This is a genomic window from Corynebacterium sp. Marseille-P8863, from assembly GCF_946902955.1.
Lineage (GTDB): Bacteria > Actinomycetota > Actinomycetes > Mycobacteriales > Mycobacteriaceae > Corynebacterium > Corynebacterium gottingense.
In genome coordinates, this window is the sequence record NZ_CAMPQC010000017.1 from 1 (window position 1) to 57504 (window position 57504).

52 protein-coding genes (1 of these 52 only partly in view) are annotated in these 57504 nt (G+C 66.6%); 32 read left to right on the forward strand and 20 right to left on the reverse strand.

What is annotated here, in order from left to right:
* Positions 1 to 633 precede the first annotated feature (633 nt).
* Complete coding sequence (locus OVO38_RS10190; protein ID WP_122085984.1) at positions 634 to 1575, forward strand: acryloyl-CoA reductase; 942 nt, start codon at positions 634 to 636, stop codon at positions 1573 to 1575.
* A gap of 422 nt (positions 1576 to 1997) precedes the next feature.
* Here the strand turns inward: OVO38_RS10190 and OVO38_RS10195 are convergent, their stop codons facing one another.
* The 3 genes from OVO38_RS10195 to OVO38_RS10205 all read right to left on the reverse strand — a co-directional run bounded on the left by OVO38_RS10195 (position 1998) and on the right by OVO38_RS10205 (position 5184).
* Positions 1998 to 2252, reverse strand: coding sequence for a hypothetical protein (locus tag OVO38_RS10195; protein ID WP_095535566.1), 255 nt, complete (start codon positions 2250 to 2252; stop codon positions 1998 to 2000).
* Positions 2253 to 2276: 24 nt separating this feature from the next.
* Positions 2277 to 3572: an inorganic phosphate transporter gene (locus OVO38_RS10200; RefSeq protein ID WP_095554422.1), complete on the reverse strand. Its 1296-nt coding sequence runs from the start codon at positions 3570 to 3572 to the stop codon at positions 2277 to 2279.
* 133 nt (positions 3573 to 3705) lie between these two features.
* The gene (locus OVO38_RS10205) at positions 3706 to 5184 is read right to left on the reverse strand and encodes a DUF5129 domain-containing protein (RefSeq protein ID WP_239216342.1); all 1479 of its coding nucleotides are present in this window, start codon (positions 5182 to 5184) and stop codon (positions 3706 to 3708) included.
* A gap of 88 nt (positions 5185 to 5272) precedes the next feature.
* Here OVO38_RS10205 and OVO38_RS10210 point away from each other — a divergent pair, with 88 nt between their 5' ends.
* The 9 genes from OVO38_RS10210 (at position 5273) to OVO38_RS10250 (ending at position 15080) form a co-directional block, all read left to right on the forward strand.
* Entirely contained in the window at positions 5273 to 6340 is a 1068-nt protein-coding gene (locus OVO38_RS10210) for an LLM class flavin-dependent oxidoreductase (protein ID WP_267208426.1), read from the forward strand.
* 143 nt (positions 6341 to 6483) lie between these two features.
* Positions 6484 to 7602 carry an ABC transporter ATP-binding protein gene (locus OVO38_RS10215; protein ID WP_267208427.1) on the forward strand — a complete coding sequence of 373 codons (1119 nt, stop codon included), beginning with the start codon at positions 6484 to 6486 and terminating at the stop codon, positions 7600 to 7602.
* A gap of 9 nt (positions 7603 to 7611) precedes the next feature.
* Positions 7612 to 8886: a DUF4032 domain-containing protein gene (locus OVO38_RS10220; protein ID WP_416358590.1), complete on the forward strand. Its 1275-nt coding sequence runs from the start codon at positions 7612 to 7614 to the stop codon at positions 8884 to 8886.
* Positions 8887 to 8986: 100 nt separating this feature from the next.
* Positions 8987 to 10342, forward strand: coding sequence for an ABC transporter substrate-binding protein (locus OVO38_RS10225; protein WP_267208428.1), 1356 nt, complete (start codon positions 8987 to 8989; stop codon positions 10340 to 10342).
* A gap of 18 nt (positions 10343 to 10360) precedes the next feature.
* Entirely contained in the window at positions 10361 to 11206 is an 846-nt protein-coding gene (locus OVO38_RS10230) for a carbohydrate ABC transporter permease (protein WP_095278628.1), read from the forward strand.
* 4 nt (positions 11207 to 11210) lie between these two features.
* The gene (locus OVO38_RS10235) at positions 11211 to 12110 is read left to right on the forward strand and encodes a carbohydrate ABC transporter permease (protein WP_095537803.1); all 900 of its coding nucleotides are present in this window, start codon (positions 11211 to 11213) and stop codon (positions 12108 to 12110) included.
* Between the two features lie 368 nt (positions 12111 to 12478).
* A complete protein-coding gene (locus tag OVO38_RS10240; RefSeq protein WP_267208429.1) occupies positions 12479 to 13108 on the forward strand; it encodes a hypothetical protein in 630 nt (209 codons plus the stop codon).
* Positions 13109 to 14062: 954 nt separating this feature from the next.
* Positions 14063 to 14257, forward strand: a complete 195-nt coding sequence (locus OVO38_RS10245) for a hypothetical protein (protein ID WP_267208430.1) — start codon at positions 14063 to 14065, stop codon at positions 14255 to 14257.
* Between the two features lie 64 nt (positions 14258 to 14321).
* Positions 14322 to 15080 (forward strand): hypothetical protein, encoded by a 759-nt coding sequence (locus tag OVO38_RS10250; RefSeq protein ID WP_095548016.1) that lies wholly within the window; start codon positions 14322 to 14324, stop codon positions 15078 to 15080.
* Between the two features lie 45 nt (positions 15081 to 15125).
* Here OVO38_RS10250 and OVO38_RS10255 read toward each other — a convergent pair whose 3' ends face one another.
* Entirely contained in the window at positions 15126 to 16352 is a 1227-nt protein-coding gene (locus OVO38_RS10255; RefSeq protein ID WP_267208431.1) for a dicarboxylate/amino acid:cation symporter, read from the reverse strand.
* A gap of 233 nt (positions 16353 to 16585) precedes the next feature.
* Between OVO38_RS10255 and OVO38_RS10260 the strand changes: the two genes are divergently transcribed.
* The 8 genes from OVO38_RS10260 to OVO38_RS10295 all read left to right on the forward strand — a co-directional run bounded on the left by OVO38_RS10260 (position 16586) and on the right by OVO38_RS10295 (position 24487).
* Positions 16586 to 17047 (forward strand): SdpI family protein, encoded by a 462-nt coding sequence (locus tag OVO38_RS10260; protein WP_233126988.1) that lies wholly within the window; start codon positions 16586 to 16588, stop codon positions 17045 to 17047.
* A 313-nt stretch (positions 17048 to 17360) separates the two neighbouring features.
* Positions 17361 to 18947, forward strand: coding sequence for an anthranilate synthase component 1 (locus OVO38_RS10265; RefSeq protein ID WP_095553851.1), 1587 nt, complete (start codon positions 17361 to 17363; stop codon positions 18945 to 18947).
* Positions 18944 to 19570 carry a glutamine amidotransferase-related protein gene (locus OVO38_RS10270; RefSeq protein ID WP_095553852.1) on the forward strand — a complete coding sequence of 209 codons (627 nt, stop codon included), beginning with the start codon at positions 18944 to 18946 and terminating at the stop codon, positions 19568 to 19570. The genes OVO38_RS10265 and OVO38_RS10270 overlap by 4 nt, the downstream gene beginning before the upstream one ends.
* Positions 19557 to 20585 carry an anthranilate phosphoribosyltransferase gene (gene trpD / locus OVO38_RS10275; RefSeq protein ID WP_267208432.1) on the forward strand — a complete coding sequence of 343 codons (1029 nt, stop codon included), beginning with the start codon at positions 19557 to 19559 and terminating at the stop codon, positions 20583 to 20585. Before OVO38_RS10270 ends, trpD begins: the two co-directional genes overlap by 14 nt.
* Positions 20578 to 22017: a bifunctional indole-3-glycerol-phosphate synthase TrpC/phosphoribosylanthranilate isomerase TrpF gene (trpCF, locus tag OVO38_RS10280; RefSeq protein ID WP_267208433.1), complete on the forward strand. Its 1440-nt coding sequence runs from the start codon at positions 20578 to 20580 to the stop codon at positions 22015 to 22017. The genes trpD and trpCF overlap by 8 nt, the downstream gene beginning before the upstream one ends.
* Positions 22010 to 23257, forward strand: coding sequence for a tryptophan synthase subunit beta (gene trpB / locus OVO38_RS10285; RefSeq protein WP_095553854.1), 1248 nt, complete (start codon positions 22010 to 22012; stop codon positions 23255 to 23257). Before trpCF ends, trpB begins: the two co-directional genes overlap by 8 nt.
* 1 nt (position 23258) lies before the next feature.
* Positions 23259 to 24116, forward strand: coding sequence for a tryptophan synthase subunit alpha (gene trpA / locus OVO38_RS10290; protein ID WP_267208434.1), 858 nt, complete (start codon positions 23259 to 23261; stop codon positions 24114 to 24116).
* Complete coding sequence (locus tag OVO38_RS10295; RefSeq protein WP_095553856.1) at positions 24113 to 24487, forward strand: Rieske (2Fe-2S) protein; 375 nt, start codon at positions 24113 to 24115, stop codon at positions 24485 to 24487. Before trpA ends, OVO38_RS10295 begins: the two co-directional genes overlap by 4 nt.
* 79 nt (positions 24488 to 24566) lie before the next feature.
* Here the strand turns inward: OVO38_RS10295 and OVO38_RS10300 are convergent, their stop codons facing one another.
* Positions 24567 to 25667, reverse strand: coding sequence for an NADH:flavin oxidoreductase/NADH oxidase (locus OVO38_RS10300; RefSeq protein ID WP_267208435.1), 1101 nt, complete (start codon positions 25665 to 25667; stop codon positions 24567 to 24569).
* A 23-nt stretch (positions 25668 to 25690) separates the two neighbouring features.
* Between OVO38_RS10300 and OVO38_RS10305 the strand changes: the two genes are divergently transcribed.
* Both OVO38_RS10305 and OVO38_RS10310 read left to right on the forward strand, forming a co-directional pair.
* Positions 25691 to 26665: a bile acid:sodium symporter family protein gene (locus OVO38_RS10305; protein WP_095548023.1), complete on the forward strand. Its 975-nt coding sequence runs from the start codon at positions 25691 to 25693 to the stop codon at positions 26663 to 26665.
* A 6-nt stretch (positions 26666 to 26671) separates the two neighbouring features.
* Positions 26672 to 26992 (forward strand): hypothetical protein, encoded by a 321-nt coding sequence (locus tag OVO38_RS10310; RefSeq protein ID WP_095553858.1) that lies wholly within the window; start codon positions 26672 to 26674, stop codon positions 26990 to 26992.
* 5 nt (positions 26993 to 26997) lie between these two features.
* Here the strand turns inward: OVO38_RS10310 and OVO38_RS10315 are convergent, their stop codons facing one another.
* The 6 genes from OVO38_RS10315 to OVO38_RS10340 all read right to left on the reverse strand — a co-directional run bounded on the left by OVO38_RS10315 (position 26998) and on the right by OVO38_RS10340 (position 32642).
* Positions 26998 to 28368, reverse strand: coding sequence for an AIPR family protein (locus tag OVO38_RS10315; protein WP_122085953.1), 1371 nt, complete (start codon positions 28366 to 28368; stop codon positions 26998 to 27000).
* Positions 28369 to 28704: 336 nt separating this feature from the next.
* The gene (locus OVO38_RS10320; protein ID WP_267208436.1) at positions 28705 to 29145 is read right to left on the reverse strand and encodes a hypothetical protein; all 441 of its coding nucleotides are present in this window, start codon (positions 29143 to 29145) and stop codon (positions 28705 to 28707) included.
* Between the two features lie 319 nt (positions 29146 to 29464).
* The gene (locus OVO38_RS10325) at positions 29465 to 29884 is read right to left on the reverse strand and encodes a hypothetical protein (RefSeq protein ID WP_095553861.1); all 420 of its coding nucleotides are present in this window, start codon (positions 29882 to 29884) and stop codon (positions 29465 to 29467) included.
* Between the two features lie 239 nt (positions 29885 to 30123).
* Entirely contained in the window at positions 30124 to 30462 is a 339-nt protein-coding gene (locus tag OVO38_RS10330) for a branched-chain amino acid transporter permease (protein WP_267208437.1), read from the reverse strand.
* On the reverse strand, positions 30462 to 31127 hold the full coding sequence (locus OVO38_RS10335; RefSeq protein WP_267208447.1) for an AzlC family ABC transporter permease: 666 nt from the start codon (positions 31125 to 31127) through the stop codon (positions 30462 to 30464). The genes OVO38_RS10330 and OVO38_RS10335 overlap by 1 nt, the downstream gene beginning before the upstream one ends.
* Positions 31128 to 31217: 90 nt before the next feature.
* A complete protein-coding gene (locus OVO38_RS10340; RefSeq protein WP_369825031.1) occupies positions 31218 to 32642 on the reverse strand; it encodes a CCA tRNA nucleotidyltransferase in 1425 nt (474 codons plus the stop codon).
* A gap of 155 nt (positions 32643 to 32797) precedes the next feature.
* On the opposite strand from OVO38_RS10340, the gene OVO38_RS10345 reads away from it, so the two are divergent.
* From OVO38_RS10345 to OVO38_RS10375, 7 genes are all read left to right on the forward strand, one after another.
* Positions 32798 to 33763, forward strand: coding sequence for an NUDIX hydrolase (locus OVO38_RS10345; protein ID WP_095553862.1), 966 nt, complete (start codon positions 32798 to 32800; stop codon positions 33761 to 33763).
* Positions 33760 to 36405: a hypothetical protein gene (locus OVO38_RS10350; RefSeq protein WP_267208438.1), complete on the forward strand. Its 2646-nt coding sequence runs from the start codon at positions 33760 to 33762 to the stop codon at positions 36403 to 36405. The genes OVO38_RS10345 and OVO38_RS10350 overlap by 4 nt, the downstream gene beginning before the upstream one ends.
* Before the next feature lie 151 nt (positions 36406 to 36556).
* Positions 36557 to 40039 carry a murein biosynthesis integral membrane protein MurJ gene (locus tag OVO38_RS10355; RefSeq protein WP_416358591.1) on the forward strand — a complete coding sequence of 1161 codons (3483 nt, stop codon included), beginning with the start codon at positions 36557 to 36559 and terminating at the stop codon, positions 40037 to 40039.
* A gap of 124 nt (positions 40040 to 40163) precedes the next feature.
* Positions 40164 to 40718 carry an RNA polymerase sigma factor gene (locus OVO38_RS10360; RefSeq protein ID WP_095535542.1) on the forward strand — a complete coding sequence of 185 codons (555 nt, stop codon included), beginning with the start codon at positions 40164 to 40166 and terminating at the stop codon, positions 40716 to 40718.
* Between the two features lie 111 nt (positions 40719 to 40829).
* Positions 40830 to 41858 (forward strand): thioredoxin-disulfide reductase, encoded by a 1029-nt coding sequence (gene trxB, locus OVO38_RS10365; protein WP_144718232.1) that lies wholly within the window; start codon positions 40830 to 40832, stop codon positions 41856 to 41858.
* A 145-nt stretch (positions 41859 to 42003) separates the two neighbouring features.
* Positions 42004 to 42327: a thioredoxin gene (gene trxA / locus OVO38_RS10370; protein ID WP_095535540.1), complete on the forward strand. Its 324-nt coding sequence runs from the start codon at positions 42004 to 42006 to the stop codon at positions 42325 to 42327.
* A gap of 102 nt (positions 42328 to 42429) precedes the next feature.
* Positions 42430 to 43611: an N-acetylmuramoyl-L-alanine amidase gene (locus OVO38_RS10375; protein ID WP_095537784.1), complete on the forward strand. Its 1182-nt coding sequence runs from the start codon at positions 42430 to 42432 to the stop codon at positions 43609 to 43611.
* Between the two features lie 62 nt (positions 43612 to 43673).
* Here the strand turns inward: OVO38_RS10375 and OVO38_RS10380 are convergent, their stop codons facing one another.
* The 9 genes from OVO38_RS10380 to rpmH form a co-directional block, all read right to left on the reverse strand.
* Positions 43674 to 45008 carry an RNA-binding domain-containing protein gene (locus tag OVO38_RS10380; RefSeq protein WP_267208440.1) on the reverse strand — a complete coding sequence of 445 codons (1335 nt, stop codon included), beginning with the start codon at positions 45006 to 45008 and terminating at the stop codon, positions 43674 to 43676.
* 108 nt (positions 45009 to 45116) lie between these two features.
* Complete coding sequence (locus tag OVO38_RS10385) at positions 45117 to 45809, reverse strand: hypothetical protein (RefSeq protein WP_267208441.1); 693 nt, start codon at positions 45807 to 45809, stop codon at positions 45117 to 45119.
* Positions 45810 to 45837: 28 nt separating this feature from the next.
* Positions 45838 to 47055: a ParB/RepB/Spo0J family partition protein gene (locus tag OVO38_RS10390; protein ID WP_267208442.1), complete on the reverse strand. Its 1218-nt coding sequence runs from the start codon at positions 47053 to 47055 to the stop codon at positions 45838 to 45840.
* A 3-nt stretch (positions 47056 to 47058) separates the two neighbouring features.
* Positions 47059 to 48078 carry a ParA family protein gene (locus OVO38_RS10395; RefSeq protein WP_267208443.1) on the reverse strand — a complete coding sequence of 340 codons (1020 nt, stop codon included), beginning with the start codon at positions 48076 to 48078 and terminating at the stop codon, positions 47059 to 47061.
* Between the two features lie 12 nt (positions 48079 to 48090).
* Positions 48091 to 48711, reverse strand: a complete 621-nt coding sequence (gene rsmG / locus OVO38_RS10400) for a 16S rRNA (guanine(527)-N(7))-methyltransferase RsmG (RefSeq protein ID WP_233126991.1) — start codon at positions 48709 to 48711, stop codon at positions 48091 to 48093.
* Between the two features lie 168 nt (positions 48712 to 48879).
* Positions 48880 to 49860: a membrane protein insertase YidC gene (yidC, locus tag OVO38_RS10405; protein ID WP_095535534.1), complete on the reverse strand. Its 981-nt coding sequence runs from the start codon at positions 49858 to 49860 to the stop codon at positions 48880 to 48882.
* Between the two features lie 9 nt (positions 49861 to 49869).
* Positions 49870 to 50220: a membrane protein insertion efficiency factor YidD gene (yidD, locus tag OVO38_RS10410; protein WP_165765442.1), complete on the reverse strand. Its 351-nt coding sequence runs from the start codon at positions 50218 to 50220 to the stop codon at positions 49870 to 49872.
* On the reverse strand, positions 50220 to 50600 hold the full coding sequence (rnpA, locus tag OVO38_RS10415) for a ribonuclease P protein component (protein ID WP_095535533.1): 381 nt from the start codon (positions 50598 to 50600) through the stop codon (positions 50220 to 50222). The genes yidD and rnpA overlap by 1 nt, the downstream gene beginning before the upstream one ends.
* 36 nt (positions 50601 to 50636) lie before the next feature.
* On the reverse strand, positions 50637 to 50774 hold the full coding sequence (gene rpmH, locus OVO38_RS10420) for a 50S ribosomal protein L34 (RefSeq protein ID WP_095278661.1): 138 nt from the start codon (positions 50772 to 50774) through the stop codon (positions 50637 to 50639).
* Between the two features lie 950 nt (positions 50775 to 51724).
* On the opposite strand from rpmH, the gene dnaA reads away from it, so the two are divergent.
* From dnaA to gyrB, 5 genes are all read left to right on the forward strand, one after another.
* Positions 51725 to 53335: a chromosomal replication initiator protein DnaA gene (gene dnaA, locus OVO38_RS10425; protein WP_239216283.1), complete on the forward strand. Its 1611-nt coding sequence runs from the start codon at positions 51725 to 51727 to the stop codon at positions 53333 to 53335.
* 593 nt (positions 53336 to 53928) lie between these two features.
* Positions 53929 to 55128 (forward strand): DNA polymerase III subunit beta, encoded by a 1200-nt coding sequence (gene dnaN / locus OVO38_RS10430; RefSeq protein WP_095278663.1) that lies wholly within the window; start codon positions 53929 to 53931, stop codon positions 55126 to 55128.
* An 85-nt stretch (positions 55129 to 55213) separates the two neighbouring features.
* Entirely contained in the window at positions 55214 to 56398 is a 1185-nt protein-coding gene (recF, locus tag OVO38_RS10435; protein WP_267208444.1) for a DNA replication/repair protein RecF, read from the forward strand.
* Positions 56379 to 57002: a DciA family protein gene (locus OVO38_RS12405; protein WP_095548039.1), complete on the forward strand. Its 624-nt coding sequence runs from the start codon at positions 56379 to 56381 to the stop codon at positions 57000 to 57002. Before recF ends, OVO38_RS12405 begins: the two co-directional genes overlap by 20 nt.
* Before the next feature lie 169 nt (positions 57003 to 57171).
* Positions 57172 to 57504 carry the 5' end (the start) of a DNA topoisomerase (ATP-hydrolyzing) subunit B gene (gene gyrB, locus OVO38_RS10445; protein ID WP_095278666.1) on the forward strand. Its footprint extends 1743 nt past the window's final position, so only the first 333 of its 2076 coding nucleotides appear in the window; it begins with the start codon at positions 57172 to 57174; its stop codon lies beyond the right edge, outside the window.

Sequence of the window (57504 nt, forward strand, 5' to 3'; positions counted from 1 at the left end):
CTTTTGGGGCTGGTGGGGCTGGAGTCCGGGCCTTTGCGGATACCGGGCGGCCACCGCCCAGCTAGATACCGATAGTAAGACACCGATAATGCGCTCCAGGGGGGCGAAAACGGGGTCTTACTATCGGTATCTGTGGTTTTGGGGCGGGTCGGGGTGGTTTCGGGACGGGCCGGGGCTGTTTTGAGGGCGGTCGGGGCGGCGAAACACGGCACCGGCGCCCCCGCGCACGCGAAAGCGGGCCCGCCCTGGCTTCCGTTCCAGGGCGGGCCCGCCGCACTTACGTAGTTACATTCTGCACGATCGCCGTGCCCGCGGGGCCGGTTTTCGCGGCCGGATTCGCACCAGCGCAAGCGCCGACGCGAACGCCGCGCAACCTAGGCGCGCGGGAGGACGGCGATGGGGGTGGCGTCGAAAAGCGTGGCAATGCCACGATCCTCCGAGCGGAACCACTTGTGCAGTCCTTCAATGAGAGCCTTCACAAGCTCACCTCCTTCCGTGTCAGCGAAAGGCTGTTAACCTTCCGTTCATGCGGGGGTAACTTTAAGTTACCGGGAATCGTTTGTCAACACCCACTATCTGCGCGCTCCCATCAACTTAGGCGGCGAGGCGTCAAACCTCCGTATACTTGCCCGCATGACACGCACGCTGATTGTTACAGAGCAAGGGCCGGAGATCGTCGAGACGCGCGACGAGTTCGCGGGCAAAGGCGACACGCTGATTCACGTCAGCCACTCGTCCATCAACTACAAGGACGCGATGGCACTGAGCGGCAACCGCGGCGTCCTGCGCCACCTGCCCACAGTGCCGGGCATTGACGCGGTGGGCACGCTTGACGACGGCACGCTGGTCACCGTCAACGGCCGCGGCATCGGCGAGCGCCGCCACGGCGGATACACGCCGCAGCTGCGCATTGACTCCACCCACGTGGTCCGCGTGCCGGAGCGCTTCAGCGCGGCGGACGCGGCCGCGATCGGCACCGCCGGCTACACGGCTGCGCTGTCGGTGGCGGGGTTCGAGCGGGCCCTGTACGAGGACACCGCCGAGGGTCCGGTGCTGGTCACGGGCGCGACCGGCGGCGTGGGCTCCATCGCGGTGCAGCTGCTGGCTGCTCGCGGCCACGAGGTGTGGGCGTTGACGGGGCGCGTCGATAAGCATGGCGACTGGCTGCGCGAGCTGGGCGCGAGCGAGGTGCTGGACCGCGCCGAGTTCGCCGACGCGGGCAAGCCGCTGCAGAAGGCGCGCCTCGGCGGCGTGGTGGACACGGTCGGCTCGACGATCCTGGCCAACGCGCTCGCGCAGCTGCGCTGGGGCGGCGTGGCCACTGCGTGCGGCATGGCCGCCGGCAACGACCTGCCCGCCAGCGTGCTGCCGTTCATCCTGCGCGGCGTGCAGCTCGTGGGCATCAACTCGGTGGATACGCCGAATGTACTTCGCGACGCCGCATGGCAGCTCCTCGACGAATCCCTCGACCTCGCCACGATCCGCACCGAGACGATCGGGCTGGACGACGTCGCCGAGATGGGCCGCCGCATCCTCGCCGGCGAGCACAGCGGCCGCACGGTCGTCGAGCTCTAGCGCCGGACCGCAGCGCCGTGCTCTGGCGCCGCACATGGCGAAAGCCGCCGGGACCAGCACTGCGCTGGACCGGCGGCTTTCTCATCCCCCGATATGAAACAGCCTTTAGGCGTCGGTGCGCACGGGTGTCAGGACGTCGATGGGGGAGACTTCGGTGTGCGGGGGGATGCCCCGCTCCTCGTCACGGAACCACGCGCGGAAGCGTTTCAGGAACTTCATACGGGTTCACCTCCTTTCCTCTTGGCGGAAGGCGTGTTTACCTTCCGTTCATATTCGAGAAACCCTAGGTTCCAGTAAATGGTTTGTCAACACCCACCATCTACGCGCACCCACCATAATCGATAAACCCGCAGCGTAGACACGAAAAAAGCGCCGGACCAAAAAGGCCCGGCGCGGTTTCGCTCAGCGCGTGAGAGGGAGCGTTAGAGGAACGGGTAGGGGTCCCAGCCCGAGATGTACTCGATGCGCTCGCGGGCGATGAGCAGGAGCGCCGCCACCACGGCGATGAGCACCAGCGCCATGAAGAACCAGGCGATAGCCTTCTTGCCGCCGGACACCGGGGTGCCGTCGTCGGTGGGGGAGAGGAAGTGGATGCTCAGGGAGAAGAGGGTCGGCAGGCCGGCACCGAGCAGGATGCCAACTGCGGTGACCAGGAAGAGAGATTTGATGAGTTCCATGGTGATAATCCTTTCTGGTCGCGCTTACTTGCGGTGCTTGTTGTTGACAGCGGTGCGGGTTGCGGTTGCGCCCGCCAGGCCAGCGCTGGTGTCAACGAAGTCGGCCGGCTCGCCGTAGACCTTCTTGTCAGCCTTGTCGGCGGAGGTGCCGAGGGCGCCGCCGTCCTCGTCCCAGTCCTCGTTGACGTTGTCCTTGTGCACCGGAGCCTTGGAGGCGCGGTAGAACATGTAGCCGCCGCCCAGGGCAATGATGAGGGCGATGGCGACGCCGCCCCACACCAGGTCGCTGCCCGCGGAAGCGGCGCCGTTGCCGATCCACCAGATGACAAAAGAGACGAACGCCGCGACCGGCAGGGTGGTGATCCAGGCCAGGGCCATGCGGCCGGCGACGGACCAGCGGACCTCGCCCTTCGGGCCGGTCAGGCCGGAGCCCATGATGGAGCCGGTGGCCACGTGGGTGGTGGACAGCGCCATGCCCAGGTGGGAGGAGGTGAGGATGATGGCGGCGGAGGAGGTCTCAGCGGCCATGCCCTGCGGCGGGTGGATCTCAACGAGGCCCTTGCCCAGGGTGCGGATGACGCGGAAGCCGCCGGAGTAGGTGCCGATCGCGATGGCCAGCGCACACGCCAGCTGAATCCAGAACGGCATCGGGTGGTCGGAGTCGAACTGGCCGGCGGCGACCATGGCGAGGAAGATCACGCCCATGGTCTTCTGCGCGTCGGAGGTACCGTGCGCGAGCGCGACCAGGGAGGCGGAGCCGATCTGGCCCCAGCGGAAGTAGCGGTCGCGGTGCTCCTTCTCGGAGTGGTTGGTAATGCGGTAGACCAGCCAGGTACCAATCAGGGCAACCAGGCCAGCGACGAACGGCGCGGCGAGCGCCGGGATGATGATCTTGTTCAGCACACCGACCCAGACGACGCCGTCGAAGCCGATGGCGGCGATGGCCGCGCCGATCAGGCCGCCGAACAGGGCGTGCGAGGAGGAGGACGGGATGCCGAAGAGCCAGGTGAACAGGTTCCACATGATGCCGCCGCCGAGACCGGCGAAGACGACAAGGAGGAGCCTTTCAGAGTCAATTGGGTTGCTCAGGTCGAACACGTCGAGCTCCACGATGCCGCCCGCAACCGTCTTCGCCACCGCGACCGAGAGGAACGCGCCGATGAGGTTGAGGACACCGGCGAGTGCGACAGCCACCTTGGGTGTCAGCGCGCCGGTAGCGATGGACGTTGCCATCGCGTTTGCAGTGTCGTGGAAGCCGTTAGTGAAGTCGAAGAACAGAGCAACGACGATGATGAGGACAAGCAGGATCGTAATACTCACGGGTAGGAAGTATGCGCCTCTTATGTAACGCTGTCGATACTAAAAGCAAGAATTCATTTAAAGGTAAACTATCCGTTTCCCGACGTTTGCCATACACCGCCGAGTTGTGGCCCCGACCACAACTTCGCCGACCCTAGAACGAGCTCGACCCGCCCGCTCCGGAGAACCCGGAACTGAAGCCTGTGTTGACCCCGCCGCCGGAGCTGCTCGACTCCGCGTCCTGCGCCGCCTGCACGTTGTCGTGGTGCCACGAGGACATCGCCACGTACGGCACGTAGCCGGAGTAGACGTAGCCCGGGTCCGTCAGCGTCGGGCGCTCGAGCTCCTTGTATTCCTTCACGTCGCTGAACTCGCGGCGCTTGACTTCGTCGAGAAGCAGGCGGTAATCGCTGAGCAGGCGGACGAAGCGGTCGAGGAAGTCGGGCGCCTCCGGGGCGGCGTCGAGGGCGTCGACGCGTTCCTGCAGCCGGGCGAGGTCGCCGCGCAGCGTCTCGTCCTTGACCTCGTAGCGGGCGCGGACGATGTCCTCGCGGATGTCCGTGAGCAGGTTGCGGCGGGCCGGGCCGTCGCCGCGCTCCACCTCGAAGAGCCGGTTGATGTTGTCCTCGGCGTGGCCGGCGTCCTCGAAGGTCTGCGCCGCCTCGCGCAGGTTCTTCGCGCTGTCGTAGGCCTGCTCGTCGGTGGCCACGCTGTTGCGCTGCGTCACGTCGTGCAGCGCGAGGAAGCGGTCGCGCACCTCGACCCACTCGTCGCGCATCTCGGCGTTGGCGAAGGCCGAGGACACCGAGTTCGCGCGGACGTCCAGCTCGTCCAGCCGCTGGCTCAGACCCGTGTATTCAGTCGCCAGCAGCGCGTGGTCTTCCCGCGCCTGGTTGATCGCTTTTCGACGCTTCCGCCTCCGCTCCGCCACGATCGTCCCGCCCAGCAGGCTCGCGCCCGCCGGGATGCCGGCCCCCGCGACCGTCCGGCCGACGCGGCCACCCTCTGCATCATTGACGCCCCACTGCTCGGCCTTTTCCCCGTCCATGGCCAGGTTCGCGCCGGCGAACACGGCCGCGGGCAGGTTGTTGTCGCGCAGCCCCGGCTTCATCTCCTCCAGCACTGATTCGAGGCGCTGGCCTTTGCGCAGCTTCAGCTGGTCGGCAACGTCCCCGCCTGCGAAGACGAAGTGGTTGCGCGACTCCATGTCCGCGCCGAGTATGAGTACGCCGTCGGCGAAGGTGTCGTTGCCAATCTCGTCAGGGAAGTTGTCTCGCAGGAAGTTCTCCACCGAATCGTTGACGTTGTCGCGGCCCTCGGAGAGGTAGATGTAGTGGACCGTCTGCACCGTGTCGGGGTGGGGAAGGCGCTCCGCGTCGCGCTGCATCTGGGCCTCGTCGTCAGCACTCACGATGTCCTGCGGGTCCGAGACCACCAGGTTCGCAGCGTTGGTTTGGGTGGGCACGGCGAACTCGGCAGCGTCGGGGACGTCGGCCGTGGCGAAACTGGCCACGCCGCCACCCACCGCGAGCAGCGCCGTCGCACCGAGCACGACCGCCCAGTCCTTCAGGCCGGAGCCCTTCGCGGGCACGATGTTCTCGGGAGTGTTACGTGCGTGGGGGTTCGTAGCCATAGACCAAAGCATAGCGAGCCGATGGGAGCGTGACCGGACGGACCGCTATCATGTTTTGTTGATACGTCACCACGGAGGAGTGTGAACCATGAAAGCATTCGGCTTCCTAAGCTTCGGGCACTACGCCTTCGGCGGCCAGCGCGGCCCATCCGCAGAGAAGATCGCGCAGATTCACCTGGAGGTCGCCCAGGCGGCGGACGACATCGGGGTGAACAACGCCTCCTTCCGCGTGCACCACTTCGTACCGCAGGCCTCGGCGCCGATGCCGCTGCTCGGGGCCGTCGCGGCCACCACCAAGCGCATCGAGGTGGGCACGGGCGTGATTGACATGCGCTACGAAAACCCGCTCTACCTCGCCGAAGAGGCCGCTTCCCTGTACCAGCTCTCCGGTGGGCGCGTGGCCCTCGGCGTCTCCCGCGGTGCCCCCGAAGTCGCCGAGCGCGGCTGGGAAACATTCGGTTACAAAGGCGACGCACCAAACGGCGCGGATGTGGCGCGCCGCCACCTCGAGGCGTTTATGGCCGCGGTGGACGGCAAGGGCTTCGCCACCGCCGCACCGCTGGACAAGCAGTACCCCAACATGTTCCAGCCCGGCTCCGCCCTGCCCGTCTTCCCCACGGCGCCGGAGCTGCGCAAGCACATCTTTTACGGCTCGGGCACGCATACGTCCGCGGAGCAGACCGCGAAGGACGGGCTGAACCTCATGTCTTCCACCCTGGTTTCAGAGACCACCGCGCACACCCTGGGAGAAATCCAGGCCGACCAGATCAGCCGCTACCGCGCCGCGTGGAAGGAAGCGGGCCACGACTGGACACCCCGCGTGTCCGTCTCCCGCTCGATCTTCCCCATCGTCGATGGCGCGGACATGCAGCGGTTCGGAATGCAGGCCTCCGGCACCGACCAGGTGGGCGCGCTGCCGGACGTGGGCACGACAACCTTCGGCCGCACCTACGCCGCAGAGCCAGACACACTCATTGAGCAGCTCAAGGCCGACCCGGCCGTCATGGCTGCCGACACCCTGCTGCTCACCATCCCCACCGGGATGGGGGTGGACGTGAACGTGAAGATTCTGCAGAACTTTGCCACCCACGTCGCCCCAGCGCTCGGCTGGCGGCCGAACGCGCAAGGCCCGGTCACCGGCTACCCCATCGACTAACCCTCTGCGCGCAAGAAGCCAGCTGATCCCACACCCGCGCGGGTAACCATGCCCCACCCCCGTCCGTTTCGGGGGTAACCTTGTGGGCGACCAATTTTCCCCACTACGGATCGTTCGGCACGTACCTGCCGATGGAGGACACCATGGCTTCAGTGACCTATGACAAGGCAACCCGCATCTACCCCGGCGCGGACAAACCCAGCGTGGACAAGCTCGACCTGGAGATCGCCGACGGCGAGTTCCTCGTTCTTGTCGGCCCGTCCGGCTCGGGCAAGTCGACCGCCCTGCGCATGCTCGCCGGGCTGGAGGACACGAACGACGGGCGCATTTTGATCGGGGACCGCGACGTCACCAACGTCAGCCCGAAGGAGCGCGACATTGCGATGGTGTTCCAGAACTACGCGCTGTACCCGCACATGACCGTGCGCGAGAACATGGGCTTTGCGCTGAAGATCGCGGGTCAGGACAAGGACGAGATCAACCGCCGCGTGGAAGAGGCGGCGAAGACGCTGGACCTCACCCAGTACCTGGACCGCAAGCCGAAGGCGCTGTCGGGCGGCCAGCGCCAGCGCGTGGCCATGGGCCGCGCCATCGTGCGCGAGCCGCAGGTGTTCCTCATGGATGAGCCGCTGTCCAACCTGGACGCGAAGCTCCGCGTGCAGACCCGTACGCAGATTGCCAACCTGCAGCGCCGCATGAAGGTCACCACTCTGTACGTCACCCACGACCAGACCGAGGCCCTCACCATGGGCGACCGGATCGCGGTGCTGAACTTCGGCGTGCTGCAGCAGGTGGGCACCCCGCGCGAGCTGTACGATCACCCGAACAACGTGTTCGTGGCCGGCTTCATCGGCTCCCCGGCGATGAACCTGTCCACCTTTGATGTGGACGCGCAGGGCGTCGCGCGCCTGGGCCAGGCGTCCATCCCGCTGCCGCAGGAGGTCAGCTCCGCCGTCACCGAGGCGGACGGCGGCCAGATCATCCTGGGTTTCCGCCCCGAGGCGCTGACGCTGGTGGAGAACGCGGAGCACTCCATCCCGGTAGAGATCGACTTTGTGGAGGAGCTGGGCTCCGACTCCTACCTCTACGGCCACCTCGCCGGAGGCGGCTGGAAGGAAGAGGGCCTGCAGGAGGAGACCTCGGGCCAGATCGTGGTGCGCACGGCGCCGCTGTCCGGCGTGCGCGAGGGCGACGTGGTCCACGCGCAGATTGCGGAGGGCGGCCTGCACGCCTTCTCCAAGGCCACCGGCCAGCGCATTTAAGGCCCGCGCGTGCAAGAGAAACTCAGCGTTCTCTCGCCAACCTTCGCGCCCACACTGCTGAAGATGCCGTGGTCCACCCCGCTTGAAGGGTGGAGCACGGACCTTCTCGCTGCCCTGCCGCGTGGCATCTCGCGCCACACGGTGCGCCTCATCGAGGCGGATGGGCTGACCTTCGCGGTCAAGGAGATTGGCGAGCGCGTGGCCTACCACGAGTACAGAAACCTGCGCCGCCTGCAAGAGCTCGGCGCGCCGTGCGTCGTGCCGGTCGCGGTGATCAGCCACCGCCGGGACGCCGTCGGCGAGGAGCTGACCCCCTGCCTGGTCACGCAGCACCTCCGCTTCTCGCTGCCGTACCGTGACGTCTTCTCGCGCACGCCGGCGGCAGAGGTGGTGTCCAAACTGGTCCGCGCCCTGGCGGTGCTGCTGGTGCGCCTGCACCTGCTCGGCTTCTACTGGGGCGATGTTTCACTGTCCAACACGCTGTTTCGCCGCGATGCGGACCAGTTCTCGGCCTACCTGGTCGACGCGGAGACCGGCGAGTTCCACGAGCCGCTCTCAAAGGGCCGCAGGCTTTACGACGTCGACGTGGCCCGCGTCAACATCATCGGCGAGCTCATGGATCTCCAGGCCGCCGAGCTCATCGACCCGGACGCCGACGTCATCGCGCTCGGCAACGCCATCGAAGCCGTCTACTTGGAGCTGTGGGACCTGGTTACCGGGGAGCTCGTGGTGGAAGGCGACGCGTTCGACGCGATTGCGAAGCGCGTCGCCGCCGTCAACGAGCTCGGCTTCGACGTGGGCGAAATGGAGATTGAAAACGACGGCAACCGCTACCGCATCATCATCGAGCCGGCCGTGTTCTCCACCGGCTTCTACCAGAAGAAGCTGCTGCAGCTCACCGGCCTGCACGTGCAGGATCGGCAGGCGCAGCGCCTGCTGGGGGAGATGGAGGTGTACCGCGCCGTGCGCTACGGCGGGAAGCTGCCGCTGGAGGCGGTGGCGCACCGGTGGATGGTGCGCGAGTACGAACCGGTGGTGGCGCTCACGCCCGAGCCGTTGCGGGAGAAGCTGGAGCCCGCGCAGATCTTCCACGAGATCCTGGACCACCGCTGGTTCCTCAGCCAGAACGAGCACCGGTTCGTCCCGCTCATGCAGGCAGCAGAGTCCTACTTCCAGGGGGTCCTTCCGGGGCACCGGGACGAGGCGATGGTCTACAGGCAACGTTTAAGTTTACCCCCGGATTACCCCCAACCCGCGGAGAGTGAGGATGATAGTACCAGCTAAGACCACCGTATAGGTGTTATGTATGGAAGACATTGTTGGTCCTGCCAGGCGGTCCTAATCTTAAAAAGGTACGGAACAACCTAAAAGCGAAGGACCGCCGATGAGTACGACAACCCGCGCGGCTCGCCGAGTGCTGGCGACCGTGGCGACGGTGATGGTGGCGTCGATAAGCTTGGTTGCGTGCGGAACTGACAACGGGCCGAGTGTGTACTACCTCAACTTCAAGCCCGAGCAGGCCGAGCAATTCAAGACGATCGCCGCGGAGTATACGGAGGAAACCGGCATTCCGGTCAAGGTGGTCACCGCCGCCTCCGGCTCCTACATGCAAACGCTCAAGGCCGAGATGGCGAAGAGCAACGCGCCGACCCTGTTCCAGGTCAACGGCCAGGAGGGCTACGGCATCTGGAAGGACTACCTGGCCGACCTCTCCGATTACGAGGTCGTGCAAGAGCTTAACGACGACGCGCAGCCGATCACCGACAAAGACGGCGCCGTCCGCGCCGTCCCCTACGCCCTGGAAGGGTTCGGCATCCTCTACAACGAGGAGATCTTCGACCGGTACTTCGCCCTGCCCAACCCCGCCGTGGCCTCCATGGACGAGGTGAACAACTTCGGCGCGCTCAAGGCGGTCGCCGAGGACATGCAGGCCAAGAAGGAGGAGCTGGGTATCGACGGCGCGTTCGCGGTGACCAGCCTCATCGCCGGCGAGGAGTGGCGCTGGACCAACCACCTGATGAACGGCCCGTACCACTACGAGATCCAGGACCGCGGCATCACCGAATTCACCGAGATGCCCACCATCGACTTCATCTACGGCGACCAGTACAAGCAAATGCTGGACCTATACCTGAACAACTCGACCACCAAGCCCGCGCTGGCTGCGTCGCGCTCCACCAGCGACTCCATGGCGGAATTCGCCACCGGCAAGGCCGCCATGGTGCAAAACGGCAGCTGGGCCTGGAGCCAGATTGGCGGCGAAGGCTCGACCGCTGTCAAAGAGGACAAGATCAAGTTCATGCCCATCTACATGGGCCTGCCCAACGAGGAGAACGTGGGCCTGAACATTGGTACGGAGGCCTACATGGCCGTGAACAACAAGGCTAGCGAGGAAGACCAGCAGGCCACGCGCGACTTCCTCAACTGGCTGTTCCTCTCTGATCAGGGCAAGCAGCACGTAGTCAACGACCTCTCCTTCATCGCCCCGTTTAAGAACTACGGCCCCGAGGACGTGCCGGACGACCCGCTGGCGCACCAGGTGCAGGCGGCGCTGACGGACGAGGACTCCGAGACCATCCCGTGGGACTTCCAGTTCAGCCCCAACCAGCAGTTCCGTGACCTGTACGGCCAGAACCTGGCCCAGTACGCGATTGGCAACATGAGCTGGGACGACGTGGTGGCCAAGCTCAAAGAGGACTGGGAGTACGAGATGGCCAACCAGATTGCCCTGCTGGACTAGGGAGAGGAGCACACCACCATGCAAGCATCACTGAAAAAGTATTTCCCCGTCTTCGTCCTGCCGACCCTGCTGGCCTTCGCCATCGCGTTCCTGGTCCCGTTTGTGATCGGCTTCTTCCTCTCGTTTACCAAGTTCACCACGATTACCGACGCCCACTGGGTCGGCCTGGAGAACTACGGCCGCGTCTTCGAGGAACGCGAAGGATTCGTCCACGCCTTCGGCTTCACCATAGCCGTGGCGATCGTGTCCATCATCACCGTCAACGTGATCGCGTTCGCCATCGCGTGGACGCTGACACGCAAACTCAAGGGCACCAACTTCTTCCGCACGGTGTTCTTCATGCCGAACCTGATCGGCGGCATCGTGCTCGGCTACACGTGGCAGTCCATGATCAACGCGGTGCTGGCCCACTACGACACCACCATCGCCGCCGACAGCAAGTTCGGTTACGCCGGCCTGGTCATCCTGATGAACTGGCAGCTCATCGGCTACATGATGATCATCTACATCGCCGGCCTGCAGAACGTGCCGCCGGAGCTCATCGAGGCCGCCGAGCTGGACGGCGTGAGCAAGTGGGAGATGCTGCGGCACGTCACCATCCCGATGATGATGCCGTCCATCACCATCTGCCTGTTCCTCACGCTGTCGAACACGTTCAAGCTGTTCGACCAGAACCTCGCGCTTACCGACGGAGCGCCCGGGCAAGAGACCGAAATGGTCGCCCTTAACATCGTCAACACCATGTTCAACCGCGTCGGCGCCGAGGGCGTCGGCCAGGCGAAGGCCGTGATCTTCGTCGTCGTCGTGGTTGTGATCGCAATGTTTCAGCTGCGCGCCACCCGCAGCAGGGAAGTGGAGGCATAGGACAATGACAACGAAAGTAAGTAAGGGACAGCGGGGCGTCGATAAGCAAAAAGCCGCCAGCGAGGCCAAGGTCTCCGGCGGGGCGAAAACGCTGATCTACGCGGTGCTGATCTTCCTCACCATCGTGTTCCTCGGGCCCATCCTGTTCATCCTGCTCAACTCCTTCAAGGACCGCTTCGCCATCTCCACCAACCCCTTCGCGCTGCCGGTTGGCGAGCTGTGGGCGGGCCTGAGCAACTACATCACCGGCGTGCAAGGCGAAGGCTTCGGCTGGGCGATCGTGTGGTCCTTCGTGATCACGATCCTGTCCGTCGTGGCCATCGTATTCTTCTCCTCCATGACCGCGTACTACATCACGCGCGTGAAGACGTGGTGGACCAGCGCGCTGTACTACCTGTTCGTGTTCTCCATGGTCATCCCGTTCCAGATGGTCATGTTCCCCACCGTGGTCATCGCCGACCGCCTCGGCCTGGCCAACCCGCTGGGCATGGTCGTGCTGTACATGGGCTTCGGCGCCGGACTGTCCGTGTTCATGTTCTCCGGCTTCATCAAGTCGATCCCGCTGGAAATTGAGGAAGCAGCGACCATCGACGGCTGCTCGCCCATCTCCACTTTCTTCCGCGTCGTCATGCCGATGCTCAAGCCGACCGCGATCACCGTGGCAATCCTCAACGCCATGTGGATCTGGAACGACTACCTCCTGCCGTACCTGGTCGTCGGCCTGTCCACGCCGTACCGCACGATCCCGGTCGTGATCCAGCAGTTCATCGGCTCCCAGGGCGACCGCGACCTCGGCGCCATGATGGCCATGCTCGTGCTGGCGATCCTGCCGATCATCATCTTCTACATGGCCGCGCAGAAGCACATCGTCGAAGGCGTCGCCGCCGGTGCGGTGAAGGGGTAGGTCTGGTTCGGCTGGCTTGGCTGGTTGTTGGCTGGCTTGGCTGGTTGTTGGCGTCGGGATCGGTTTCGGTCCCGGCGCCTTTGCTGTTGGTGGGGGGGTTCTCGCGCAGGGCGGGTCCAGATGGAGCTAGCTCCATTTGCGGTCGCTGCCGGAGCGCGACCAGGGGTTTTGGGTGGTGGCGGGAGCCAAACGGAGCTAGCTCCATTTGCAGTAGGCCGCGGTTTGCGACCAGGTGTTTTAGATGGTCGGCCGGGCCAAACGGAGCTAGCTCCATCTAGACCGCCCGCCAGTCAGCCCCAGCCGCCGCCCCGCCAATCCGCGGCCATCCGCGCCTGACTGGTCCGCCGCCACCAACTACGCTGGTCCGGGTGAACATGTTTAACCCGGACTCGCGTTTCATGTCCGCCTTCACGCTGATGGCGGACATTGTCATTCTCAACATGCTCATGATCCTGTCGAGCTTGCCCATCGTCACCGGCGGCGCCGCGCTCCGCGCCGCAAACGTCGTCGTCGGCGACATGATCCAGGGCCTCGGTTCGCGGTATGCGTTGCAATACCTGAGGGAGTTCCGCACACAAGCGCGCCCCGCCACGCTGTGGTGGCTGGTGCTGCTCGCCGCCGCCGTCGTCCTCGTCTACGAGCAGTGGGTCCTCTTCCAGGCCGGCATCGACGGCGCCGCGCTCTTCGCGCTCCAGGCGCTCGCGCTGTCCGGCGCGATGGTGCTCGCCGGGATCTCCGTGTGGTTCTTCGCGCTCGAATCGTTGCCTTCGCCTATCGACGCCACCGCATCCCCCTTCTCACTCGCGGTCGTAATGACCTTCAAGCACCTCATGCACACGCTCGGCGCCCTCGCGGTGCTGTGGATGGGGGTCTCGCTCGTGCGATTCCTACCCCTGGTTTTTGCCGTACCCGCAGTGTTTTTCGTCGTGCCCGCCCTGTGCGTGTACGTCATCCGACTGGTGCTCGCGCAGCCGCTCGGGCAGACGCTGGGGGAGTAGCTGGATCTTGGTGCTTGCAGGTTCGACGGCCTGTACCGCCCTGACGATGACCGTCGCCTCTGCTTTCGCGGCAGAGGACGCGCCATCTTCGTCGGAGCATTGCGGCGAATGCGTCAAGGACAAGAGGGAGTAGAAGGAATGGTCCTTAGAGAAAGGGGGCTCGAAATTGGAACGTTGTCGCCGTTCACGATGTGCAATCTTTCGAGCAGCCTCACTGACATGAGTGACGGAGTGAGTGACAGTAGTGAGGATTTGAAAACGACCTCTTGGCAAGGTTTTTACGTGCACATTCTCGGTCCAGCGCTCTCTCAATGAACATGAGTGACGATAGTGAGAACCACACTGACAGTAGTGAGGAGATGAGTGACGGTAGTGAAAACATGAGTGAGGCCGCGCCCCGCCAACACCTCACACCTGGCGACGAAAACGTATCGCAGCAGCGCCGCCCCAGAACAGAATGAGCCTTAAAAACGGAGGCTGTCATGAAGAAGCACACAGCCAGCATCGCCGCGGCAGCGCTCATGCTCGCCGGAACCGGCGTCGGCACCAGCGCAAGAACCGCGGATGCATCCTCGTTGCCGCCGGGCGCCACCGCGGGTTCGTCCACGATCAGTGGGATGCTCGGGGCGAATGCGACGCAGGGGACCGTCGTGAAGAAAGGCGACCGTATCCGAGTGCAACGGCTCCTGTGGGATTTCAACCGCACGCTTGGATACGTCGATCCGCACGCGGGCGTCGGCTACACGGCCGGGCATTGCGGGCTCCCCGGCGAGCCGGTGCTCAACGCGAATTACCAGATCATCGGCCATTTCGAGGCATCGAACGGGCTCTCCATGAACCTGAACATCCCGTTGGCGTACGCAGCGGACGTCGTGCCGTCGCTCATGCCGCAAGTGTCTCGGGGCATGCTTGCCGATGTCGCGCGGATCAGATTCAACCCCGGGGTCGTAGCGCGTGGTCTGCGGCTCGGTGGACAAGGTCAGCGGCGACACCACCTACGCGTTCCAGCACGGTTTGATCCCGGGCGACTCGGGCGGTCCCGCGTGGATCCCGGGGAAGGGGTTCGTCGGCGTGAACAGCGGCGGGTCCAGCAACATCGCCGGCACCGAGGGGTACCGGGAGGCGTTCGCGCACCCGCGGGCGCTATAGGAACGGAGCCGCAACCACACACGCAACCGAGCGTCCTTCCAGCGCACCGGATAAAGTTGGGGCAATGAAGAAGAAAATAGCCAGCCTGGTCGCAGCGGGTCTCGCGCTCGTTGGCGCGGGCACCGGAGCGACCACCACAACTGCGAACGCCGCGGCGCTGCCGCCGAATAGCACAATGGGTTCATCCGCGGCGAGCGGTGCGCTCGGTTTCAACGCGCCCGCGGGCACCGTGGTGAACCAGGGGGACCTGATCAGCGTCTTCCACGGCATGTGGCTGGACGACTGCACGCTCGGGTACGTCGATCGGGGCGCGGGGGTCGGCTACACGGCCGGGCACTGCGGCTTCGCCGGCGAGCCCGTGCTTAACGCGAACAACCAGGTCATTGGCTACTACGAGAACTCGCATCACCTGCTGCCGGCGCTGGACATCCCGCTCAGCTACCTGGCGCAGTTCTTCCCGGCGGCGCTGCAGTTCGCCTCGAAGGGGCCGCTTGCCGACGTCGCCCGCATCCGCTTCATCCCCGGAGTCGTCCCGGGGGCGAACTCGTTTACGGGCGATCGTGTCGCGCCGATCTGGGAGGTGCAGCCGGGCGACCAGGTGTGCGCCGTCGGTGCGAAGAGCCAGCAGGTGTACTGCGGCTCGGTGGACAAGGTCAACGGCGACACCACCTACGCCTTCCACCGCGGCCTGCGCCCGGGTGACTCGGGCGGCCCGGCGTGGATCCCCGGCAAGGGCTTTATCGGGGTGAACTCCTCGCTGTCCGAAAACGTCGCGGGGACGAAGGGCCAGCGCACCGCGTTCGCCCACCCCAGCGCGCTGTAGCGACCACGGCCCGCCCCCCAAAAAAGCGACCCAGCGGCCCAGCGGCTAGGAGTTTGCGGCGGGGGAGGGGGTCACGGTGGCGTCGTCAGGCGATTGCCCCTTGATCTTGCCGTGGGCGAACTTGTTGATCACCATGGCGATCGCGCCGTCGCCGGTGACGTTGGCGGCGGTGCCGAAGGAGTCGACGACGATGTACGCGGCGATCATCAGCGAGACCATGGATTCGTCGAAGCCGAGGTTGGCCTGCAGGAGGCCGACGGCGGCCATGATTGCGCCGCCCGGGACGCCTGGCGCGGCGATCATCATGATGCCGAGCAGGAAGATGAAGCCGATGACCTGGCCGGGGGTGACGTCAAGGCCGCCCATAAACACGACCGCCAGGGCGTAGAGCATGATCTTCATCATCGAGCCAGACAGATGGATCGTGGCGCAGAGGGGGACGATGAAGCCGGCGACGTCCTCGTCGACCTTGTTCTTCAGCGTCGAATTGTAGGTCACCGGGATCGTCGCGGCCGACGAGGAGGTGCCCAGCGCGGTGAAGTAGGCGGGCATCATGTTCTTCATCGCCACGAAGGGGTTGCGGCCCGCGATGGCGCCGGCGGCCAGGTACTGCAGCGCGAGGATGATCAGCGTCATCAGGATGGAGAGGACGAGGACGCTGCCGAACGCCGCCATGGTGGAGCCGAAGTTCTCGTTCATCCCCAGGTTGAGGAAGGTGCCGAAGATGAAGAGCGGCAGCAGCGGCACGACGAAGCCCTTCACAATCTTCATGATGACGCCGTTGAGCTCGTCAAGCACCTCATACATGGCGGTGGATTTCACCTGCGTCATGGCGATGCCGATGATGAACGCGAGCAGCAGCGCCGACATGACCTCGAACGGCGCCGGCATCTCCACCTCGAAGTAGGGGCTGAGCCCGCCGGCCTCCGGGTCGTCCACGTTGGTAATCAGCTCGGATCCCTTGAGCAGGTGCGGGTAGACCACGGTGGCCGTGCCCCACGCAATCAGGCCGGAAATGATGGTGGAACTGTACGCCACCCCGGCGGTAAGGCCGAGCCACTTCCCGGCGCCGCGGCCGAGACCCGCGATGGCGGGCGCGATCAGCGCGAAGATCAGGACGGGGACGAAGAATCCGAGGAAGTTGGAAAACAGGCCGTTGAACGTGACAAAAACGCGTGCCAGCCAGTCGGGGAAGACAAAGCTGCACAGGAAGCCGAGGATAATTGCCACGACAACCCAGAACAGCAATGACTTCAAAACGTTCGATTTCATGGTTGGAACCTTTTGCAGTCACGGGACCGTGGACGGACCCGAAGATGTACAGGGAACGGACAGGGCGTTGTGCCTGTCCGTTGAATGTTATTGTTCCTTATTCACGGCCCGAATTGCGAACTTTCGCAAAATCTTTTCGGCCGGCAGCGGGCAGTCGCTTATCGACGCCCCCACGCCCCACCCAGCCACCGCAAGAATTCGGCCCCACAGCCGGACCGGTTTATCCTATCCCTATGTCCCCGTTTGCAACCATGACCACGCTGAACATCGTCCTTGGCATCCTGTTCATCATTGGCGCGCTCCTCTTCCTCATCCCGGGCGCGATGGCCACCGCCGGCAAGCTTCCCGGCAACAACGTCATCGGCCTCCGCCTCCCGGAGGTGCGCAAGAACGAGAGCACGTGGGTCACCGCCCACCGCGTCGTCGGGCCGTTCGCCCTGCTGGCCGGCGTCGCGATGGCGATCGGCGCGGCGTTCGCCTTCATCGCGGAGGGCTGGGTCTGGGTCGCGCCGGCCGTCGCCCTCATCGCCGCGGTGGCCGCGTTCGCCGTCGGCGGCAACTACGGCACGAAGGCAGCCAAGCTTGCCGACGCCGCACTGCACGAGCCCGACGAACCCGCCGAAGAGGTGCCGGCGCCCCAGGTGAACCTGGATGCGCTGCGCCGCGCGGCCGGAAAGGCCGACGGCGAGGAGTAGCGCCCCGCACCACCGCACCGCAATGTTTCACGTGAAACATTGCGGTTTTTGTTTTGCCCGGGCACGGCGGCGCGCACTGGAATTACTTTCACACCCACGCAGGACTTTTACCAAACTGCTGCGGATCGCGCGCCGACCCGCTACCGTAGCTCTTGTGACTTACATGACTCTGACCAACTGGTGGTGGCGCGCGTAGACGGCGTGCCACCGATTGTAGGTTCCCCATTTCACGGCCCGCCAGCTTGGACCAACTCAAGCACCGCGGGCCTTTCCGCTCCAGAGCCCTCGGTGTCAGCACACACGAAGGACGACAATGAGCAACCCCCCGAATACTCCGCCGGGCGCCGCGCCCCAGGTAACGCGCCGCGACGTGCGCTACCACGCGGACGCCGCAAGCCTGTTCGCCCACCTCGGCGGCACCACCACGCCCGACTCCGTGCTGCTTGAGTCGGCCGACATCACCACCCGCTCCGGGCTCCAGTCCGTCGCGGTGCTGCGCGCCTCGCTGCGCGTGACCTGCCAGGGCGACCGCGTCACCGTACTCCCGCTCACCGAGTCCGGCCGAGTGCTCGCCGCGCGGCTCCGCGAGCAGCTGGGGGAGTACCTCACCCCGGGCGCCCGGGCCGACGTCTACGCGTTCCCCGCCTCCGACGCCGCGGACGAGCGCGAACGCCTCACCGCCACCTCCACGGTGGAGGTCCTGCGCGCGCTGACCACCGGCGCCGGGTACGGCGACGAGGACTTCCCGCTGCTCGCCGGCGGCTTCGCCTACGACTACCTCGAGACCTTCGAGGACCTGCCACGGGTTGCCGACGGCGCGAACACGTACCCCGACTACCAGTACGTGCTCGCGGAGGTCCTGCTGCGCATCGACCACCAGTCCCAGACCGCGTACCTCGCAGGCGTGGACGCGGCCGGCGACGGCATCGACCTCGACGACCTCGCCGCGCGTATCGACGCCGCCGAGCCCGGCACCGCCGACGCGTACCAGCCGACCCCGAGCGCGGCCGGCACCTTGCGCGTGCGTACCGACATCTCGGACGAACGGTTCTGCGCTGACGTCGATAAGCTCAAAGGCAACATTGCCAACGGCGACATCTACCAGGTGGTGCCGGCGCGCAGCTTTATCACCGAGTGCGCCGACGCCTTCGCCGCCTACCTGCAGCTGCGCGCGACCAACCCGTCGCCGTACATGTTCTACCTCCGGGGCGTGGACACGCGCGGGGAGGCGTACGAGCTCTTCGGCGCCTCGCCGGAGTCCAACCTGAAGTACACCCAGGCCAACCGCGAGGTCCAACTCTACCCGATTGCCGGCACCCGCCCGCGCGGCCTGGCCGAGGACGGCTCGATCGACCACGAGCTGGATACGCGCATGGAGCTGCAGCTGCGCACCGACGCCAAAGAGGTCGCGGAGCACACCATGCTGGTGGACCTGGCGCGTAACGACGTCGCCCGCGTGGCCACCCCGGGCACCCGCAGGGTGGTCGATCTGCTGCAGGTGGACCGGTACTCACGGGTGATGCACCTGGTCTCGCGGGTCACGGCCGAGCTGGCCGGGGACCTCGACGCCCTCGACGCCTACCGCGCCTGCATGAACATGGGCACGCTCACCGGCGCACCGAAGCTGCGTGCGACTGAGTTGCTGCGCGAGCTGGAGGGGCACCGGCGCGGTTCCTACGGCGGTGCGGTCGGGTACCTGCAGGGTAGCGGCGACATGGATACCTGCATCGTGATCCGTTCCGCGTACGTCACCGGCGGCACCGCCGTGGTGCAGGCCGGGGCCGGTGTGGTGCGCGATTCCAACCCGCAGTCCGAGGCCGACGAGACGCTGCACAAGGCCTACGCGGTGCTCAACGCGATCGCGCTGGCGGCCGGTGCCGAACTGGAGGTGGAGAAATGATCGCCTTGCTGGATAACCAGGACTCGTTTGTGTACAACCTGGTCGACGCGCTCGCTGAGTACGACTCAACAGTGTTCCGCAACACCGTCAGCGCCGACGCCGTGCTCGCTACTGAGCCGGACTTAATAGTGCTGTCGCCCGGGCCCGGGTACCCCGCGGACGCCGGGTGCATGGCCAAGCTCATCGACCGGGCGCAAGGGCGGATCCCAATCCTCGGGATCTGCCTGGGGTACCAGGCCCTGGTCGAGCACTTCGGGGGAGCGGTGCGGCCGTGCGGGCCGGTGCATGGGGCGTCGATAAGCATGGCCCTCACGGACGCCGGACAGGACTCGCCGCTGTTTGCGGGCATGACCGTGGACGACATCCCGGGGCAGCGCGGGCGACTCGTGCCGGTGGCGCGCTACCACTCGCTGGGCGCCACCGCGGTGCCGGCGGGGATGCACGCGCTCGCGCACACCGCCACCGACATTGGCGCCGCGGTCATGGCCGCGGCGAGCGACGACGGCATGTCCCTCGGCCTGCAGTTTCACCCCGAATCCATCCTCACCCCGGCAGGGCCGACGATGCTGCGGCGCAGCGTGGACCTGCTGCTGAAGAAAGGAACGAACAATGGCAACCGATAAATCCCTGGCAATCCTCAAGCGCTTCCTGGACAACCGTGCACCCTCGCTGGAGGAGGCGGTCGAGGCGTTCACCCCGCTCACGGTGGGCGATTACGACGACGTCCACATCGCCGCGCTGCTCGCCACCATCCGCACCCGCGGCGAGACATTCGCGGACGTGGCGGGCGCGGCGCGCGCGTTCCTCGCGGCCGGCCGACCGTTCCCCGTGACGGGGGAGGGGCTCATGGACACCGCGGGCACCGGCGGCGACGGCGCGAACACCATCAACATCACCACGGCCGCCTCACTGGTCGCGGCCGCGGGCGGGGTGAAGATGATTAAGTGCGGCAACCGCTCAGTATCGTCCAAGTCCGGATCGGCCGACGTGCTCGAAGCGCTGAACATCCCGCTGGACCTGGACCCGGAGCGCGCCGTGCGCCAGTTCGAATCCTCCAACTTCACGTTCCTGTTCGCGCCGGCGTACAACCCGGCGATCGCGCACGTGCAGCCGGTGCGCAAGGCGCTCGGCGTGTCCACGCTCTTCAATACGATGGGCCCGCTGCTGTCGCCGGCGCGCCCCGAGTTCCAAATCATGGGCATTGCCAACCCGGCGCAAGGCCAGCTCATCGCGGAGACCATGCGCGAGCTCGGGCGCGGCCGCGCCATGGTCGTCCACGGGGCAGGCACCGACGAACTCGCGGTCCACGGCGAGTCGCAGATCTGGGAGCTCGACCGCGACGGCGCGATCACCCACTCCACCGTCACCCCGGAGGAGCTCGGCCTCGCGCGTCACTCGCTGGAGGACCTGCGCGGTGGCGACGGGGAAGCGAACGCTGCGGCGATGCGCGCCACCTTCGCCGGCGAAGGCCCGCAGGCGCACCGCGACGCTGTCGCCGCCACCGCCGGCGCCATGTTCTACCTCTACGGCACCACCGACACCATCGCCGACGGCGTGCAGCACGCGCACGCATTGCTTGCCGACGCCACCGTGCACACCTGGTTGCGCCGCCACGAGGAGGCTGACTACAGTGCCTAAGCCTGCCGAGTTGCCCACGGTGCTGGAGGACATTGTCGAGGGGCGAAAGGGTCACCTTGACGAAATCCGGCAGCGTGTCGACCACGTCAATTTCGACACGTTACCCAAATCGGAGCGCTCCCTCTACGACAACCTCAAGCGGGAGGGAACGAGCTTCATCATGGAGTGCAAGTCCTCCTCGCCCTCACTGGGCCTGATCCGCGACCACTACGAGCCAGGCGCTATCGCGCGCATCTACTCCCGGTACGCCGCCGGCATTTCGGTGCTGTGCGAGCCGGACCGCTTCGGTGGGGACTACGACCACCTGGCGACGGTGGCGTCAAGCACCCACCTGCCGGTGTTGTGCAAGGACTTCATCATCGACGACGTCCAGGTCTACGCCGCCCGCTACTACGGCGCGGACGCCATCCTCCTCATGCTTTCAGTGTTGGACGACGCCACCTACGCCCGATTGTCCGCGCTCGCGGACTCGCTTGGGATGGACGTCCTCACCGAGGTGATCGACGAGGAGGAAGCGGCGCGCGCCACCCGGCTCGGGGCGCGCATCTTCGGCGTCAACCACAGGAACCTCCACGACCTCACCATCGACCTCACGCGCTCGGCCCGGCTGGCCACGCTCGCGCCCGAAGGGGCGGCGGTGGTTGCCGAGTCGGGCATCCGCGACGTCGAGACCGTGCGCCAGCTCGGCGCGCACTCCGACGGCTTCCTCGTCGGTTCGCAGCTGACAGGCCAGCCGGACGTCGACCTCGCTGCCCGCGAGCTGGTGTACGGGCCGAACAAGGTCTGCGGCCTCACCTCCTGGTCGGCGGCGCAGGCGGCCAAGGCAGCGGGCGCCGTCTACGGCGGCCTCATCTTCGAAGAGGCGAGCCCCCGCAATGTTTCACGTGAAACATCGGCTGACATTATCGCGCACGAGCCGGGCCTCAAGTACGTCGCGGTTTCCCGGCGGACCTCCGGGTACGAGGACCTCATCCAGCCCGGCATCGCCGCCGTCCAGGTCCATGCGCCCTACCAAGGGTCGATCGAGGCGGAGCTCGACCTCGTCGGCCGCGTCCGCGGGGAGGTCGGCGCCGGCATCGAGGTGTGGCGCGCGGTTTCCATGAGCGCCGGTGATGGGGGCGGGGTCGCGCTGGGGCTGCAGGGGAGTGCGGACAAGCTTGTGCTCGACGCGCGCGACGGGGGCTCTGGCGAGACCTTCCGCTGGGCCGACATTCCGGCCCAGGTACGCGGCCACGCGCTGCTCGCCGGCGGACTCCACCCCGGCAACCTCGAGGATGCGCTCAGCGTCGGCTGCACGGGCGTGGACCTGAACTCCGGGGTGGAGTACCCGGCGGGCGCCGGCGCGTGGGCCGGGCGGAAGGACGCAGCGGCGCTGCGGCGCGCATTCAACATCATTGGCAATTACCACTACCCAAGGACGAACAATGAGTGATTACACCCACGGCGGCAGCACGATCCTGCCAGCCTACTACGGCGAGTTCGGCGGCCAGTACGTGCCGGAGTCGCTCCTCCCCGCGCTTGACCAGCTCGAGCGCGCCTTCGTCGACGCGTGGGAGGACGAAGAGTTCATGGCCGAATACCGAGGCCTGCTCCGCGACTACCTCGGCCGCCCCACGCCGCTCACCGAGTGCCGGAACCTGCCGCTCGATGGCGCCAACGCGCGGATCTTTCTCAAGCGCGAGGACCTCGTCCACGGCGGCGCGCACAAGACAAACCAGGTGATCGGCCAGGCGCTCCTGGCCAAGAAGATGGGCAAGACCCGCATCATCGCGGAGACCGGCGCCGGCCAGCACGGCACCGCGACGGCGCTCGCGTGCGCGCTCCTGGGCCTGGACTGCGTGATCTACATGGGAAAGGTCGACATGGCCCGCCAGGAGCCCAACGTCTACAGGATGCGTCTCATGGGCGCGGAAGTCGTCGGCGTGGACTCGGGCGCCGGCACGCTCAAGGACGCGGTGAACGAGGCGCTCCGCGACTGGACCGCCACCTTCCACGAGTCCCACTACCTGCTCGGCACGGCGGCGGGTCCGCACCCGTTCCCCAAAATGGTGAAGGAGCTCCACCGCGTCATCTCCGCCGAGGCGAAGGCGCAGATGCAGGACCGCGTGGGCGCGTTGCCGGATGTGGTGTGCGCCTGCGTCGGCGGCGGCTCGAACGCGATCGGCATGTTTGCCGACTTCATCGAGGAGTCCGCCGTCGAGCTCGTCGGCGTGGAGCCCGGGGGAGAGGGTGTCGGCGTGGGCAAGCACGGGGCCGCGATCGCAGCCGGTACCGTGGGCATCCTCCACGGCACGCGCTCCTACCTCATGCGCGACGCCGACGGGCAAGTGGAGGAGTCCTACTCCATCTCCGCCGGGCTTGACTACCCGGCCGTCGGCCCCGAGCACGCGCACCTGGCCAAGTCCGGGCGCGCTCGGTACGCCCCCGTCACCGATGAGGCGGCGCTGCGCGCGTTCCAGATGCTGTCTCGGTACGAGGGCATCATTCCGGCCCTCGAGTCCTCGCACGCGCTCGCGTACGCGCTCGACCGCGCAGCCTCGCACCCGCGCGATGCAGAGCCCCTGACCATCCTCGTGTCGCTCTCGGGCCGCGGCGACAAGGACGTCGCGCACGTCCGCGCGACCCTGGAAAGCCACCCGGATTGGGTGATTGCACGGAAGGAGACCAACTAAGATGTCCACCCCTACTACGTCACGTTATGATTCAACGTTCGCGGCACTGGAGGCAAAAGGCGAGGGGGCATTCGTCCCCTTCGTCATGCTGTCCGACCCCACCCCCGAGGACGCGCTGCGCATTATCGACGCCGTCGTGACCGCCGGAGCCGACGCCCTCGAACTCGGTGTTCCGTTCTCCGACCCTGTTGCGGACGGTCCCGCGATCCAGGCGGCCCATGTGCGTGCGCTGGACGGAGGCGCGAGCGTCGATAAGGCTCTCGCGCAGGTGCGGACCATCCGCGAGCGCTACCCGGATCTCCCCATCGGCATGCTCATCTACGCCAACGTCGCCTACGTGCGCGGGTTGGACGAGTTCTACGCGGCGTTCCGCGATGCGGGAGCGGACAGCGTGCTCCTGCCCGACGTGCCCGTGCGCGAGTCGGCAGCGTTCAGCGCGGCGGCGGAGGCGGCGGGCATCTGCCCGATCTACATCGCACCCGCAAAGGCGAGCGCGCAGACGCTCGAGGGGGTGGCGGCGCAGTCCCGCGGCTACATCTACGCCATCTCCCGCGACGGCGTGACGGGGGCCGACAAGGCCGCGTCGGTGGAGGGTCTGCGCGAGGTGGTGGACAACGTGCAGTCGTACGGCGGGGCGCCGGTGCTGCTTGGCTTCGGCATTTCAACTCCGCAGCACGTCGCCGACGCGATCGCGGCCGGGGCGGCAGGCGCGATTACCGGCTCCGCCATCGCCAACATCGTGGCCAAGTACACAGAGCACACGCACCCCGAGCCGGCGCGGATTACGGACATGGACGCGCTCACCAGGGAACTGTCCGCCTACGTCGCACAGATGAAAGAGGCTACGATAAAGGCATGACTTGTTCACGACGCCTCTTCCTCCTCGGCACTGCCACCACCTTCGCCGGCGCGTTCCTCGCCGCCTGCGGCGAGCCCCCGAGCGAGGAGGTAGCCAAGACCGCGGTCCCCGTCGGCAGCTCGGTCATCCTCGACCACTTCATCATCGCCCAGCCGACCGCCGGCGAGTACGTCGCCTACTCCTCGGTATGCCCGCACCAGCAGCAGAAGATCACCGTCGTCGAGGGCGAGAACGTGAAGTGCACCGCGCACGGCTCCGTGTTCAATACCGCGACGGGTGACAAGGTGTCCGGCCCCTCCGTGGCGGGACTGCGGGAAGTGCCGTTGGAGGATCAGGGGGAAAACCTCGTCGCGACCGACGGCCAGGTCTAGCTTCACCCAGATACTCCATTACGGCGACCCCCAATGGTTGGCATTCCAATCGTTGGGGGTCACAACTATCTCGACCGGCTTAGCACTGCAGTGCCGCCCGGTCCCATCCGCGGAAGTACGAATCGGGGTACGGCAGTTTCGCCGGTGCCACCCCGAGTTCCCGCAGCGCGTCGATAGCCCACTCCGCGTTGCGGAGCGCCGCGCGACCGATGAGGACCGCGTCGGCCTCTTCGCGGTCGAGGATGGCTTGGGTCTGGGTGGCGTCGACAAGCATGCCCACCGCAGCGGTGGGGAGACCGGAGGCCTCGCGGACGCGGCGCGCGAAGTCGACCTGGTACCCGGGCGCAGCGGAGATGTCGGCCGGGACGTTGCCGCCGGTGGAGACGTCGATGAGGTCCACGCCTGCCTCGGCGAGCAGGGGAGCGAGGCGCTCCGAGTCCTCCGCGCGCCAGCCGTCGGGCTCGACCCAGTCGGTGGCGGAGAGGCGCACGAGCAGCGGCATGCCCTCGGGGATGGCCGCGCGGACGGCGTCGACGACCTCCCGCAGGAGGCGGGTGCGGCCGTCGAAGTCGCCGCCGTACTCGTCATCGCGCTCGTTGGACATCGGGGAGAGGAACTGGTGGAGCAGGTAACCGTGCGCGCCGTGGATCTCCACGAGGTCGAACCCGGCGTCGACAGCGTGCTTCGCGGCCTGGGCGAACTGGCCGGGCACGGCGCGAACCTCCTCCAGCGTCATCGCGCGGGGGACGGCCTGCCCGTCCGCGGCGATCGCGCTCGGGCCGAGCGTTTCCCAGCCACCCTCCTCCGGCGGCACCGTGCCGCGCCCCTTGTTGTCGGGCAACATGGGGTAGGTCGACGCCTTCCGGCCCGCGTGGCCCAGCTGGATCCCCATCTTCGCACCCATCTCGTGCGCGAAATCCACGATCGGCGCCCACGCCTTCGCGTGCTCGTCGGACCATATACCCGCGCAGAACGGGGAAATGCGTCCCTCGGGCACGACGCCGGAGGCTTCCGCGATGATGAGCCCGAAGCCGCCTGCGGCGCGCGCCCCGTAGTGGACCATGTGCCAGGACCGCGGGATGCCGTCGCGCCCGCTCGCCTGGTATTGACACATCGGCGGCAGCCAGATGCGGTTGCGGATTTCCAGGTCGCGGAGAGTCAATGTGTCGCTCAATCGCATGCGCCCAAGCATAGACTTCAACCATGCCAAACTTCCTCACCCGCATCGACCCCCTGGTCGCCGGCATCATCGTCTCGGCCCTCATCGCGTTCGTCCTGCCCGCGCGGGGCGCTTTCGCCGACGGATTCAGCGTCGCGGTCAAGCTCGCGATCGCGCTCCTCTTCTTCCTCTACGGCGCGCGCCTCTCCACCCGCGAGGCCCTCAACGGTCTGACCCACTGGAGGCTCCACGCCGCCATCCTCGCGTGCACGTTCGTCGTGTACCCGCTCATCGGCATCCTCCTTCGCCCGCTCTCCGCGGTCGTCTCGCCGGAGCTCTACCAGGGCATCCTCTTCCTCACGCTCGTGCCGTCGACAGTCCAATCCTCCGTCGCGCTCACCGGCATCGCGCGCGGCAACGTCAGCGGCGCGGTCGTCGCCGCGAGCCTCTCATCGCTCGTCGGCGTGGTCGCCACCCCGCTCCTCGCCATGCTGCTCATGCGCTCGAGCGGGGGAGTGCTTATCGACGCCTCCGTCTTCCTCGACATCTCCATCCAACTCCTCCTCCCGTTCCTCCTCGGCCAGCTGGCCCACAACTTTCTGCCCCGGGTCCGCGAGATCGCCGCGTCCAAGGCGACCAAGATCGTGGACCGCGGGTCGATCTGGATGGTTGTCTACTCGGCGTTTTCCCAGGGCGTCGTCGCCGGAGTGTGGACGCAGTTGCCGCTGTGGCAGATTCTGTTTCTCATCGTGTTTTCGGCGGCCCTCGTCGTGGCGATGCTGCGGGTGACGGGCTGGGTGCCGGGCAAGCTCGGCTTCAGCCGCGCGGACACCGTGGCTATCCAGCAGTGCGGGACACAGAAGTCGTTGGCCACGGGTCTGCCCATGGCCTCGGTGATGTTTGGCGGGGCGACCCTGGGCACCCTCATTATTCCGCTCATGATCTACCACATGACGCAGCTGGTGATCTGCTCCTCGTACGTCTCGCGTTACGCTGGTGCAGACGAATCGCAACACTAGAAGGAGATGTTTCACGTGAAACATTACGTGCGCATCCACTACCAGGTGCCGGAGCTCGGGGGAGAGCTGCTCAACATTGCGGAGCTGGAGGAGATCTCGAGCGACCGCTGCACCATGGTCCGCATGATCGAGCTGGACCCGAACGAGACCATCACCGGTGTGTACACGGAGGGGTGCGTCATCGGCCAGGCCAACGAGCCGATGGGCGCGGTCCCGCACCCCGACTCCTACGACGCGCTGGAGGGCATCACCTCCACCCGCCTGACCCGGATGGAGTTCGAGGGGCTCTGGGGCGAGGCGAAGGTGAAGTTCCCGGAGATCGGGTAGGGGAGCTACCCGAGCAGGTCGTCGAAAAGCAGCTCCCTGAGCTTGGCGTAGGTGACCTCGTATGAGGCTGAGTTCTTGCCGACGGTCTGCGGGTTCCAATTCGCCATTTCAATGATCGGCTTCAGCGCGCCGACGAGCTTGGTCAGGTTGCCCGGCGCCTGCAGGAACTCCAGCGGCGGCTTGTGCCAGGTGAGGCGTCCGGCCTCGGCGTCGTCTTTGATCAGCGCCTGAATGCTGAACAGGAGCGGGATGAGGTAGCCGGCCGGCGGCACCTCGTGCTCGACAAGCTGGTTGGTGACCAAGGTGCGGTTCGCGCCCTTCGACGTCTTCTTCACCGCGCCGATGCGACCGAAAGACCCACCGTTCTCGTTATAGGCGTCCTTGAAGCCGGTGTAGATGTAGTCGTAGCAATTGAGGATGTCAACGATCATCTCGAAGGCCGACGCGATGTAGCCATCGAGCACCACGTAGCTCTTCCCGTCGTCTGTCTTCTCGGCCGCACCGTCCGCCTCGACCAGGTCGGTGAATCGCTGCAGCGAGGCCGCCTTGCTGGAGTACGCGGAGGTTGGCGTGATGGGTTTGATGCCGTAGTTGCCAAGCGTCGGCACCTTGCCCAGCGACACCCACAGCAGCGAGACGAGCATGCGGGGGTCAATCCGCTTGTTGTCGTTGGTGCTCCACGTGACCTGGTCGGCCAGCTCGGCGGGCATGGACTCCTTGAGGAAGTCGAAGACGCCGCTCTTGTTCGCGATCGCGTCGGCGGCCAACTGCGCGTTCTGGTTGCGGTTCGCGCAGATGCCCATGATGAGGTTGTTGAACTCGGCGAGGCCGTCGCCGGCCTCCGGGCCCGCGAGGGGAGCGATGATCTCGAGCGGGACGAGCGCGTCGAGGGTGGGGGAGGTGTCCTGGCGCAGCGCCTTGAGCGCAGTCGTGTTCTCAGCCCAGGCTTCCTTGAGCTGGTCCCAGAACTTCACCTTCCGCAGCGCCTTCTCGCTCACGCCGACCTCGCCGAGGAGTACCAGCGCGATAGCCATCAGGTTGTGGCCGCCGTCGAGGACGCCTTCGCGGTCCGGGTCGGCGAAGTGGAGCTGGAAGCGGTCGCGATCGCGCTCGACCACGTCCGAGGATCCGATCAGGATGCCTTTGGAGTAGAAGGGGAGCATCTCCGGCGCGGTCTGGATCGTCTGCATGATGTCCTCAGTGATCGTCGTGCGCTTCGGACGACGGGGGTTTGCCGTCAGATCCTCGATGCTGATGAGGTCGACCAGATTCTTGATCTTCACCGCGCCGCTGATGCGGTAGAGCGGGCCGACGTTGGCGTCATTGCGCAGCTCGACCTTGAAGGTGACGGTTTTGTCTTGCGTGGGTACGGACATGGTGGATTCCTTTCCTGTTGGGGTGTTCGACACACGACTGGATGCGTATGCACCGACCCCAGAGGTTCCGGAATCCACCTGGCCGTCCGGCCAAGTTCAGCCCACCGCCCTGTCCAGGGCAGTTCACGTTGTCGACGTGGCGACCTTGTATCAACCACTGGTACCGAGCATAAGTGCTCCGGGTTAGGAACGCAACCTTCTATTTAGTGATATACGTCGCACATTAGAGACAGCTGCTTTTGTTCCGGTGGCACTGACACAACAACGCCCCCGAGACCGACTGCACACACAGTTGGCCCGGGGGCGTAAAGCTACCTCGGTACGAGGCGCTCGAGCTTAGAACGGGAGCTTTATGTCGCCCAGGCCCGGAACTGCGCCGCTTGCAGCGACGGCAGCCAGGATGCCGAGCACGAGCGCGCCGATGCCGGTGCCGAGCAGGATGTTGGCGGTCTTGCCAGGTGCCCAATCGTTGGACGCGTCGCTCTTGATGGAGGACAGGAATGCGTCGTTCAAATCCTTGAACTCGCCCTCCTTGCCTTCGGTAGACGCCTTGACGATGCCGGTGGCCTTGTCCTTGTTGGCCTCGAAGTAGTTCTTTGCGGCCTCATCGGTGATGTCGGAGGAGCCGGTCTTCTCCCCATCCTTGCCCTCAGCCTGGGAAGAAGAGGCTCCCTGATCCTCCTTCGGGCCGTTGGCGTCATCCTGCGCGTACGCCGGAGCGACGGCGAGGGACAGTGCGGTTACTGCTGCGAGTGCAGCGGATGCGGAGCGCTTCATGGGAAGTTCCTCTCTCGTAGGGGTCGAGGGGCGGGGTCGCACCTCGATGAGGGTTAAACCGAGAACGTTCTGTTCAAGGTGCGCAAGCATTTGCCAGAAAAACCTTTGGCAGCTGCTTACTATTTGACGTATCGAAGCGGTTGCGCGAAGCGTTACCCCGTTTGTCTCTATTTTCATAAATACTTTTCGTTACTTCGGGGGTACTGCCTCGTGCCCACAGATGACACCGACCCACGCAAAACCCCCAGCCACCGAGACTTCAACGAGCCTCTAGCTGGGGGTGCGAATGAGCTGCCCGGAAATTAGGGCAAAGCTGCGACTAGAACGGCATGTTCGGCAGCAGACCCGCCTGGTTGGCAACGAAGCCGATGGCACCAAGGCCAGCGGCTGCGACAGCGACCCAAGTGAGGATCCAGCCCGCCTGCGTAGCCTGGTACGCCTGATCGGCACTGGAGCCCTGCTCTACGGATCCGACGATCATGTCCTTCGCACCGTCGGTCTTCGGGGCAGCGCCGTAACCCTCATCCTCGAGCTTCTTGTCGAGCTTGCGCTTTTGAACACCCTGTCGAGCACCCTCTTCAGCGCCCTGAAGAGTATCCTCCACAACGCCCTTCGGTCCTTCGACGGCTTCGCGCACACCCTCGATGAATTCGTTCGAATCTTCCGCAGCCTGCGCCGGAACAGCGGTGAGGGAGAGGGCGGTAGCGGTAGCGAGTCCCGCAGCAATGGTGCGCTTCATCAGATACTCCTTGTGTCGGTTCACATTCCATGCCTTTGGTCGGCATTGCGGGCAAGGGTACCGCTACGTTTCTGTATTTGTCCAGAGTTCTATGGACATCGGGGGAGGATTGTGTCGGCGCTACGCCCGTGGCACGCTCAGATACCGATATGAGGATACCGTTCTCGCCGCCCAGGAGCGCGTTGTCGGGGCCTTACTATCGGTATTTACCGGCCCCCGGCCCCAACACACCGCCGAACCTAGAACACCAGGTTCACCAAGGCCATGTACAAAAGTGTGCCGGCGAAGATTGAGAGGCCGGGGGAGCGTCGCCAAGCGTGGAGCGCAAGCGTAGCGACGCTCGCGATCAGGGCAGCGCCAACCCCGCCCGGGGCATAGGATGCGCCGCCAATCGTGTACACCACGAGGACCGTCATCACGCCGACGGGCATGTAGAGCCCGAGGAACTCAATGAACGGGCTGCCCTTGAGCAGTTTGAGGAAGGAGAAGGGCAGGGCCCTTAACGCCACTGTGACGAAACAGACCGGGATGAGGACCGCCCAAACCATCCCCGGAGTCACGGTTTCAGGCAGTCCCATTAGCGCATCCTCCACGTAAGTTTCTTGTCCAGCGCCGGCGCCCAGTAGCGCACGAGTAAGAGAAGGAAGTACGCAATCAGTGCAACCATGAGCATCGAGGAGGGCACCAGCACCATCGCCAGAATGCCCATCCCCATTGCAAGCACGACGGCCCCGAGGTCCCGGGAAGACTGCAGGGCCTCGTACACCAGTACGATAAACAGCGCGTTGAGCGCGAACTCCATCCCCTTCACGTCCGGCGGGATGATCTGGCCGGCCAGCGCGCCGACGATGCCGGGGATGACCCACAGCAGCTGGCACACCACCTGGATGGTCAGCAGGCGGGGACCGCTTACCGGCGCGTTGGGCCCGCGCGCGGAGACGATGGCGTAGGTCTCGTCGGTAAGCGCGTAGGCGGAGTAGCGGCGGCCCCACCACGAGCGGATAAGGTGGCGCGGGTAGGTGAGCCCGTAGAAGATGTGGCGGAAGTTCACCATGAAGCCTGTGACGGCGGCAGACAGCGGCCCGATCCCGGACGCGACCATATTGATGGCCAGGAACTCCATCGACCCCGCGTAGATGACCACAGAAAAGATTGGCGTCCACCACCACGCGTATCCAGCCTGGGTCATCAGCAGACCGAAGGCGAGCCCGAGCGGAATCAGCCCCAGGCCCACCAACCACATATCCTTGATGCCCCCACGGATCTCATCCAATGTTTCACGTGAAACATGCAATGTTGCTCCACCTGCCCTCCCGCGGGCCGGGTCAGCCCGCTATTCGCTTTGCGACGCCCACCACGCCTTCAGTTCCGCGACCGCCTCGTCGTGGTCGAGCTCGCCGCGCTCGAGTCGCAGTTCCTTCATGTACTTCCACGCCTTACCCACCTGGGGGCCCGGCTCGAGCCCGAGAATCTGCATGATCTCGTTGCCGTCAAGGTCGGGGCGCACGCGGGCGAGGTCCTCCTTGGCCGCGATGTCCGCGATGCGCTCTTCCAAATGATCATAAGTGCGCTGCAGGCGGCGTGCCTTCTTTGGATTTCTCGTGGTGCAGTCGGCGCGCACCAGCTTGTGCAGCCGGGGGAGGAGGTCGCCGGCGTCGGTGACGTAGCGGCGCACCGCGGAATCCGTCCACTGGCCCTCGCCGAAGCCGTGGAAGCGCATGTGCAGAAACACGAGCTGACCCACATCCTCAATCACGTGCTTCGGGTACTTCAGCTTCCGCATGCGCTTGCGCGTCATCTTCGCCCCGACCACCTCGTGGTGGTGGAAGCTCACGCCACCGCCCTCCTTGGCCGCGCGGGTATCCGGCTTGCCAATGTCGTGCATGAGCGCCGCCCACCGCAGCTTCAGGTCCGGGCCCTCGTCCTCCAGCTCGGTCGCCTGACGCAGCACCGTCAGCGAGTGGCGGTACACATCTTTGTGCTGCATGTGTTCGTCCTGCTCCAGCTGCAGCGCTGGAATCTCCGGCAGCACCTCGTCGGCAAGACCTGTCTGCACGAGCAGATCGATGCCCTCCCAAGGGCGCGCACCGAGCATGAGCTTGTCCAGCTCCGCTTGCACGCGCTCGACGGTGATGCGGCCGATCTCGCCGGCCATTGCGCGCATCGCGTCGAACACGCGCGGCGCGACCTCGAAACCGAGCTGGGAGACGAAGCGGGCGGCGCGCAGCATGCGCAGGGGATCGTCCCGGAACGAGATCTCCGGCGCCTGGGGCGTGTCGAGCCGGCGCGCGAGCAGATCGTCGAGTCCGCCGACGGGATCGTGGAAGGTGGGGGTGAGGGTGGCGTCGACAAGCGAAAGCTCGATCGCCATCGCATTGCAGGCAAAGTCGCGCCTGACCAGGTCGCCCTCGAGCGTGTCGCCGAAGGTGACCTCGGGGTTGCGCGTCACGCCGTCGTACAGATCGGCGCGGAACGTCGTGATCTCGACCTGATTGCCGTGCTTCACCGCGGCGACGGTGCCAAACTCGATGCCCGCGTCCCACGTGTTTTCGCCCCACTCGCTAAGGATCTCCTGCGTCACCTCCGGCCGCGCGGAAGTGGTGAAGTCGAGGTCGTGCCCGAGCTTGCCCAGCATCGCATCGCGCACTGGCCCGCCGACCATATATAAGGTCTCGCCGCGCTCCGCGAAACGAGCGGCCAGCGGCGTCAAGAATGGGGAAAGCTTATCGACGCTCCCCTGCGCACGCGCCAACAACACCGCCGCCGCGTTGGGGTCGTCAGCGTCGGGGAGGTCGAACAGGGGAGGGTAAGTCTTCGGCGTAGTCACCCGTCACACGATACCTGCCCGTTCCCGTGGACCGTAAGGGCCTGTTAAATACCACAAACGGCCCGCTGACCGATACGATAAGGCGGATGAACGAGAACACACGGCCCTCCCAGGGCTCCGCACCCAACCGCACCGACGCCCGTCCCAACGGCGCCGGCGGTAGCGGTGGCGCCGGCGGCGCCAGGGGAGCGGATTCCAACGGCGGACGGCCGAGGCGCCGGCGCCGCCGGCGTCGCTCGCGCGGCCAGGGCGGCCAGGGTGGGCAGAGCGCCCAGGGCCAGGGCAACCAGCAGGGCGGCCAGGCCAAGCACAGCGAGAACGGTGGCGGCAACAGCAACCGGGGCCGTGGAAGTCGGCGCCGCCGCCACCGCGGGCGCGGCGGAAGCCAGACCAAAAACCAGCCGAAGAACCAGTCCAACGGAAAGGACAACGCCAAGGGCGGCAAGGGCAAGCACCCCAAGGGCGGCAAGAATGCTGCGCGGCGGAAGCGGGGCCGGGGCGGGAATCGTCGGCAATCGCACTACAGCCACCACGAGAACTCGGGGATGGTCACGCGCGACGAGACGTCGGCGGGCGGCCTCGTCGTATCCGGGCTCGCTGAGGCGGTGAACCCGGACACCAAGAAGGTGGACATGTCGCAGCTGTACGTGGCGCTGATCGGGCGCCTCGACCGCCGCCGGCGACTCCTCTGGTCCATGCCCAAGGGCCACGTGGAGGACGGCGAGCACCAGTGGCGCACCGCGGAGCGCGAGGTGTGGGAGGAGACCGGCATCGTCGGCGAGGCCTTCGACACCCTCGGCACGATCGATTACTGGTTCGTCTCCGAGGGGGTGCGCATCCACAAGACGGTGCACCACAACCTGCTCCGCTACGTCGACGGCATCCTCAACGACGAGGACCCCGAAGTCACCGAGGTGGCCTGGGTGCCGCTGAGCGAGCTCATCGAGCGGCTCGCCTACGCGGACGAGCGCAAACTGGCCCGCGTGGCGTACGACCGTCTCCCGGACCTGGCGCGTGCCGAGTTTGAGGCCGGAAGGGTCACCCCGCGATGACCCACGGCCACGGCGAGAGCACCAGACCCATGCACGCGCGGGCGGTCGGCGCGCTCGGCGCGGCGGCCCTCTTCGTCGTCGGCGCACCGGGCCTGTCCGCCGCGGGCATCCCGGCGACGCTCCCCGTGCCCACCGACCCGGCCGACCCGTCGGTGACGGACCAGTGGGTCAACCCCAACGTCCGCGAGGGGGAGGGCGCACTGGCCAGGCTCGCCGCGATCGAGACACCGGACTCGCTCCAGGCGCACGATCCGTTTCACGTGAAACTTCGCGTCACCAATACGTCCGAGCGCACGCTCGAGGGCCTGAGCATCGTTCCCCGCCGCGGCCCGCTGACCGGCTCCGTCGCGGACCAGCGCATGGCCACGATCGCGGCGACTGGCGAGTACGGCGTGGCGGGGGAGCGCGTGAGCGTCGATAAGCGTATCGCCGCGGGCGAGTCCGCCGAGATCGACGTCGACCTGCACAGCGATTCCCTCGGCCTCAGCGCGCTCGGCACGTACCCCGTGAGCCTGGTGCTTGTCGACGCCAACGGCGCGCCGCTCGACTCCGAGCGCTTCCACCTCACGGTGCGCGGGCTCGCCGACGGCGCCGCCCCCGGCGGCATGACCGCCCTGTACCCAATTGCCGCGCCGGTGGACATCGTCCCCGGGGAGACCGGCGACGCGCCCGAGGAGCCACAGCTGGTCCTCGCCTCCGACGCCCTGGCCACCGAGATCGCGCCCGGCGGAAGGCTGGACCAGCTCGTGGACGGCTACCTCGCCGCGACGCAGACGCCCGCGGTCCGCGAGGCCACGTGCGCCGCCATCGACCCGGCGCTCGTGGACACCGTCGACCGGATGAGCCGCGGCTACGTCATCTCGCAGGAGCGCCAGCCGGTGGTGAAGGAGCCACAGCGACTCCGGGACTCCTGGGGCTCCCACGACGACGATTGGTCGCCAACCCCCGGGCCGGGCCAGGACGACGCGTCCGCGTTCCTGGAAAAACTCCGGCAGGTCTCTGCGCAAAGCTGCACCGTGGCCCTGCCGTGGGCGAACGCCGACCTCGACGCCGTCGCGCGCACTGGGGACCCGTGGCTCATGCGCGAGGCGATCGAGCGCGGCCCGACCGTCCTGGAGCGCATCCTGGGCAACGCGGGGATGCTCAATACGGTCGTCCCCGGCAATACGGCGCTGGAGGGGGAAAGCATCCCGGCCCTCGGGTGGGCGGACCACTCCCGGTCCACCGTCGCCGAGGAGGGGATGCAGGCCGCGTGGGAGCGCACCGAGGCGCTCGCGGCGCAGGCGGCCGCCGAGCACACTGGCGTCGACGCCCTGGAGGCGAACACGCCCGGCTCCGCCAGCTCCGCCGCGGCGCCCAAGCCCGTGCAGACCGTGCGCGTGCTGCTCCCCGGCAACACGATCGGGTCCGGGTCACCCGCCGGCGATGTTTCACGTGAAACATCGGAAGGGGACGGCCCCGCGGCGCAACGGTTCGCGTGGGCCGCGCCGAATGTCCTCGCGGTGGGGTACCAGGACGACTTGGCATCGGTGCTCGCCACCGTCGGTCCCGCCCCGACCACCGTGTCCTATGCCCCCGAGGTCACCCGCTTTGACTACACCATGGACTCCGACCACTCGCGCGCCGTCAACGCGGCATCGGCCATCCGCCTCGCCGCGCAGCAGGCGTGGACGTGGGAGGGCGAACCGGCGACGGAGCCGGTGCTGGTGAACCCGCCCGCGACGTGGGACGCGGACGCCGCGTCGGTGCTGCTGGGCACGGTGGCGGACCTGGTGACCAACGGCGGGGCGCAGCCCGTCTCGCTCAACGCCTACCTGGACGCGCCCGCGGAGGTTCCGGCCGCCGCGAACGTGGGCACCCCGCACTCCGACCCGGGTGCGTTCACCGACTCCGAGATCATGACCACCACGCAGCAGGCGAGGTTTACCAACGACCTCACCGAGCTGCTCGCGCCGGACCCCTCCATCGCGCTGACCCGCTACGGGTACACGCTCCCGCTGCGCCGCGACCTCATCACCGCGCTGAGCACGGGCGAGCGGCGCAGCGTGCACGAATACTCCGACGCCGCCGCCGCGACGAGCGGCCGACTCGCCGGCTCCCGGGACACGCTGACAGAGCTGCGCCGTTCGGTTGCGCTGATTCCGCCGGGGAATGTGTACACGCGGACGTCGCCAAGCAGCCCCTTGCTCATCGTCGCCCAAAACGGCATGCCGCTGCCCGTGCAAACGTCGATTCAGTACCGCGGGCCCGAGGGCGCGACGCTCAACGTGCCGCGCGAGATGCGGATTCCCGCACGGGGCTCCGTGACCGTGCAGATGACGGCGGACCTGCCGGAGACGAAGCGGGGGACCGACCTGAAGCTGTTCCTCGCGGGGCCGAAGGGCGCGCCGATGTCGCAGCCCGTGGACATCACCGTGCGCACCGCGGCGATCGCCGTGCGCGGGTGGGTGTTCGTCGCCGCGCTCGGCGCCGTCGTGACGGTGCTGCTCGCGCTCACGGTCGGGCGGAAGCGACGCTCGCGGGCCCCCAACTCGGGCGAGCACGCGCCGGCGGCGACCGGGAACGACCCGCCGCCACAGGCGCCACCCACCCAGCCGCCAAACAGGCAGCCGCACAACCCGGACGAACCACCAAACCCGTGATTGGAGAACATCCGTGACACAGCAGGATGACGCCGAGCGCACCGCTGGCTTACGCCGGCGCATCGTCACCCCGGCGCCGCCCGCCCCGGTGCCGCAACCACCGGCCAAGGTTCAGGGCCCGGAAGAGGACCCGAACCAGCCCGACAAATCGATGCTGACCACCAGCCCCAAGGGCGAAAGCAGCGAGTCCGACGCCGCGCAGTCCGCGGCGCCCGGAGGCAACGCCAAAGACAGCAAAGAGAGCAAGGACGCAGCCTCCACGGACACGGCGACCGCAACGCTCGAGGCCCCAACCAAAACCGACAAGGACAGCGGCACCAGCGCCGCGGACACCGGCGACGGCGAGGAGGGCACCAGCAACACCTCGGTCGTGCGCGCCACCGGCTCCATGGCGGTGGCCACCCTCATCTCCCGCGTCACCGGCTTCATCCGCACCGTGCTCATCGGCGCGGCGCTCGGCCCCGCGGTCGCCTCCGCCTTCAACACGGCCAACACCCTGCCCAACATCATCACCGAGATCGTGCTGGGCTCCGTCCTCACCGCCCTGGTGGTGCCGGTGCTGGTGCGCGCCGAAAAGGAAGACGAGGACCACGGCGCCCGCTTCATCCGGCAGTTGTTCACCCTCACCGTCACGCTCATGACGGTGGTCACCGTGCTCGCCGTCGCGTGCGCGCCGCTACTGACGCGGCTCTTCCTGGATGACGAGGGCAAGGTCAACGTGGTCCAGGCGACCTCGTTCGCCTTCCTGGTGCTGCCGCAGATCTTCTTCTACGGGCTCTTCTCACTGTTCATGGCGATCCTGAACACGAAGGAGCACTTCCGGCCCGGTGCGTGGGCGCCGGTGGCAAACAACGTGGTCTCCATCGCGGTGCTCCTGCTCTATATGTTGCTGCCGGGGAGTTTGAATCCGGCGGCGCCGGCGTCGATAAGCAATCCGCACGTCGCGCTGCTGGGCCTGGGCACGACGCTCGGCGTGGTGGTGCAGTGCCTCATCATGATGCCCGCGCTGCGGAAGCTGCGGATTGACCTGCGGCCGCTGTGGGGCATCGACGATCGCCTCAAGCAGTTCGGCGGCATGGCGCTGGCCATCATCACGTACGTGGCGATCAGCCAGGCGGGCTACATCGTGACCACGCGCATCGCCTCGACCGCGAGCGAGGCCGCGCCGATCATCTACCAGCAGCACTGGATGCTGCTGCAGGTGCCCTACGGCATCATCGGCGTCACGCTGCTCACCGCGATCATGCCGCGCCTGTCGCGCAACGCCGCCGACGGCGACGACAAGGCCGTCGTGCGCGACCTCACCCTGGGCACCAAGCTCACCTTCATCGCGCTGATCCCCATCATCGTCTTCATGACGGCGCTGGGCCCGGACATCGGCCACGCCCTATTCGCCTACGGCAACTTCGACGGCGACACCGCCCGCACCCTCGGCCTGACGATTAGCTTCTCCGCGTTCACGCTCATCCCGTACGCGCTCGTCATGCTGCACCTGCGCGTGTTCTACGCGCGCGAGGAGGCGTGGACGCCCACCATGATCATCGCCGGCATTACCGCCACGAAGATCGTGCTGAGCTACCTCGCGCCCATGGTGGCGGACTCCACCCAGTCAGTCGTGGTGCTGCTCGGCGCTGCAAACGGCTTCGGCTTCATCGCCGGCGCGCTCATCGGTGCGTTCCTGCTGCGCCGCAAACTCGGCACGCTGGAGGCAGCCACCGTCATGCGCACCTCGCTGTGGGCCGCCGGCGCAGGCCTGGTCGGCATCGCCGTCACGTTCCTCATCCGCTGGCTGGTCCGCGACGTCGCCGGCATCAACGTCCCGCGCGCGCTGGGCTCGCTGATCGGCCTGCCCTCGCTGGGATTCCTCATCGAGGTGGCTATCCTGGGCATCCTCTTCCTCATCGTCACCGGCCTGGTGCTCTCGCGCTCGAAGCTGCCCGAGGTGCAAAACCTGGGCCGCGCGCTCACCCGCATCCCGGGCCTGGGCCGCTTCATCCGGCCGGACGACACCGCCGCCATCGAGGTCGGCGAGGTGGACCCGCGCGACGTGTCCACCCAGTTCCTCGTGGCCGACACCTTCAACGCCAGCCCGGTCCCGCCGCCGATGTCCGCCGGCGTGGTCCGCGGCCCGCGACTCGTGCCGGGCGCGAACGTGTCCGACGGCCGCTTCCGCCTCATCCGCGACCACGGCGCCACCACCGGCGCCCGCTTCTGGCAGGCCCGCGAGCTGTCCACCGGCGCACCCGTGGCGCTCACCTTCGTGGACACCACCGGCGCCGCACCGATGGCGCCGGTCACCCCGCGCGAGGCCGCCCTGCAGGCCGCCGGCGTGGCCCGCCGCACGCGCAAGCTTGCGCGCCTGGGCCACCCCGCGATCGCCGACAACATTGAGATCCTGTCTTACCGCTCCGGCGCCCTCATCGTGGCGGACTGGATCGAGGGCTCCTCGGTGAAGGCGGTCGCGGAGAGCGGCCAGACCCTGCACACCGAGGCCGTGGCCAACGCGCTCGCGCCGCTCGCCGGGGCGCTGGCCACCGCCCACGAGCAGGGCATCCCGCTCGGCCTGGACAACCGCCAGCGCCTGCGCGTGGACACCGACGGCCACGTCCGCCTCGCGTTCCCCGCCGTCCTTCCGGATGCGTCCGGCCCCGCCGACGCCGAGGCCTTCGCGTCCGCGCTCCAGCTCCTCACCACCAACGTCAACTCCGACGCGCTCGACGGCATCACGCAGCGCACCAGGGCGCTTGTCGACGCCGACGCGATCGAAAACAGCGACTTCCACGACCTCGAGGACGCGCTGCGCCGCGAGGCGAACCTGCCGGCACCGGGGGAGGAGCCCACCTCCGCCAACCGGGGCGGCTCGACCGTCGTCGCCACCGCCGCGGCGTCCGCCAACGAGGCGTCCGAAGAGACTGCCACCGAGGACGAGCTTGTCGAGCCGATCGCAGAGACCACCCACGACCCGGACGAGGTCCCCGGTGGCTTCGGTTCGCGCCGCTACGGCACGATCACGGTCACGCTGCTGACGGCCATCGCGGTCGGCGCCGTGGTCCTCATCGCGATCCTCACCACCTCGCTGGTCGGACTGTTCTCCGGCAACGACATCAACTCTCCGGTCACGCAAAACTCGGTGGAGCAGGGCGCGGAAAACCTGGAGCGGGAAGCGCAGGAGGCCACAGAGTCCGCAGGGCTGCCCGTGATCATCGGGCCGCTCGAGGCCACGGCGATCGGCGCGGCGCAGGACGCAGCGCAAGGCACCGACCTCTCGCCGGTGGTCGACGGCGACCGCGCGACCAGCGCCACCGTCACCCGCGGTGAAGGCGTCAAGCTCGCCCCGCCGGAGTCCGCCGGCGCCGTCAACGTGGAGCAGATGCTCATTGACACCACCTCCGACGGCGGCCCCTACGAGATCTACGGCGTGCCCGCGGACTTTCCCGCAGAGCAGGAGGGCGCGCTGGACGTGCAGTCGCTGCCCAAGCTCGCGGAGGGCAAGTTCCACCCGGGGCAGAACAGCGTCGACGTCACCGACGACGTGAAGCTGCGCGGCGTCATCCTCCAGCTGCCGGCGTTTGAGAAGTCGAACAGTGTGGAGGTCAAAGAGGTTTCGGTGATTGGCTACACTGAGCTGCGGTGACGTGGCGTCGATAAGCGTTAAGCTCAAGCGCTGAATATTATTGCCCGGTCCCTCCCCGCAACGGGGGCGGATCGGGCATAATTGTGCGCGGGAACACATCATTCGGGGGAATTTTGGGGGAAACATGTCATATCGGACTGACCGCGAGCTCGTCCGCGCGCACGCAACCGGCGACCCGGCTGCGTTTACGGATATTGTGCGCAAGCACGGCCCGCAGCTCTACCGCGTGGCGCGCACGCACACGCACAATGACCAGGACGCGCAGGACATCGTGCAGGAGGCGCTGTTGAAGGCCTACCGCAACCTGCACCGCTACCGCGGCGAATCCAAGCTGGGGACGTGGCTGCACCGTATGACGGTCAACGCCGCCATCGACCACCTTCGCCGCACGTCGCGCAAGGACTTCGAGGTGAGTATTGACAACGAGGAGGCCGTCGACCGGGACCGCAACGCCAGCCTCGCCCACGACCCGTTGCGCGCGCTCGATTCCTACATGACCGTGCGCAACGCTGTCGCCGCGCTGCCTCGCGCGCAGCGAGGGGCCCTCTTGCTTATCGACGTCCACGGGCTCTCCGTCGAACACGCCGCCAAGGAACTGGGCGTCAAGCCCGGGACGGTGAAGTCCCGCCGCTCCCGCGCCCGCTCTGCAGTGGCGGACCAACTCCTGGCGCGTGGCTAACGTAGCGCTGAACTGCGGGAATCTCCCGCGGGCGTGGCGCGTTGAGTGGGGCAGTAGACTGTTGCGAGATTACGGCTACAACCACAATCGCGATGATGAGGCGGAGGACGCATGACAAAGCCAGATTTCAACCTGCTTTCTATGAACGTGCTGGGCGATACGCCCGCCGAGAAGAAGGGCGAGACGGAGGCCGCACCGGCGAAGGGCAGCGGCGATGAGAAGGTGCACGACGTGATCATCGTCGGCTCCGGCCCGTCCGGCTACACCGCCGCCCTCTACGCGGCCCGCGCGGAGCTGTCCCCGCTGGTGTTTGAGGGCTACGAGTTCGGCGGCGAGCTCATGAACACCACCGAGGTCGAAAACTTCCCCGGTTTTGAGGACGGCATCATGGGCCCCGAGCTCATGTCCAGCATGCGCGCCCAGGCCGAGAAGTTCGGCGCGGAGCTGCGCCCCGAGCTGGTCGAGCGCGTCGACTTCTCCGGCGACGTGAAGAAGGTCTACGTCGACGGCGAGGAGTTCAAGGCCCGCGCAATCATCCTCGCTACCGGCGCCGCACCGCGCCACCTGGGCATCCCGGGCGAGGAGGAGCTCACCGGCCGCGGCGTGTCCACCTGCGCGACCTGCGACGGCTTCTTCTTTAAGGACCACCACATCGCCGTGGTTGGCGGCGGCGACTCCGCGATGGAGGAGGCCACCTTCCTCACCACATTCGGCTCCAAGGTGTCCATCATCCACCGCTCGGAGAACTTCCGCGCCTCCCAGATCATGCTGGACCGCGCCCGCGACAACGAGAAGATCGAGTTCATCACCAACACCGTTGTCGACGAGGTGCAGGAGGCGGACGGCAAGGTCAGCGGCCTGAAGGTCCGCAACACCCAGACCGGCGAGGAGTCCGTCCTGGACGCCACCGCGCTCTTCGTGGCAATCGGCCACGACCCCCGCTCCGCCTTCCTGGAGGGACAGGTCGCTACTGACGAGGGCGGCTACATCCAGGTGGAGGACCCGACGACCAAAACCAGCGTCCCGGGCGTCTTCGCCGCGGGCGACGTGGTCGACCACATCTACCGCCAGGCCATCACCGCCGCCGGCTCCGGCTGCCGTGCCGCGATCGACGCGCAGCACTACCTCAATACGCTGTAGGCCGTGGCGCGTGGGCGTCGTGAAGCGAGGCCCAGCAAGCTGTAATGGTTCTGTTACTTCGCTGGGCGGGCGCGCGAGCCGGGGATTTTGCGGGCGCGACTAGACTAGGGGAGCCGGAACCGAGAACACGTGAAGGAGTTGCACCGTGAGCGCACCAGTGGACGTCACCCAGGACACCTTTAAGTCCGAGGTCATCGAGTCGGAGCTGCCCGTCCTCGTGGACTTTTCTGCCGAGTGGTGCCAGCCCTGCCAGCGGCTCGCCCCGGTGCTGGACGAGATCGCCGCCGAGTACGACGGCAAGCTCAAGGTGGTCAAGATCGACGCGGACACCGAGCGCACCCTGACCGCCATGTTCCAGGTGTTCAGCATCCCCACCGTCTTGCTATACAAGGACGGTGAAAAGGTCGACGAGTTCACCAACTACCGGCCCAAACAGGAGATCCTTTCCCGCATCGAGCCGCTGCTCTAGCTGGGTCCGCGGCGTGCCGACGTGCTGCTTCGCGCGCGGCCGCCTCACCCACGTAGGATGTAATAGGTATACGTGTCAACCGCTTCGTCAGAAAGGCCCCCAGTGCGTGCAACTCTTCGCGTCGGCGACTCCAGTGCCCGGGTTGCTGAGGTTCGCTCAACACTCGCGCGTCTAGGGTTGCTCAGCGGCTACGAGGGCTCCATCGATGAGTGGAACTCCCGCCAGTTTTCGCAGGAAGAGATGCTTTTCGACGCCACGCTGGCCGACACCATCAAAGCCTTCCAGCAGTCGCGCGGCATCATGCCCACCGGCGACATCGATGACCTGACTCTCCGCGAGCTCCGCCAGGCGTCGTACAAACTGGGCAACCGCGTCCTGAGCTACCAACCGAGCCAGGAGCTCGTCGGCGACGACGTCGCGCAGTTGCAGACCCAACTCCACGAACTGGGCTTTTACGCGCACCGCATCGACGGCCGCTTCGGCCGCCGCACCCACGAAGCGGTGATGACCTACCAGCTCAACTCCGGCCTCGAGGACGACGGGCTCTGCGGCCCCGACACCCTCCACGCGCTCAGCCTGCTGGGCCGGCGCATCACCGGCGGCTCCGCCAACGCCATCCGCGAGCGCGAGCACGTCCGCCAGGCCGGCCCACACCTGACCGGCAAGCGCGTGGTCATTGACCCCGCCCTCGGCGGCACCGACACAGGCGTGACCGTCCAGGGCCCGTACGGCCCCATCACCGAAGAAGAGATCGTGTGGGACCTGGCGCAGCGCGTCGAGGGCCGCATGATCGCCGCGGGCGTGGAGACCATCATCTCGCGCACCCGCGGCGACAACCCGTCGGCAAAAGCGCGCGCCGACCTGGCCAACGGATTCAAGGCCGACCTGGTGATCTCGCTGCAGCTAGACCACTACCCGAACGAGAAGGCCAACGGCGTGGCCACCTTCTACTTCGGGTCCGAGATCGGCAGCTCCTCCATGACTGGCGAGACGCTCTCCGGCTACATCCAGCGCGAGATCGCCGCCCGCACCAACTTGCGGAACTGCCACAACCACGCCCGCACCTGGGAAATGCTGCGCATGACGCGCATGCCGTCGGTGGAAGTGGTGGCCGGCTACCTGAGCAACCCGGGCGACCTGGCCGTGCTCATCGATCCCGCGCAGCGTGACGCGATCGCGGAATCCATCGTCGTGGCCGTCAAGCGCCTCTACCTGCTGGAATCCGACAACCAGCCGACCGGCAGCTACTCGTTCCAGGACCTGCTGCGCGAGGAGCGCGCGTAGGTTCCTGCTGGGGGAAATAGCGGGGGAAATTACGGGGAAGGTTTCGGGGTTCCGCGCCTGGGCTACTTTGCGTAGTACCTGGTGGTCCGGGTCGAGCCGATCTTGCGGATCAGTGAGGCGTCGACAAGCTTGCGCAACGCGCGGTACGCCTGCTGCTGGCTCAAGCCGGTGATGGCGGCGACGTCGCCGCTGGCCAGGCCCGCGCGGCCCGCGCGCTGCACCGCGCCCAGCGCCATCGCGTCATTGCCCTTCACCGCGAGCGGGGCGCTTGAGTGCTGCGTCACCGTCACCGTCACGCCCTGCCCGTGGGTGCCCGCGAAGCTGACCGGGTCCAGCTCTGCGGCGGACAGCGTCCGCGCGACCTCCGGGTACCCTGTTCCGGCGCCGCGCGTGAGCCCGGTGAGCGAGACCGCGGTGCTCAGGTGCAGCGAGCGCGGCGCGTAGACGGGCCGGCCCTCCGCGAGCGCCGCCGCGTCCACCCCGCGCGGCAGGCCGCCGGGGCTTGAGATGCTGGTGAAGTCTTCCTCTAGCGCCACGTAGACGGGCGCGGGCAGCGAGTAGTCGCGGTGGACGAGCGCGTTAATCACCAGTGGAAACGCGGGACCGAGCGCGGCGCGATGCTCGGTGAGCGCGCTGAGCATCGTGGCCAAGGGGGCCACGCTTCGCGACGTCCGGTGCGAGACCCGCCGGTCCGAGAACACCAATTGGTGGTACGGCAGGTGCGTACGGATCGCCTCCGTGCGGCCGAAGAGCGCGATGGCGCCGAGCGTCAGCGGGTGCTCCGCGTCGGTGCGGAACCCGAGCGCCCGGACGAGCGCTTCGTCGGAGCGCTGCGCGGCAAGCGCGTCGCCACCGTGGCTCGCCGCCAGTTCGCGGAAGCTCGCAATCGCCTCCGGGTCGATGTCGTCCGGGGCGGCACCGCGGGCGGGGGAGAGCGCCCAGTCGACCCCGTTGGCGTCGCGGTAACGCGTGAACAGATACGTCGGGTCCATGCCGACTGCCTCAGCCACGCCCCGCTCGTTCAGGCGCCGCGTTCGGTAGGTGCCCCACGCGGTGGCGACGGGGCTCGGGTGCGCGTCGGTCCGCACCGCGATCACCTCGGCGCCGCCGAGCCGCGCGGCGCTCACATCAACCTCCAGCGGCGGGTTGGTGTAGCGGCGCACCGCCATGGCCAGCTGCGCGGGGTCGGTTCGATCACCGTGGAAGGGATAGCAGCCACTGATTGAACCGTCCGAATCCACGCCGATGAAAAGGGTGCCGCCCTCGGCGTTGGCCATGGACGCCATCGTTTCAATCACGCGGCGCTCGTTGATGAAAGCGGCAGATTTACGACGCGCAAACGCCCTGGTCATTCCCTGTCCCAGGGCGATTTGATCAGCCATTTCCTCAGCGCGCATGCCGATAGCTTACATCATTGGTATTCGCCAGTTCGATTCGTCCGGCACCGTCTGATTGAATGATGGAATGTGGGCACACTGGTGGGCGGAATCGGTGAGGTGATGGAATCAGACGGCCGGCGCTTCTGCTAGCAGGTCGGCGATTTCTTGGTCCTCCATGAGGTCGAATACGGGCGGAAGCGAGAGCCGGAGGCGGGGCAGCAGCGGGTGGTCGTCTACGATGCGGAAGCCGGCGGACTCGAGGATGGGGACCTCTGTCAGACCGATTGCGGCGGCGTGGCGGGCGATGGGGCTGTGGGCCTGCGCGGTGGCGTCGTCAAGCGTTGAGTCCCGCGCGGAGGGCTCGTGGAGGCCGAAGACCTCGAGGGCCTGTGCGCCCGCGCTCGTGGCGGCGGCGATGGTGGCGTCGAGGAGTACCGATTCGTAACCGCGGCGCTGGGCTCGGGCGTCGATGTGCAGGCTCGTGATAACCCATGCGTCTTGGCTAATGGGTGCGGTGGGGAAGCGGGAGGCGCCCGGGGCGAATTCCGGCGGGCAGAAGAGGATGGTGGCCAGCGCGCCCTCGTCGGTGCTCACCTCCGCGATGGAGTGGCCGATGGGGTACTGCTCGTAGCAGCGCGCGATGAGCCAGGCCTCTTTGTCCAGCTCAGAGCGCTGGACGGCGAACTCGGTGTCGGCGTGGCGCGTGGATGACCTCGGCGGGTCGAGCTCCCAGAAGACGGTGTCGGCGGCGCGCCGGTGGATGCGGGCGAGTGTGCCGGCGTGCACCGGCACGAGCTGCGCGCGTGGTTGCGTTGGCACCCGTCCCCCTGACGTTCCGCCGGTCCGATCAGTCCTGCTCGCCCTGGATCAGGCCCATGATGCGGTCAAAATCGTCCTTGTCGCCGAACTCGACGACGATCTTGCCCTTGCGCTTACCCATGGTCACGGAGACCTTGGTGTCCCAGGCGTCTGCGAGGGAGTTCGCGGCGTTGGTGAGGAACTCCGGCTGCGGCCGGGGCTCGCGTTTCTTCTTCTCGGGCAGGGCGCCGTTGTTGTTCAGCAGCGTGACGGCCTCCTCGGTGGCGCGCACGCTCAGGCCCTCGGCGACGATGCGGTTGGCCAGCTCGTTCTGCGCGGTGGAGGTCTGCTCGTCGCTGTCCAGCTTCACGCCCAGGAGGGCGCGGGCGTGGCCCGCGGAAAGGACGTTCGCGGCGACGCGGCGCTGCACGTCCACCGGGAGGCGCAGCAGGCGGATGGCGTTGGTGATCACCGGGCGGGAGCGGCCCAGCTTGTCCGCCAGCTGCTCCTGGGTGACGCCGAACTCCTTGAGCAGCTGCTCGTAGGCGGCGGCTTCTTCCAGCGGGTTGAGCTGGACGCGGTGGATGTTCTCCAGGAGGGCGTCGCGGAGCATGTCCTCGTCGGAGGTCTCGCGCACGATCGCCGGGATGTGCTTGAGGCCGGCCTTGGAGGCCGCGCGCCAGCGGCGCTCGCCCATGATCAGTTCGAAGCCGTCCTGGGTGTCGCGGACGACGATCGGCTGCAGAAGGCCGAACTCGCGGATGGAGTGCACCAGCTCGGCCAGCTCGTCTTCGTCGAAGACCTGGCGGGGCTGCTTCGGGTTGGGGATGATCTGCCCCAGCGGCACTTCCTGGTAGCGGGCGCCCACGGGCACCGGCTGCATGACGTTGTCCTTCGCGGCGGAGACGGTCGGGGCGCCGGCGATCGGCCCGCGAGGCGAGCCGCCCACGGTGGGGGCGCCCTTAACCTTCTTGCGCTGCTTGTCCTTCTTGTTCTTCTTGCCCGAATTGCCCGAATTGCCTGAGTTGCCTGAGTTCGCAGCGTCGTCGGCGCCGGCATTGGGGCCCGCTCCGGTGCTGCCGTTGTTGGTCTCCTTCCCGGGCTTCGGCGCCTGCGAGCGCTGCGCGGCCTTGCCGTCGCCGAAGATGATGTCGGAGGCTCCATTGCCAATCGCGCCCGTCTTCCCGGTCGTATCCGTCGTCGACGGCGCGGACGGGATCAGTGCGGCCAGGCCTCGCCCGAGTCCGCCTTTGCGTTGCTGTGCCATGTGCTACTCCTCGCCCTCAGTGTCTACAGTGCCTACAGTGCCGTCAGAACCTGCTGAACCTTCAGCATCTTCCCCCGCGTCCCCGTCGCTATCCAGCTCCGCGAACACCTCGGGGCTCACGCCGATCGGCCCGGTTGTCTCGTGCGGCTGGTAGTCACCGCGGTTGGCCAGCTCGCGCGCCGCGTCGAAGTACGCGAGCGCCCCGCGGGAGCCGGGATCGTAATCAATCACGGTCTGCCCGTAGCCGGGGGCCTCGGACACCTTGACCGAGCGCGGGATGACGTTGTTGAGCACCACCTGGCCGAACTGGTCGCGCACCTCGGCGGCCACGTCGGCAGCCAGGCGCGTGCGCGCGTCGTACATGGTGAGCAGGATCGCGGAGATGTGCAGGTTGTGGTTCAGGTGCTCGCGGATCATGCCGATGTTGCCCAGCAGCTGGCCCACGCCCTCGAGCGCGTAGTACTCGCACTGGATGGGGATAAGCACCTCGTCAACCGCGGTCATTGCGTTGATGGTGAGCAGGCCGAGGGACGGCGGGCAGTCGATGAACACGTAGTCAAAGCCGTGCTCGTCGAGGAACCCGCGCCGGATAGCGTCGTGAAGCCGGTACTCGCGCCGCACCATGGAGACCAGCTCGATCTCGGCTCCCGCCAGGTCGATGGTGGCGGGGATGCAGAAGATGTTCGGGTTCTCCGCGTGCGCCTGCACGGCGTCGTCGGCCTCGGCCTCGCCGATGAGCACCTCGTAGCTGGACACGGTCCCGGAGGTGTGCTCGGCGCCGAGCGCCGTTGACGCGTTGCCTTGCGGGTCCAGGTCGATCACCAGCACCTTCAGGCCCTGTTTGCTCAGCGACGCCGCCATGTTCACCGCCGTCGTCGTCTTGCCCACGCCGCCCTTCTGGTTGGCAATGGTGAGCACGCGCGGCTGCTCCGGCTTAGGCAGCTTCGCGCGCCCAGACGTCATCTGGGTGGCCCGGTGCGCCGCGGCCATGATCGGGGTGTCGTCGAAATTCTGCTCGTCCATATTCGCTCCCCCTTACTTTCGCACGATTGTAATCAGGGTGGTCGGCTGCTCCAGCAGGCCCTCGCCGACCTGGGAGATGGTGGCTTCTCCGCCGCCCGCCTTCCGGATTTCCGCGGCGTCTCGCTCGAGCTCCTCGCTTACCGACGCCCCCTTCATCGCCACCATGACGCCCCCGTGCTTGGCCAACGGCAAGGACCATCCGGCGAGCTTGCCCAGCGGCGCCACCGCCCGCGAGGTGACGGCGTCGAACTGGCCGCGCTGCTGCTCCTCGGCGCGGCCCCGGATCACCGTAACGTTGTCCAGCCCCAGCTGCTCGGTCACCTCGCCGAGGTAGGTGGAGCGCTTCAGCAGCGGCTCGATGAGCGTCACGTCCAGGTCCGGCCGCGCGATGGCCAGCGGGATGCCCGGCAGGCCCGCGCCCGAGCCGATGTCCGCGATGCGGGCGCCCTCCGCGAACGCCTCGGCGGCGACGGCGCAGTTGAGGATGTGGCGGCCCCAGAGCCGGTCCACCTCCTTCGGCCCGATGAAGCCACGCTGCGCGGCCACGGTGGCCAGCGACTCACGGTACTGCTCCGCGAGCCCCAGGCGGTCACCGAAGACGGTGCGTGCGATAGCGGGGGTCTGTTCCGACACGGCTGTGCGCTCCTTTACACAAAGGGGAATTGTTTGCACTCCGACTCTAGTAAACGCGCCCAACATTGGGGCAATTGTGCGCGTTCACTTCCGCCAACCCAGTTAGACGCCTGGAATCGGGCACAAAAAACCCGCCGCCAACTGGCGACGGGTTTGCGTGAGCAACCCTTACTTGCCCTGCTTGCGCTGCTTCTTGGTGCGCTTGTCCACCTTGCGGGCGCCGACGGCCGGGGCGGAGGCGCGCTTGGCCTCGCGCTTGGCGGCCTCTTCCTCTTCTTCTTCCTTGTCCATCTTCGCGTACACGACACGGGTTTGGAAGAAGGTCCAGATGTTGTTGGACAGCGAGTAGAACAGGAGGCCGACGTGCCAGACAAAGCCGGTGAACAGGATCATGGCCGGCAGGAACCAGAGCATCATCTTGTTCATCATCTGCATCTGCTGGTCCATCATCTGCGCGTTCTCGCCCTGAGGTTTGTTCACCTTGCCGGCCGCGCGGCGGGCCTGCTGGCGCTGAATGGACATGCGCGCGTTCAGGTGGGTGAACAGCGCGGACAGGATGACCATCGGCAGGCAGACCGCGATGATCTTGGTCCGGGTGAGGTCCTCCACACCGGTGAACGCGGCGAACGCGTCTTCTGGCATGGACATGTACGCCGACAGCGGGACGCCGAAGATGTTGGCGTCCAGGAAGGAGCGGACGTCCTCGGGCGAGAAGGCGTAGTTGGCAATGTTGCGGTTCTCTTCAACCGACAGGCCGAGCGCACCCGGGCCGTTGCCGGTGCGGTTGAACGAGCGCAGCACGTGGAACAGGCCGATGAACACCGGCATCTGCACGAGCGGGACCAGGCAGGAGGCGAGCGGGTTGGTGCCCATCTCCTTGTACAGCTTCTGGGTCTCCTCGGCCATCTTCTGCTGGTCGTTCTTGTACTTCGCGCGGATTTCCTGCATCCGCGGCTGCATCTCCTGCATGCGGCGCATGGAGCGCATCTGGTTGACCATCGGCTTGATCAGCAGCGCACGGATGGTCACCGTCAGCATGATGATGGACAGCGCCCAGGCCATGCCTGAATCTGGCGAGAGAATTGCGCCGAAGAGTTTGTGGTACGCCCACAGCACCCATGAAATCGGCCAATAAATGAAGTTCAGCACTTTTGGCAGTTACTCCTCATCGGTTTGTCGTATGTCCGTTGCCTGCACGCTGGAGCTTTGGGCGCTTGTCGACGCCCCCGCCCCCGCCGGAATACTCCCCGGCACAGGGTCGTAGCCACCTGGGTGCCACGGCCCGCACTTACACACGCGGGCGGCCGCGAGCGCGGTGCCTTTCACGGCACCGTGTCGCGCGACCGCCTCGAGTGCGTACGCACTGCAAACGGGCAAAAATCGGCAGGTCCCACCCAGCTTAAGGGGTGACACGTACTTTTGGTAGAGGCGCACCAGCTTCACCAGCGCGGCCGCCGCCGGCCCGGGAGGGCTGGGGATCCGGCCGCCGGCGAAGTTGTAGTACGCCATCAGCGGGTTGTCCGCTCTTGTGGTGGTTTGGCGATTTTGGCGCGCGCCTTGCGGACCGCGCGCTCGAGGTCTCCGGCCAGCTCGGCGCTCGACGCCGTGGCCGACACAGGAAGCGCTCGGATAACCACGTCGAATTCGCGCGGCAGCGCCTCCGCCTGCGTGCGCGCGACGGCCCGGAGTTTGCGGGACACCGCGTGCCTGGTCACAGCGTTCCCCACCTGTTTAGACACCACGAGCCCGAACCGAGGTCCGCCGCGCACGGCGGTGTCGGTTCGGGCTCTCAGGTGCACCACCAGTGTGCGGGAGCCGCCCCGCGTCCCTTTGCGCATCGTGCGACGAAAGTCGCTGGATGACGCAAGCTTCAGCGGGCGCGGCAGCACGGTGGTGAACCCTGAATTGGTGCAGCTACGGCGCGACTACGCGGTCAGCTTTGCGCGGCCCTTCTTGCGGCGCGCGGAAACGATGGCGCGGCCGGCGCGGGTACGCATGCGGGCGCGGAAGCCGTGCTTGCGCGAGCGACGACGGTTGTTGGGCTGGTAAGTCCGCTTGGACACGGTGGACTCCTTGTATGCGTCACGGCGACCAACGGTCGGGGGCACTACGCGGCACGGATGTTCTGTGCAGAGCATCCGTGAGCAGTGCTCCCGTCCTCCCGGGGCAGTGGCCGCCTCCGGTAGAAAAATGTTGTTGAGATCGCGCTTCACCGCGTACTGGGTGAAGGCCGCATGCGCTACCTGCGCTGACTCGCCCTTGCGGGGGCCCGGTTCTCGGCGCGGGTAGTGCTCTCAAGCGCGCGAGTGCAAGGCGTTGCGCGGGGCAACGGCCAGTGCGACTAGCGCGACAGACTCCACTAGGGTACGTGATTTTTCCTTCGGGCGACAAATCGACACTCCGACAGGATTCGCGGGGACGAACGGGGGCACCCGAAATTACATAACTGTGTTTTTTCGCAGGTAGTCGGCCCAATCGGCCCGGCAACGTGGGGTTCAACGGGCGGGGAGGGGAGCGGGTCGCTGACACGTGTTCGATCCGTTTTCGAATTCCACAGGTTCTCCGGCGCGACACCGTTAGACACGCTGAGGTGACAGCGGGTAACAATGTCTTATCACCACAATTTCACAAGCATTCAGTACACAAGCCTGTGGATAACTGTGAAGTATGAGTTGAGACTTCTCCGGGGGACCCGCCATCACCCCAGCTCAACCACAACTTTAGGGTTAAGAAATGTTATCCACAGTTTGCGCACACACCTGTGGATAGAACCCGACGGTGGCGCTATCCACACCTGTGGATAAAGTTGTGGAACAACAGGTGAGGGCACATCCCGGCCCCCGCCAGCCTGTGGAGGCACGACCGGATTCGGTGGATTCCGCGGTGGGTTTTGTAATTTCACAAAGTTGCAGAGTTGCATAAGCCGCGCCGCGCATTCCTCCTGCGCCCCGCAGTACCAATACAGACCCCAAGAACCCCATAGCCCCATGTCGAGGAAAGAACAGGAGTAACCGTGGCCGAGCAACAGATCGAATCGCTCTGGCGTGACACCGTCACCCAGCTGCTGCAGCTCTCAGAGCGACCCGACTCTTCGGTCCCGCAGCTCAATTTCAAAGAGCGCTCCTACCTGCAGCTGGTCACCCCGGTCATGCTGGTCAACGGCTACGCGGTCCTTTCCGTCCCCCACCACGCGGCGAAGACGGTGATTGAGGATTCGCTGGCACCGCACATCACCAACCTGCTCGCCGCCCAGCTCGGCGGGCCGTGCATCCTCGCGGTGTCCGTCGCACCGGCGGCGGAGAGCACGCCGCCTCCTGCCGCTGAGCCGCCCGCCGCGCCGCAGCCCCCACAACCTACTGAGCCGGAAGTGCCGGGGCCGGTGGCGTCGACAAGCATGCCCCCGCAGCGCGATTACGCACCCTCCGTGCCCGAGGAATTTGCGCAGGATGCGGGGCCGGGCGAGCAGATCCCGATGGGGCTGGACGAGCTCGCGCAGATGCACGCGCAGCAGCAAAAGCAGCGGCAGGGCCACCCGACCGTGCCGCGGCGCATCCCGCGCGAAGAGCCGGCGCACGACCCGGACCGGGCGGCGAACTTGAACCCGAAGTACACGTTTGAAAACTTCGTCACCGGCTCGTCCAACCGCTTCGCGGCGGGCGCGGCGCTCGCGGTCGCTGAGGCACCGGCCCGCGCCTACAACCCCCTGTTCATCTGGGGCGGATCCGGCCTGGGCAAGACGCACCTGCTGCACGCGGCGGGGAATTACGCACAGGTGCTGCAGCCGGGGCTGCGGATCAAGTACGTGTCCTCGGAGGAGTTCACCAACGACTACATCAACTCCGTGCGCGATGACCGGCAGGAATCGTTCAAGCGCCGCTACCGCAACCTGGACATCCTCATGGTGGATGACATCCAGTTCCTGCAGGGTAAAGAGGGTACGCAGGAGGAGTTCTTCCACACCTTCAACGCGCTGCACCAGGCGAATAAGCAGATCATCCTGTCCTCGGACCGCCCGCCGAAGCAGCTCACCACCCTGGAGGACCGCCTGCGCACCCGCTTCGAGGGAGGGCTGATTACCGACGTCCAGCCGCCGGACCTGGAGACCCGCATCGCCATCCTGATGAAGAAGGCGGCTGCCGACGGCACCGAGGTCGAGCACTCCGTCCTCGAGCTGATCGCGTCGCAGTTTCAGTCCTCCATCCGCGAGCTGGAGGGCGCGCTCATCCGCGTGTCCGCGTACTCGTCGCTGTCCAACAAGCCGGTTGACCTGCAGGCCGCGCACCACGCGCTGCGCGACATCCTGCCGGACGAGGCCGACGTGAACATCACCGCGGACGCCATCAAGCAGGCGGCCGCGGAGTACTTCAAACTCTCGTTGGAGCAGCTCACCGGTGCCGGAAAGGCCCGGCAGGTGGCGCACGCGCGCCAGATCGCCATGTACCTCTGCCGCGAGCTCACCGAGCTGTCGCTGCCCAAGATTGGCGACGAGTTTGGCGGCAAGGACCACACCACCGTCATGTACGCGGACCGGAAGATCCGCAAGGAGATGACGGAGAAGCGTGGCACCTACGACGAGATCCAGGAGCTCACGCAGATGATCAAGAACAAGGCGCGCATGGGCTAGGCCGTGGGCCCGCTTTTCCGCCCCACAAGATCACAAAAACCCCAGAAGTCACTCTCTTACCACTCTCCACAGACTTCTCCACACCTGTGTAATTACGCCGTTGTAATTTGGCGATCTTGCTCACACGGCACCTGACGCAAGCCCCCAGATCCGCCCTGTGGATAACCGTGCAAATCTTGTGAAAGCCCAGTGGACAACGTCCGACCTGCTGTGGAACAAAATCGCGCCCGAAAAGTTATCCACAACCGCGCGGAGATATCCACAGAAACTCCACACCCCGAATCACAGCCCTGTTTCGCGCCACCACCACCGCGAAACCCATGGATTCCACAGATTGCACAGCACCTACTGCAGTTACCAACTCTTTTACTTGTAATTCCTTCTACAGAAAGAGAGGTTGTGCATGACCCGCCCGCTGTCCGCTCGGACAGCCCGATTCTTGGAATTACAAAACCCGCTTTCGCCCCGGGGCGATATGGCGAAGCCCCGGCGCCCCGCCTAGAGTGAGAACGTAATTACAGATCCTGGTTACCGCGGGTAGCCGCGCAACGGTTTCAACATCACGACTACAAGCAAGGGAGCCTTACGCCGTTATGGTCGAGAGCATCGGTGAGAACACCCTGTCATTCCGCGTCCACAAAGATGACCTCTCTGACGCCGTGGCGTGGGTGGCTCGCGCCTTGCCCACCAAGAGCACGCAGCCGATCCTGCGCGCAATTGTGATCACCGCGGACGATGAGGGCCTGGAGCTCGCCGGCTTTGACTACGAGGTGTCCACCCGCGTCCGACTCGGCGCCGAGGTTGACCAGCCGGGCAGGGTCGCGGTGGCCGGCAAGCTGCTCTCGGACATCGTGGCCAACATGCCCCACCAACCGGTTGAGGTGACCACGGACAACAACACCATGAAGCTGGTGGGCGGCAAGGCCCGCTTCGAGCTTCCGCTGATGCCGCTGGATGATTACCCGCAGGTGCCCAGCCTGCCGGAGACCACCGGCACGATCGCCCCGGCGTCGCTGACCCGCGCGGTCTCCCAGGTCGCCTCCGCTGCCGGCCGCGACGACACGCTGCCCATGCTCACCGGTATCCACGTGGAGATCCGCGGCGCAAAGATGCGCCTGACCGCAACGGACCGCTTCCGCCTTGCCATCCGCAGCCTGGAGTGGGAGCCGCAGAGCCCGGACGTGGAGGCGAAGCTCCTGGTCCCGGCCAAGACCCTCCTGGACAATGCCCGCACGCTGGACACCCAGCTGGAGGACCCGGTGGAGATCGCGGTCGGCGCGCAGGACAACGTTGGCGCCGAGGGCCTGTTCGGCATGCACGTGGGCAACCGCGAAACCACCACCCGCATGCTCGACGCGGACTTCCCCAATGTGGAGCCGCTGCTGCCCAAGGCGCACACCTCCATGGCCACGGTCGAGGTCGCCCCGCTGCTCGAGTCCATCCGCCGCGTCTCCCTCGTGGCCGACCGCAACGCGCAGATCCGCCTGCACTTCCGCGAGGGCGAGGTGAGCCTGTTCGCCTCCGGCGTCGACTCGGGCGAGGCGAGCGAATCCCTGCCGGCCGCGTTCACCGGCGCGGACGAGCTGCTCATCGCCTTTAACGCCGGGTACCTGCGCGACGGCCTGTCCGTCATCGGCACCGACCGCGTCGTCTTCGGCTTCACCGAGGCCTCGCGCCCCGCGATCATGATCCCGGAGCCGGAGGACCTGCCCGAGGCCAACGAGGACGGCACGTTCCCCACCCCGGAGACCCACTTCACCTACCTGCTGATGCCAGTGCGCCTGCCGGGCTAATCGACGCCTACTCGTCCGGCCCCCAACGCGCCCCCTAAGCCGACCATGCTGACATTGCTGACCATGCCGACTCAGAGAAGAAACGTTGTACGTTAGCGAACTTGACCTGCGCGATTTCCGCTCGTGGCCCTCGCTCCACCTGGAGCTGGAGCGCGGGGTCACCGTGTTCGCCGGACGCAACGGGCACGGCAAGACCAACATCGTCGAGGCCGTCTACTACACCTCCGTCCTGTCCAGCCACCGCGTGAGCACGGACGGCCCGCTGGTCCGCGGCGGCGCGAGCAGCGCGCGTATCTCCGCCACCACGGTCAACGAGGGCCGGGCGCTCACCACGCACCTGCTGCTCAAGGCCTCGGGTGCCAACCAGGCGCAGATCAACCGCACCAGGCTCAAGTCGCCGCGCGAGCTGGCCGGCGTCCTGCGCACGGTGATGTTTTCCCCGGAGGACCTGCGCCTGGTCAACGGCGAGCCCGCCGAGCGCCGGCGTTTCCTTGATGCGCTCGCCGCGCTCCGGGTCCGCCGCCTCGGCGGGGTGAAGGCGGACTATGACAAGGTGCTGCGCCAGCGCAACGCCCTGCTCAAGCGGTCCAACATGGTGCTGCGCCGCGGCTACGAGGACCCGCAGGGCGCGAGCGCGCTGAGCACGCTTGACGTGTGGGACGGGCAGTTGGCGTCGTTAGGCGCGCAGCTCACGGCGGGGCGGATGCGCCTGGTGGGCGAGCTCGCGCCGCACGTTACGGAGTCCTACCACTCGGTGGCTCCGGAGTCGCGGCCGGCGCACATCAAGTACAGCTCCACCCTGGACGCGGCGGTCCGGACGCTCAATGATGGCCCCTCGGAGGACCCCGCGATCCTGGAGGCCGCGATGCTCAGCGAGCTGGGCCGCCGCCGCAGCGAGGAGCTCGACCGCGGGACCACGCTGGTGGGCCCGCACCGCGACGACCTGGTCCTCAGCCTGGGCGAGCAGCCGGCGAAGGGGTACGCCTCGCACGGCGAGACCTGGTCGTACGCGCTCGCGCTGCACCTTGCGGAGTACCGGCTGCTCGCGGCGGACGGCGCGGACCCCGTCCTCATCTTGGACGACGTATTCGCGGAGTTGGACGCGAAGCGTCGGCAGCGGCTCGTGCGGGTCGCGGAGGACGCGGAGCAGGTGCTCATTACGGCGGCGGTGGGCGATGATCTGCCCGGCAACTTGGACGACGCGGTCTCCGCACGCTACGCGGTGACGATGGAGGAGGGGGAGTCGCACATTGAGCGATCTGGTCAGTGACACCTTCAACCAGCTGCGCGAGACGGTGCGCCGCAGCGGCCGCCGCCTGCCCAACCTGCGGAAACAGGGCGCGAACGTGACGCCGCGCCGCAGCGTGGGCAAGCGCGCGCTCACGGCGGGGACGACGGGCGCCCCCGGGGAGGGCGAGGAGGTGGCCGTGCCCGGACTCCACTTTGAGGAGCAGGCCCGCAGGCCGTGGGTGCGCCGCGGCCGGCCCACGGGCAAGGATGGGCGGGCGTTGCCGCGGGGGTACGAGGTGGCGTCGTTTAGCGCTCTGCTCGGCAAAGAGGTGCGGCAGCGCGATTGGACCGAAAATATTGCGTACGGCTGGGTGATGGGCAATTGGGAGGGCCTGGTCGGCGCGAAAATTGCGCAGCACACAAAGGTGGAGATGATCAAAAATGGGGAGGTCCACATTACTTGCGACTCAACGGCCTGGGCCTCCAACCTCAAGTACATGCAGTCCACGATTCTGCGCGCGATCTCGGAGAAGCTCGGCCCCGACGTGATCACCAAGCTGCACATCTTCGGCCCCAAAACCAAGAGCTGGCGCTACGGCCCGCTGCACGTCAAGGGCCGCGGCCCGCGCGATACGTACGGATAGGGGCTTTTGCTTAGCGACGCCACCGCCCACCCCAAAATCCGCCCGTGAAACGCCCTGTCGCTGCTTCACCTGGTGCCGTAAATGGTCCCCACTACGTGTAAGATAGAGCGGGTTAAACAGGCTTTAGGCACATATTGCCCACTCACGCATATAGAGGAGAGTCCAAGCAGTGGCTGAGCAACAACCTCATTACGACGCGTCATCAATTACTATCCTCGAAGGCCTCGAGGCTGTCCGCAAGCGCCCCGGCATGTACATCGGTTCCACCGGCACGCGCGGCCTGCACCACCTGGTGTGGGAGGTCGTGGACAACTCGGTCGACGAGGCAATGGCGGGCTACGCCGACCGCGTCGATGTGACCCTGTTGAAGGACGGCGGCGTCGAGGTCGTTGATAACGGCCGCGGTATCCCGGTGGAGATGCACCCGTCCGGCGCCCCGACCGTCCAGGTCGTCATGACCCAGCTGCACGCCGGCGGCAAGTTCGACTCCGAGTCCTACGCG

What these genes read in the sequence shown, in the direction of transcription:
- OVO38_RS10225 (WP_267208428.1), top strand. Translation starts at nt 8,987, where the DNA reads ATGAGTACGACAACCCGCGCGGCTCGCCGAGTGCTGGCGACCGTGGCG.
- OVO38_RS10215 (WP_267208427.1), top strand. Translation starts at nt 6,484, where the DNA reads ATGGCTTCAGTGACCTATGACAAGGCAACCCGCATCTACCCCGGCGCG.
- OVO38_RS10360 (WP_095535542.1), top strand. Translation starts at nt 40,164, where the DNA reads ATGTCATATCGGACTGACCGCGAGCTCGTCCGCGCGCACGCAACCGGC.
- trpA (WP_267208434.1), top strand. Translation starts at nt 23,259, where the DNA reads ATGTCCACCCCTACTACGTCACGTTATGATTCAACGTTCGCGGCACTG.
- dnaN (WP_095278663.1), top strand. Translation starts at nt 53,929, where the DNA reads ATGGTCGAGAGCATCGGTGAGAACACCCTGTCATTCCGCGTCCACAAA.
- yidD (WP_165765442.1), bottom strand. Translation starts at nt 50,220, where the DNA reads ATGGCGTACTACAACTTCGCCGGCGGCCGGATCCCCAGCCCTCCCGGG.
- OVO38_RS10255 (WP_267208431.1), bottom strand. Translation starts at nt 16,352, where the DNA reads ATGAAATCGAACGTTTTGAAGTCATTGCTGTTCTGGGTTGTCGTGGCA.
- OVO38_RS10325 (WP_095553861.1), bottom strand. Translation starts at nt 29,884, where the DNA reads ATGAAGCGCACCATTGCTGCGGGACTCGCTACCGCTACCGCCCTCTCC.
- trxB (WP_144718232.1), top strand. Translation starts at nt 40,830, where the DNA reads ATGACAAAGCCAGATTTCAACCTGCTTTCTATGAACGTGCTGGGCGAT.
- OVO38_RS10250 (WP_095548016.1), top strand. Translation starts at nt 14,322, where the DNA reads ATGAAGAAGAAAATAGCCAGCCTGGTCGCAGCGGGTCTCGCGCTCGTT.
- OVO38_RS10350 (WP_267208438.1), top strand. Translation starts at nt 33,760, where the DNA reads ATGACCCACGGCCACGGCGAGAGCACCAGACCCATGCACGCGCGGGCG.
- OVO38_RS10355 (WP_416358591.1), top strand. Translation starts at nt 36,557, where the DNA reads ATGCTGACCACCAGCCCCAAGGGCGAAAGCAGCGAGTCCGACGCCGCG.
- OVO38_RS10265 (WP_095553851.1), top strand. Translation starts at nt 17,361, where the DNA reads ATGAGCAACCCCCCGAATACTCCGCCGGGCGCCGCGCCCCAGGTAACG.
- OVO38_RS10380 (WP_267208440.1), bottom strand. Translation starts at nt 45,008, where the DNA reads ATGCGCGCTGAGGAAATGGCTGATCAAATCGCCCTGGGACAGGGAATG.
- OVO38_RS10335 (WP_267208447.1), bottom strand. Translation starts at nt 31,127, where the DNA reads ATGTGGTTGGTGGGCCTGGGGCTGATTCCGCTCGGGCTCGCCTTCGGT.
- trpB (WP_095553854.1), top strand. Translation starts at nt 22,010, where the DNA reads ATGAGTGATTACACCCACGGCGGCAGCACGATCCTGCCAGCCTACTAC.
- OVO38_RS10210 (WP_267208426.1), top strand. Translation starts at nt 5,273, where the DNA reads ATGAAAGCATTCGGCTTCCTAAGCTTCGGGCACTACGCCTTCGGCGGC.
- OVO38_RS10305 (WP_095548023.1), top strand. Translation starts at nt 25,691, where the DNA reads ATGCCAAACTTCCTCACCCGCATCGACCCCCTGGTCGCCGGCATCATC.
- OVO38_RS10235 (WP_095537803.1), top strand. Translation starts at nt 11,211, where the DNA reads ATGACAACGAAAGTAAGTAAGGGACAGCGGGGCGTCGATAAGCAAAAA.
- OVO38_RS10195 (WP_095535566.1), bottom strand. Translation starts at nt 2,252, where the DNA reads ATGGAACTCATCAAATCTCTCTTCCTGGTCACCGCAGTTGGCATCCTG.
- OVO38_RS10270 (WP_095553852.1), top strand. Translation starts at nt 18,944, where the DNA reads ATGATCGCCTTGCTGGATAACCAGGACTCGTTTGTGTACAACCTGGTC.
- OVO38_RS10395 (WP_267208443.1), bottom strand. Translation starts at nt 48,078, where the DNA reads ATGGACGAGCAGAATTTCGACGACACCCCGATCATGGCCGCGGCGCAC.
- OVO38_RS10390 (WP_267208442.1), bottom strand. Translation starts at nt 47,055, where the DNA reads ATGGCACAGCAACGCAAAGGCGGACTCGGGCGAGGCCTGGCCGCACTG.
- OVO38_RS10300 (WP_267208435.1), bottom strand. Translation starts at nt 25,667, where the DNA reads ATGCGATTGAGCGACACATTGACTCTCCGCGACCTGGAAATCCGCAAC.
- OVO38_RS10260 (WP_233126988.1), top strand. Translation starts at nt 16,586, where the DNA reads ATGTCCCCGTTTGCAACCATGACCACGCTGAACATCGTCCTTGGCATC.
- OVO38_RS10205 (WP_239216342.1), bottom strand. Translation starts at nt 5,184, where the DNA reads ATGGCTACGAACCCCCACGCACGTAACACTCCCGAGAACATCGTGCCC.
- OVO38_RS10230 (WP_095278628.1), top strand. Translation starts at nt 10,361, where the DNA reads ATGCAAGCATCACTGAAAAAGTATTTCCCCGTCTTCGTCCTGCCGACC.
- OVO38_RS10320 (WP_267208436.1), bottom strand. Translation starts at nt 29,145, where the DNA reads ATGAAGCGCTCCGCATCCGCTGCACTCGCAGCAGTAACCGCACTGTCC.
- OVO38_RS10310 (WP_095553858.1), top strand. Translation starts at nt 26,672, where the DNA reads ATGTTTCACGTGAAACATTACGTGCGCATCCACTACCAGGTGCCGGAG.
- OVO38_RS10345 (WP_095553862.1), top strand. Translation starts at nt 32,798, where the DNA reads ATGAACGAGAACACACGGCCCTCCCAGGGCTCCGCACCCAACCGCACC.
- OVO38_RS10295 (WP_095553856.1), top strand. Translation starts at nt 24,113, where the DNA reads ATGACTTGTTCACGACGCCTCTTCCTCCTCGGCACTGCCACCACCTTC.
- OVO38_RS10190 (WP_122085984.1), top strand. Translation starts at nt 634, where the DNA reads ATGACACGCACGCTGATTGTTACAGAGCAAGGGCCGGAGATCGTCGAG.
- OVO38_RS10330 (WP_267208437.1), bottom strand. Translation starts at nt 30,462, where the DNA reads ATGGGACTGCCTGAAACCGTGACTCCGGGGATGGTTTGGGCGGTCCTC.
- OVO38_RS10315 (WP_122085953.1), bottom strand. Translation starts at nt 28,368, where the DNA reads ATGTCCGTACCCACGCAAGACAAAACCGTCACCTTCAAGGTCGAGCTG.
- trpD (WP_267208432.1), top strand. Translation starts at nt 19,557, where the DNA reads ATGGCAACCGATAAATCCCTGGCAATCCTCAAGCGCTTCCTGGACAAC.